At 61.3% G+C, this 57,092-nt stretch carries 51 protein-coding genes and 1 tRNA gene (2 of these 52 only partly in view); 26 read left to right on the top strand and 26 right to left on the bottom strand.

The window, feature by feature from the left end; all coding sequences use genetic code 11:
- The 3 genes in view from ACSQ76_RS15965 to ACSQ76_RS15955 are tightly spaced (at most 12 nt apart) and all read left to right on the top strand, a layout consistent with a single transcriptional unit that may run on beyond the window.
- On the top strand, positions 1 to 397 hold the 3' portion of the coding sequence (locus ACSQ76_RS15965; protein ID WP_306130432.1) for a tripartite tricarboxylate transporter TctB family protein. 182 nt of this gene lie to the left of the window's left edge; 397 of the gene's 579 nt are visible here — the last part of the coding sequence; the start codon falls outside the window, past its left edge; its stop codon occupies positions 395 to 397.
- Positions 398 to 409: 12 nt separating this feature from the next.
- Positions 410 to 1,933: a tripartite tricarboxylate transporter permease gene (locus ACSQ76_RS15960; RefSeq protein WP_306130431.1), complete on the top strand. Its 1,524-nt coding sequence runs from the start codon at positions 410 to 412 to the stop codon at positions 1,931 to 1,933.
- Positions 1,930 to 2,673: an enoyl-CoA hydratase/isomerase family protein gene (locus ACSQ76_RS15955; RefSeq protein WP_437157367.1), complete on the top strand. Its 744-nt coding sequence runs from the start codon at positions 1,930 to 1,932 to the stop codon at positions 2,671 to 2,673. The genes ACSQ76_RS15960 and ACSQ76_RS15955 overlap by 4 nt, the downstream gene beginning before the upstream one ends.
- A gap of 25 nt (positions 2,674 to 2,698) precedes the next feature.
- On the opposite strand, the gene ACSQ76_RS15950 is transcribed toward ACSQ76_RS15955, so the two are convergent.
- Positions 2,699 to 3,766 (bottom strand): TauD/TfdA family dioxygenase, encoded by a 1,068-nt coding sequence (locus ACSQ76_RS15950; RefSeq protein ID WP_437157366.1) that lies wholly within the window; start codon positions 3,764 to 3,766, stop codon positions 2,699 to 2,701.
- Between the two features lie 78 nt (positions 3,767 to 3,844).
- Here ACSQ76_RS15950 and ACSQ76_RS15945 point away from each other — a divergent pair, with 78 nt between their 5' ends.
- Positions 3,845 to 4,723 carry a LysR family transcriptional regulator gene (locus ACSQ76_RS15945; RefSeq protein WP_437157365.1) on the top strand — a complete coding sequence of 293 codons (879 nt, stop codon included), beginning with the start codon at positions 3,845 to 3,847 and terminating at the stop codon, positions 4,721 to 4,723.
- 97 nt (positions 4,724 to 4,820) lie between these two features.
- Here ACSQ76_RS15945 and ACSQ76_RS15940 read toward each other — a convergent pair whose 3' ends face one another.
- Positions 4,821 to 5,678, bottom strand: a complete 858-nt coding sequence (locus ACSQ76_RS15940; protein WP_306130427.1) for a MurR/RpiR family transcriptional regulator — start codon at positions 5,676 to 5,678, stop codon at positions 4,821 to 4,823.
- 159 nt (positions 5,679 to 5,837) lie between these two features.
- Between ACSQ76_RS15940 and ACSQ76_RS15935 the strand changes: the two genes are divergently transcribed.
- The 5 genes from ACSQ76_RS15935 to ACSQ76_RS15915 all read left to right on the top strand — a co-directional run bounded on the left by ACSQ76_RS15935 (position 5,838) and on the right by ACSQ76_RS15915 (position 10,496).
- Positions 5,838 to 6,647, top strand: coding sequence for a transporter substrate-binding domain-containing protein (locus ACSQ76_RS15935; RefSeq protein ID WP_437157364.1), 810 nt, complete (start codon positions 5,838 to 5,840; stop codon positions 6,645 to 6,647).
- A gap of 71 nt (positions 6,648 to 6,718) precedes the next feature.
- A complete protein-coding gene (locus ACSQ76_RS15930) occupies positions 6,719 to 7,459 on the top strand; it encodes an amino acid ABC transporter permease (protein WP_437157363.1) in 741 nt (246 codons plus the stop codon).
- A gap of 2 nt (positions 7,460 to 7,461) precedes the next feature.
- Entirely contained in the window at positions 7,462 to 8,334 is an 873-nt protein-coding gene (locus ACSQ76_RS15925) for an amino acid ABC transporter permease (protein ID WP_437157362.1), read from the top strand.
- 12 nt (positions 8,335 to 8,346) lie between these two features.
- Complete coding sequence (locus tag ACSQ76_RS15920; protein ID WP_306130423.1) at positions 8,347 to 9,093, top strand: amino acid ABC transporter ATP-binding protein; 747 nt, start codon at positions 8,347 to 8,349, stop codon at positions 9,091 to 9,093.
- Between the two features lie 11 nt (positions 9,094 to 9,104).
- Positions 9,105 to 10,496 (top strand): lyase family protein, encoded by a 1,392-nt coding sequence (locus ACSQ76_RS15915; protein WP_437157361.1) that lies wholly within the window; start codon positions 9,105 to 9,107, stop codon positions 10,494 to 10,496.
- A gap of 7 nt (positions 10,497 to 10,503) precedes the next feature.
- On the opposite strand, the gene ACSQ76_RS15910 is transcribed toward ACSQ76_RS15915, so the two are convergent.
- The 12 genes from ACSQ76_RS15910 to ACSQ76_RS15855 all read right to left on the bottom strand — a co-directional run bounded on the left by ACSQ76_RS15910 (position 10,504) and on the right by ACSQ76_RS15855 (position 22,476).
- Positions 10,504 to 10,815, bottom strand: coding sequence for a hypothetical protein (locus ACSQ76_RS15910; protein ID WP_437157360.1), 312 nt, complete (start codon positions 10,813 to 10,815; stop codon positions 10,504 to 10,506).
- Positions 10,812 to 11,636: a response regulator gene (locus ACSQ76_RS15905; RefSeq protein ID WP_437157359.1), complete on the bottom strand. Its 825-nt coding sequence runs from the start codon at positions 11,634 to 11,636 to the stop codon at positions 10,812 to 10,814. The genes ACSQ76_RS15910 and ACSQ76_RS15905 overlap by 4 nt, the downstream gene beginning before the upstream one ends.
- A 307-nt stretch (positions 11,637 to 11,943) precedes the next feature.
- Positions 11,944 to 12,756, bottom strand: a complete 813-nt coding sequence (locus ACSQ76_RS15900) for a hypothetical protein (RefSeq protein ID WP_437157358.1) — start codon at positions 12,754 to 12,756, stop codon at positions 11,944 to 11,946.
- The gene (locus ACSQ76_RS15895) at positions 12,753 to 13,109 is read right to left on the bottom strand and encodes a hypothetical protein (RefSeq protein ID WP_306130419.1); all 357 of its coding nucleotides are present in this window, start codon (positions 13,107 to 13,109) and stop codon (positions 12,753 to 12,755) included. Before ACSQ76_RS15895 ends, ACSQ76_RS15900 begins: the two co-directional genes overlap by 4 nt.
- Before the next feature lie 26 nt (positions 13,110 to 13,135).
- Positions 13,136 to 13,906 (bottom strand): dynamin family protein, encoded by a 771-nt coding sequence (locus ACSQ76_RS15890; RefSeq protein ID WP_437157357.1) that lies wholly within the window; start codon positions 13,904 to 13,906, stop codon positions 13,136 to 13,138.
- Positions 13,907 to 14,066: 160 nt separating this feature from the next.
- A complete protein-coding gene (locus ACSQ76_RS15885; protein ID WP_437157356.1) occupies positions 14,067 to 16,130 on the bottom strand; it encodes a dynamin family protein in 2,064 nt (687 codons plus the stop codon).
- Positions 16,131 to 16,262: 132 nt separating this feature from the next.
- Complete coding sequence (locus tag ACSQ76_RS15880; RefSeq protein ID WP_437157355.1) at positions 16,263 to 17,537, bottom strand: hypothetical protein; 1,275 nt, start codon at positions 17,535 to 17,537, stop codon at positions 16,263 to 16,265.
- 17 nt (positions 17,538 to 17,554) lie between these two features.
- On the bottom strand, positions 17,555 to 18,424 hold the full coding sequence (locus ACSQ76_RS15875; RefSeq protein WP_437157354.1) for a PP2C family protein-serine/threonine phosphatase: 870 nt from the start codon (positions 18,422 to 18,424) through the stop codon (positions 17,555 to 17,557).
- Between the two features lie 19 nt (positions 18,425 to 18,443).
- Positions 18,444 to 19,712 carry an FHA domain-containing protein gene (locus ACSQ76_RS15870; protein ID WP_437157353.1) on the bottom strand — a complete coding sequence of 423 codons (1,269 nt, stop codon included), beginning with the start codon at positions 19,710 to 19,712 and terminating at the stop codon, positions 18,444 to 18,446.
- Positions 19,713 to 19,735: 23 nt separating this feature from the next.
- Entirely contained in the window at positions 19,736 to 21,112 is a 1,377-nt protein-coding gene (locus ACSQ76_RS15865; RefSeq protein WP_437157352.1) for a serine/threonine protein kinase, read from the bottom strand.
- Positions 21,113 to 21,377: 265 nt separating this feature from the next.
- Positions 21,378 to 21,554, bottom strand: coding sequence for a proton-conducting transporter transmembrane domain-containing protein (locus ACSQ76_RS15860; protein ID WP_437157351.1), 177 nt, complete (start codon positions 21,552 to 21,554; stop codon positions 21,378 to 21,380).
- A gap of 115 nt (positions 21,555 to 21,669) precedes the next feature.
- Positions 21,670 to 22,476, bottom strand: a complete 807-nt coding sequence (locus ACSQ76_RS15855; RefSeq protein ID WP_437157350.1) for a helix-turn-helix domain-containing protein — start codon at positions 22,474 to 22,476, stop codon at positions 21,670 to 21,672.
- A gap of 112 nt (positions 22,477 to 22,588) precedes the next feature.
- On the opposite strand from ACSQ76_RS15855, the gene ACSQ76_RS15850 reads away from it, so the two are divergent.
- The 8 genes from ACSQ76_RS15850 (at position 22,589) to ACSQ76_RS15815 (ending at position 32,412) form a co-directional block, all read left to right on the top strand.
- Complete coding sequence (locus ACSQ76_RS15850) at positions 22,589 to 24,595, top strand: CocE/NonD family hydrolase (RefSeq protein WP_437157349.1); 2,007 nt, start codon at positions 22,589 to 22,591, stop codon at positions 24,593 to 24,595.
- 106 nt (positions 24,596 to 24,701) lie between these two features.
- On the top strand, positions 24,702 to 26,294 hold the full coding sequence (locus ACSQ76_RS15845) for an ABC transporter substrate-binding protein (RefSeq protein ID WP_437157348.1): 1,593 nt from the start codon (positions 24,702 to 24,704) through the stop codon (positions 26,292 to 26,294).
- A 21-nt stretch (positions 26,295 to 26,315) separates the two neighbouring features.
- Complete coding sequence (locus tag ACSQ76_RS15840) at positions 26,316 to 27,254, top strand: ABC transporter permease (RefSeq protein ID WP_437157347.1); 939 nt, start codon at positions 26,316 to 26,318, stop codon at positions 27,252 to 27,254.
- Between the two features lies 1 nt (position 27,255).
- Positions 27,256 to 28,134 (top strand): ABC transporter permease, encoded by an 879-nt coding sequence (locus ACSQ76_RS15835; protein WP_437157346.1) that lies wholly within the window; start codon positions 27,256 to 27,258, stop codon positions 28,132 to 28,134.
- A complete protein-coding gene (locus ACSQ76_RS15830) occupies positions 28,134 to 29,162 on the top strand; it encodes an ABC transporter ATP-binding protein (protein WP_437157345.1) in 1,029 nt (342 codons plus the stop codon). The genes ACSQ76_RS15835 and ACSQ76_RS15830 overlap by 1 nt, the downstream gene beginning before the upstream one ends.
- A complete protein-coding gene (locus ACSQ76_RS15825; RefSeq protein WP_437157344.1) occupies positions 29,159 to 30,118 on the top strand; it encodes an oligopeptide/dipeptide ABC transporter ATP-binding protein in 960 nt (319 codons plus the stop codon). The genes ACSQ76_RS15830 and ACSQ76_RS15825 overlap by 4 nt, the downstream gene beginning before the upstream one ends.
- A gap of 504 nt (positions 30,119 to 30,622) precedes the next feature.
- Positions 30,623 to 30,964: a c-type cytochrome gene (locus ACSQ76_RS15820; RefSeq protein ID WP_437157343.1), complete on the top strand. Its 342-nt coding sequence runs from the start codon at positions 30,623 to 30,625 to the stop codon at positions 30,962 to 30,964.
- Positions 30,965 to 31,116: 152 nt separating this feature from the next.
- On the top strand, positions 31,117 to 32,412 hold the full coding sequence (locus ACSQ76_RS15815; RefSeq protein WP_437157342.1) for a PQQ-dependent sugar dehydrogenase: 1,296 nt from the start codon (positions 31,117 to 31,119) through the stop codon (positions 32,410 to 32,412).
- Positions 32,413 to 33,008: 596 nt separating this feature from the next.
- On the opposite strand, the gene ACSQ76_RS15810 is transcribed toward ACSQ76_RS15815, so the two are convergent.
- Entirely contained in the window at positions 33,009 to 35,636 is a 2,628-nt protein-coding gene (locus ACSQ76_RS15810) for a DEAD/DEAH box helicase family protein (protein ID WP_437157341.1), read from the bottom strand.
- Positions 35,633 to 37,639, bottom strand: a complete 2,007-nt coding sequence (locus tag ACSQ76_RS15805) for a DNA methyltransferase (RefSeq protein ID WP_437157340.1) — start codon at positions 37,637 to 37,639, stop codon at positions 35,633 to 35,635. The genes ACSQ76_RS15810 and ACSQ76_RS15805 overlap by 4 nt, the downstream gene beginning before the upstream one ends.
- A 205-nt stretch (positions 37,640 to 37,844) precedes the next feature.
- Between ACSQ76_RS15805 and ACSQ76_RS15800 the strand changes: the two genes are divergently transcribed.
- Entirely contained in the window at positions 37,845 to 38,549 is a 705-nt protein-coding gene (locus ACSQ76_RS15800) for a hypothetical protein (protein WP_437157339.1), read from the top strand.
- On the opposite strand, the gene ACSQ76_RS15795 is transcribed toward ACSQ76_RS15800, so the two are convergent.
- A complete protein-coding gene (locus tag ACSQ76_RS15795; protein ID WP_437157338.1) occupies positions 38,518 to 40,215 on the bottom strand; it encodes a hypothetical protein in 1,698 nt (565 codons plus the stop codon). The two genes, ACSQ76_RS15800 and ACSQ76_RS15795, sit on opposite strands and share 32 nt — an antisense overlap.
- A 653-nt stretch (positions 40,216 to 40,868) precedes the next feature.
- Here ACSQ76_RS15795 and ACSQ76_RS15790 point away from each other — a divergent pair.
- From ACSQ76_RS15790 to ACSQ76_RS15780, 3 genes are all read left to right on the top strand, one after another.
- A complete protein-coding gene (locus tag ACSQ76_RS15790) occupies positions 40,869 to 41,264 on the top strand; it encodes a hypothetical protein (RefSeq protein WP_437157337.1) in 396 nt (131 codons plus the stop codon).
- The gene (locus ACSQ76_RS15785; protein ID WP_437157336.1) at positions 41,261 to 41,725 is read left to right on the top strand and encodes a hypothetical protein; all 465 of its coding nucleotides are present in this window, start codon (positions 41,261 to 41,263) and stop codon (positions 41,723 to 41,725) included. The genes ACSQ76_RS15790 and ACSQ76_RS15785 overlap by 4 nt, the downstream gene beginning before the upstream one ends.
- Before the next feature lie 307 nt (positions 41,726 to 42,032).
- Complete coding sequence (locus tag ACSQ76_RS15780; RefSeq protein ID WP_437157335.1) at positions 42,033 to 42,227, top strand: hypothetical protein; 195 nt, start codon at positions 42,033 to 42,035, stop codon at positions 42,225 to 42,227.
- 1,229 nt (positions 42,228 to 43,456) lie between these two features.
- Here the strand turns inward: ACSQ76_RS15780 and ACSQ76_RS15775 are convergent.
- The 6 genes from ACSQ76_RS15775 to ACSQ76_RS15750 all read right to left on the bottom strand — a co-directional run bounded on the left by ACSQ76_RS15775 (position 43,457) and on the right by ACSQ76_RS15750 (position 49,390).
- A tRNA-Glu gene (locus tag ACSQ76_RS15775) sits at positions 43,457 to 43,531 on the bottom strand.
- Between the two features lie 102 nt (positions 43,532 to 43,633).
- Positions 43,634 to 45,376, bottom strand: coding sequence for a single-stranded-DNA-specific exonuclease RecJ (gene recJ / locus ACSQ76_RS15770; RefSeq protein WP_437157334.1), 1,743 nt, complete (start codon positions 45,374 to 45,376; stop codon positions 43,634 to 43,636).
- The gene (locus ACSQ76_RS15765; protein WP_437157333.1) at positions 45,373 to 45,936 is read right to left on the bottom strand and encodes an isochorismatase family protein; all 564 of its coding nucleotides are present in this window, start codon (positions 45,934 to 45,936) and stop codon (positions 45,373 to 45,375) included. Before ACSQ76_RS15765 ends, recJ begins: the two co-directional genes overlap by 4 nt.
- 5 nt (positions 45,937 to 45,941) lie before the next feature.
- The gene (glpX, locus tag ACSQ76_RS15760; protein ID WP_437157332.1) at positions 45,942 to 46,904 is read right to left on the bottom strand and encodes a class II fructose-bisphosphatase; all 963 of its coding nucleotides are present in this window, start codon (positions 46,902 to 46,904) and stop codon (positions 45,942 to 45,944) included.
- A gap of 724 nt (positions 46,905 to 47,628) precedes the next feature.
- Positions 47,629 to 48,915, bottom strand: a complete 1,287-nt coding sequence (locus tag ACSQ76_RS15755; protein WP_437157331.1) for a homoserine dehydrogenase — start codon at positions 48,913 to 48,915, stop codon at positions 47,629 to 47,631.
- A gap of 157 nt (positions 48,916 to 49,072) precedes the next feature.
- Positions 49,073 to 49,390 (bottom strand): hypothetical protein, encoded by a 318-nt coding sequence (locus tag ACSQ76_RS15750; RefSeq protein ID WP_437157330.1) that lies wholly within the window; start codon positions 49,388 to 49,390, stop codon positions 49,073 to 49,075.
- 81 nt (positions 49,391 to 49,471) lie between these two features.
- Between ACSQ76_RS15750 and ACSQ76_RS15745 the strand changes: the two genes are divergently transcribed.
- Together ACSQ76_RS15745 and ACSQ76_RS15740 are read left to right on the top strand one after the other, a co-directional pair.
- Positions 49,472 to 50,062 (top strand): TetR/AcrR family transcriptional regulator, encoded by a 591-nt coding sequence (locus ACSQ76_RS15745; RefSeq protein ID WP_437157329.1) that lies wholly within the window; start codon positions 49,472 to 49,474, stop codon positions 50,060 to 50,062.
- 81 nt (positions 50,063 to 50,143) lie between these two features.
- Entirely contained in the window at positions 50,144 to 50,641 is a 498-nt protein-coding gene (locus ACSQ76_RS15740) for a hypothetical protein (protein ID WP_437157328.1), read from the top strand.
- Here ACSQ76_RS15740 and ACSQ76_RS15735 read toward each other — a convergent pair.
- Genes ACSQ76_RS15735 through ACSQ76_RS15725 form a run of 3 tightly spaced genes read right to left on the bottom strand, consistent with a single transcriptional unit; the run spans position 50,632 to position 53,431 of the window.
- The gene (locus tag ACSQ76_RS15735; protein ID WP_437157327.1) at positions 50,632 to 51,213 is read right to left on the bottom strand and encodes a TadE/TadG family type IV pilus assembly protein; all 582 of its coding nucleotides are present in this window, start codon (positions 51,211 to 51,213) and stop codon (positions 50,632 to 50,634) included. The genes ACSQ76_RS15740 and ACSQ76_RS15735 overlap by 10 nt on opposite strands.
- Positions 51,213 to 51,749, bottom strand: coding sequence for a TadE/TadG family type IV pilus assembly protein (locus ACSQ76_RS15730; protein ID WP_437157326.1), 537 nt, complete (start codon positions 51,747 to 51,749; stop codon positions 51,213 to 51,215). Before ACSQ76_RS15730 ends, ACSQ76_RS15735 begins: the two co-directional genes overlap by 1 nt.
- The gene (locus ACSQ76_RS15725) at positions 51,746 to 53,431 is read right to left on the bottom strand and encodes a pilus assembly protein TadG-related protein (protein WP_437157325.1); all 1,686 of its coding nucleotides are present in this window, start codon (positions 53,429 to 53,431) and stop codon (positions 51,746 to 51,748) included. The genes ACSQ76_RS15730 and ACSQ76_RS15725 overlap by 4 nt, the downstream gene beginning before the upstream one ends.
- Before the next feature lie 434 nt (positions 53,432 to 53,865).
- Here ACSQ76_RS15725 and ACSQ76_RS15720 point away from each other — a divergent pair, with 434 nt between their 5' ends.
- The 3 genes from ACSQ76_RS15720 to ACSQ76_RS15710 all read left to right on the top strand — a co-directional run.
- Positions 53,866 to 55,299: a Glu/Leu/Phe/Val family dehydrogenase gene (locus tag ACSQ76_RS15720; RefSeq protein ID WP_437157324.1), complete on the top strand. Its 1,434-nt coding sequence runs from the start codon at positions 53,866 to 53,868 to the stop codon at positions 55,297 to 55,299.
- Between the two features lie 10 nt (positions 55,300 to 55,309).
- Entirely contained in the window at positions 55,310 to 55,921 is a 612-nt protein-coding gene (locus ACSQ76_RS15715; RefSeq protein WP_437157323.1) for a DUF6151 family protein, read from the top strand.
- A gap of 71 nt (positions 55,922 to 55,992) precedes the next feature.
- Positions 55,993 to 57,092, top strand: the 5' portion of a protein-coding gene (locus ACSQ76_RS15710; protein WP_437157322.1) for a sarcosine oxidase subunit beta family protein. Its footprint extends 154 nt past the window's final position; 1,100 of the gene's 1,254 nt are visible here — the first part of the coding sequence; the start codon lies at positions 55,993 to 55,995; its stop codon lies beyond the right edge, outside the window.

The following is a 57,092-nucleotide window of genomic DNA, read 5'->3' as shown; positions in this document are numbered from 1 at the left end:
AGTGCCCAATTTGGCATTGTCGCCCACCTTCTGGCCGCGCATCATTCTAGTGAGCGTCGCGGGGTTCGGCGCGCTTCTGGCGGTTCGCGCCTTCTATGACAAAGTGCAGGACAACCAGCCGTTGCGCAGCGACGCCGAGGAGCCTCCTTTCGGCGAGAGCGACCTGCGCGTGATGCTCGCCGGAGGGCTGATGATCGCGTTCTGCGCGTTACTGAAACCGCTGGGCGTGGTGTTGCCCGGCATCGCGCTATTGCTTGCGATGATCATCCTGCATGAACCGCGCCAGTGGCCCAAGGCCATCGTCGTCTCGGTGATTTTTGTCGCGGCGCTCTACACGTTCTTCCGGTTCGTGGCCAAGGTTCCAGTGCCCCTCGGGCCGCTGAACAGCGTGTTTTAAGGTGCTGACGTCATGATCGAGAACCTGTCGGACGCTCTGGTCCTTTTTCTGAACATCTACAACGTGATTGCGCTTGCCGGCGGCATCGCAATCGGGGTGATCGTGGGCGCGATCCCGGGCATGACCTCGACCATGGCGGTCGCGCTTACGCTGCCCTTCACCTTCACGATGCCGCCCGTCACCGGCATTCTGTTGCTCCTGGGGGTCTACAAGGGCGGCGTCTACGGCGGCTCGATCCCAGCGATCCTGGTGCGCGCGCCCGGCACGCCCGCAGCTTCATGCTCCGTGCTCGACGGCTATCCGCTGGCGCAAAAGGGGCAGGCAGGCAGGGCGCTTGACATGGCGCTTTACGCCTCGTGCTTCGCCGACCTGGTGTCGAACCTGTCGCTGATCCTGCTGGTGGGGTGGCTGGCCGCGCTCGTGACCAGCTTTGGCCCGCCCGAGAATTTCACGCTGATCTTCTTCTCGTTGACCATTATCGCGTCCGTGTCGGGGGACAGCCTGTTACGCGGCTTCATTTCTGCCGGGGCGGGGCTCCTTCTGGCCACCGTGGGGCTCGACCTTATCTACGGAACGGACCGGTTTACCTTCGGCAACTCCGACCTGCTGGGCGGGCTGGCCTTCATTCCGTTGCTGATCGGTCTCTTTGCCATCCCCGAGATTCTAAACGGCTATGCCCGCCGCAATGAAACCGGCAAGATGGCCTCCGACCCGGCTGGCTCTCGTGCGACATGGGCCGACTTCAAATCCTGCTTCCGCTCGATCTTTCGAGGCAGCATCATCGGCGTCATCCTTGGCGCCATACCTGGTATCGGCGGCGCGCCCTCGGCCTTCGTGTCCTATTCCGAGGCCATGCGCCGCTCGCCGAACCGCAAAAATTTCGGCAAGGGAGAACTCGAGGGCGTCGCCGCCGCCGAAGCAGGCAACAATGGCGTGGCAGGCTCCACGATGATCCCGCTGCTGGCGCTCGGTATCCCCGGTGACGTCATCACCGCCGTCATTCTGGGCGCATTCATGGTCCACGGGCTGCGGCCCGGGCCACTGCTTTTCGAGCAGAATATCGACCTGATCTATGCGCTCTTCATCGGTATCTCGATCAGTTCGCTGTTTCTGCTGATCATAGGCAAGACCGCGATTCACTTTTTCAAGCATATCGCCTCGATCCCTGCGACGTTCCTCTACCCTGTGGTAATGATCCTCTGCGTGTTTGGCGCCTATGCTGTGAACAACTCCTATTTCGACCTTTACGTCATGGTCGCATTCGGTTTTCTCGGCTTCCTGATGATGCGGATGCACGTGCCTTCGGCGCCCTTCCTGATCGCCTTCATTCTGGGGCCGATGCTGGAGGACAGTTTTCGCCAGTCGTTGCTGATGTCCCAAGGCAGCATGACGATCTTCGTGCGAAGCTGGATCACCTGGATCTTCTGGGCGCTGACGTTCCTGTCGGTGGGGCTGATGATCCGGCGGCACATGGCCGGCAACGCACCCGAGGCGGCACTGCCTGACCCGGAGGCCGCGAAAGAAGAACGGCGATGACGGACAGCCTGCGGATCGACAAACGGGGGCGGGTGACGATCTTCACGCTCAACCGTCCCGACAAGATGAATGCCATCGACACCATACTGGCGCAGGCGCTGCAGGACGGTTTCGCCGCCTTTGACGCCGATGACGACCAGCGCGTCGCGATCCTGACCGGGGCGGGCGAGAAGACTTTTACCGCCGGTGCCGACCTTGCCGATTTCCCCGAGCTTTGGCGCTGTTTGCCCGGAATGGGCATCACCACCATGAAGCCAGTGATCTGCGCCGTTGATGGGCTTTGCATCGGCGGCGGGATTGTGATGGCAGCGCTGTCGGATCTCTGCGTCGCGTCCACCCGCGCGAAATTCGTGTATCCGGAGGGAAAGGTGGGCGTCACCGGCGGCTTCATCGCCACGCTGGCCGCCCGCCTGCCGCACAAGATGGCCATGGAAATTATGCTGCTGGGCCGCGCCGTCAGCGCCGAGAGGGCGTTTCAGATGGGCCTCGTCAACGAAGTGACGAAGCCGGGTCAACATCTTGAAGCGGCACTCGCCATGGCGGAGGAAATGGCCGAGATGGCTCCGCTGGTTTTGCAATCCCTGAAACAGGCGGTGGTGTCCGAGATGCTGACGTCGGCGCCGGCCGAAACCATGGGCCGCGCCATTCGGGATCTCGACCGAGTGGAGACTTCCGAAGACAAGCGCGAGGGCCTCGCGGCCTTCCGCGAAAAGCGCAAGGCCGAATTCCGGGGCCGCTGACACGGAGCGCCCCCGGAGTGCTCCGTCAGTCCAGCGGCGCGTGCAGCTTGGTTTCCTTTGTGACTATCCCGCCGCGATTGCCGATCTCGATCGAGCCGTAGCGCTGCTTAAAACAGGCGGGCAGAGGGCGATCGCCCTCCAGCGACAGCCAAAGGCGCAACAGATGCCGCCGCTCCGACTTTTCGGGCCAGTCGAGGAAGCCTGTCCGGTCGTGCAACTGTGAATGGTTGTAGACGAACTGCATGTCGCCCGGCTCCAGGTCCATCGAGAAATTCAGCTCTGGATCGTCGGCCAGCGCGTCGAACATGTCCAGCGCCTCGACGTGCTTCGGCGTCAGCCGCATCGCGTCGTCAAACCGCTGCGCACTGTCGATATATTGCCGCTGGTAGAACACGGTCAGGTAGCCGTCCTTCCAGTTCAGCACCGGGATTTCCATGAAGGGCTTCTCGCCCTCGGGTACCTCGCCGCGCCGGTCGGTGGCAATGGGATCGAACAGCTTTTCCAGCAGGTCCGGCCGCTCGGCCCGCATCCGGTTATAGATGGTCTCGGCACTCACCAGCAGGGACCGTCCGCCTTCCTTAGCCTTCTTCAGGCACAAAAGGCCCACGACATCGGCGCTGTCGGTGTGAAAGGTCTGCCGGTCGGAGGTCTGGTAGATCCGACTGTTGGGATCGTTGGGGTCCGCGCCGATATCGCGAACATGACCCAGGATATGGCCCTGAGCGTTCTGCGACCGGGCGCTTCCGACATGCGCGCCGATCCCGCAGAAGACCGCGGCAGCGAATTCCTGGCTGTAGCCCTCGACCGGCAGGCCTCGCAACACTTCGACGCCGACACCGTCCAGCATCGTTTTGCGCAGTTCCTTCAGGTGTTCGGCAAACTGACCAAGCGGAAACGCTTCTTTGCTGATCTCGCCCACGTCTTTGCCGGTGTCCAGAAAGGCCTCAGCCGCCTGCTCCAAGTCGACGATATCTTCGTGGCTCAGCCGATACAGCCATTTTTCTGGGCTCTGAGCCATTTCACGACCAATCCAGGCCGACGGGCCCGTCAATTTCTCGGGTAGCTCCTGCAGGTCGATTACGGGCACTGTCATGGTGGCCTCCTCTGTTCTTCTAATTCGCTGCATCATTCTCTAGACTAATTTACATGCACATAATAATGATTTAAAATCATGATGAGTCCTGCCCCCTCTCTAACCGTCCTGCGGGCGCTGAAAAGTCTGGCCGTAACCGGCAACGTCTCGCGCACGGCGCAGGCGCTTGGCCTCACGCAGTCGGCGGTCAGCCGTGCTATTGCCAACTACGAAAAGACCATTGGCCTCACGCTTTTACAGCGAGAGGCGCGTCCCCTTACCCTGACAGAGGCGGGCCAACTTGTCGTCGCTCGGGCAACCGAGATCGACCATTCGCTGGACGCACTGAACGAACAACTGCTGGCCCTGAGGCAGAACCGCACCGGCCATCTGCGCATCGGCTCCTTCGGGCCCACCGCCTCGACTCGCATCCTGCCGGACTTGTTGAACCGGGTCGCCCGCGCCCATCCCGGCATCACCATCAGTATCCAAGAAGCCTCAGACGACACCACTCGGGAGGAGGTTGCACGCGGCCTGACCGACCTTGCAATCCTTTCCAACCCGGTGGAGGAGTTCGACGCCATCGCGCTCGCCACCGATGAGTTGGTGGCCCTTGTGCCCGAGAATTGGGACACGCCGCCTTCGTTGAGCGCTGCCGAACTCGCTGCCGCGCCGTTCATCATGACGCTGGCCGGTAGCGAGCCTACGATTCTTAGCTGGTTCCAGGCTTCCGGTCTGCAACCCGAGATCCAGCATCGCATCCAACAGACTCATTCGATTCTCGAGTTGGTCCGGTGCGGTCAGGGATTGGCTGTCGTCGCCGCGCTCGCGCTGCCGAGGCAGATCGACGGCGTGCGTGCGCTGCCCTTGCAACCGCCTTCAGAACGCGAAGTTTATTTGGTGAAGAAGACCGGTGTGCCCAGGTCGCCGGCCGTAACCGCGGTGTGGAGTATTGCGACATCCTTCAGTACGCTTTGATTTGCGCGGAGACAAATAAGGCTCAACCGGCCAAGAACTCCATATCGCTTTAGATGTGGTGATAAGGTCGCCTGCCCGGCAGGATGGGAACCCTTCTTCAATCGAGGTAGAGGCCGCTATTGCCGCGGATTTTCTCGATTTCCCTGAGCCGGCCATCTGAACGTTCATCGCCGACTGACGCTGCTGTCGCCAGTAGCGTTTCAATCATGAAAAGAACGGAAACCAGAGAAGGGTAATAATGGGGGCTGGTTGTTGGTGCGTAGAAGACTGTGTCGGCGTAAGGCACGAGCGGCGAACTGGGCCGGTCGGTCACCGTGAAAATCTGTGCGCCCTTGGAATGGGCATATTCCACGGCGCGGATCGTCTGCAAAGAATAAGGCGAAACTGAAAATACCAACAAGCTATCAGACTCGTCGATCACGGCCAGGCGCTCTGTCAAATCCACGAGGCCCCCGTGCAGTGCTACGAAGTTCGGCAGCGCCATGCTGCCGGTAACTTCCATGAGGCCGGAAAGCCAGTAGAGAGATCCGGAAGCAAGCAAATAGGTGTACCTGCTTCGGTGTACCGATTTGGCGAAAGCGTCAATGGCTTCGGCGTCGAGAAGGTCGGCGGCAGTGGCGAGGTTGCATTGCACCGACTGCGTAAGCTCTCGGATCAGTTCGCTGCTGGACGTACCGCCGAAAGAGTTTCGAAGCCTGCCGACGCGAGCGCCGAACCCCGTATTGGCGGAAATGCTGGCCTGATATGCAGACCGCAGTGCGGCGTAGCCGTCGTAACCCAGTGCCTTGGCCAGCCTCTGCATGGTTGCCGGAGAAACGTCGCAATCTGACGCAATTGCGCGCATCGAATCGAAGGCCATTCTGTCAGGATTATCGAGAGCGAAGCGGGCGACTTGCGTCAGTTTCTTCGATAAATCGGATAGACGATCGTGAATAAGCTCCGTTGGGTTTTCCAAGTTCGGCCTCCAATGATGTGAAAAAATACAAAACGATTTTCTCTGCTGAAAATATTACATTTGTTACACGTGACGGGTAGACAAAACATTTGGAATCACCTTCAGTGCTCTTAATGTCACGGCTTAGACCGTGCTCAAATACAACAGGAGGACGTACCAATGGGTCGTTTCATCACCACGACGTTGGCCGGCGCGGCGCTGGCTCTGATCTGCAGCCAGGCGCAGGCGGATCAGCTGGAAGACATCAAGCAGGACGGCGAGATCGTCGTCGGCGTCAAGCAGGACTACAAGCCGTGGGGCTATCTGACGTCCGACGGCGAACTGGCCGGGCTGGAGATTGACCTGGCCCGCGACGTGGCCGAGCGTCTTGGGGTCGAACTGGAACTCGTCCCCGTGGTTGCATCCAACAGGATGCAGTTTCTCAGCCAGGGGCGCATCGACCTGATCATTGCAACGATGGGTGACAACGAAGATCGCCGCGAGGTCGTCGGTATGATCCAGCCGAACTACTACGCCGGGGGCACCAATGTTCTGGCGCCGAAGTCCGTCGGGCTCGAAGAGTGGTCGGACCTGGACGGGCGTGATGTTTGTGCGCTTCAGGGCTCCTACTACAACAAGCGCGTGACGCAGCTTTACGGCCCGAACCTCGTCGCGTTTGCCGGTATTCCCGAGGTTACCTCAGCACTGCAAAACGGGAACTGCGTGGCGTTCCTTTATGACAACACTTGGATCGAGTCACAGCTGGCTTCCGACGAACAATGGGCTGACTATGAGATGCCCTTCGAGACCGAGGACCCGCAGGCCTGGTCCATCGCCGTTCCGCTTGAAGAACTGGATGGGCCCTACGGCCAGAAAATGAGCGAGATCGTCACGGATTGGCACAAGACTGGCTTCCTGATCGAGCGGAACGAGGCGAACGGTATCGCGCCGAGCCCGTTCCTCCAGGAAATGCACGAAAAGCTTAAATAGCCCTTTTCGCCATTTGACCTTCCGGCGGCGAGTGCTTCGCCGCCGGTTCCATTTCAGGACGACGGCGGGCAATGGATTCTGCAAGCATCATAGAGTGGTTGAGGCCGGACTGGTTTTTTGACCTCACAGTCGTCAGCGATGAGTACAACCGCGGGCGTTACCTGGCAGGCTTGTGGATGACCGTGCAACTTTCGGTCATTTCAATTTTCCTGTCGCTAATCGTCGGAGCGGTGGGTGCGGCAGCGCAAGGCGCCCCGTCTCGGACCCTGAGGGTACTGGTCGGTTTCTTCGTGGCCTTTTTCCGCAACACGCCGCCGCTGGTCCAACTCTACTTTTTCTACTTCGCAATCGGCACCGTTCTGCAGATCACTGGCGACGATGGTCGGCCTGAACCACTTGTCAGCAATTTTGGCTGGGCAATCATTTCTCTTTCGCTCTTTGCCGGCGCCTTGAATGTCGAAATCTTCCGGGCCGGGATCGAGGCTGTTCCGAAATCTACTGTCGAGGCGGCTGAGGCACTTGGGTACAAGAGGTTGCAGATCTACAAGGACATCGTGCTGCCCCTGGCGGTGCGCATTTCGTTGCCTGCGCTTGGGACGAACCTCGTGAACCTGGTCAAGACGACCACGCTTGCCTACGCCATCGCGGTTCCGGAACTTCTTTATGTCGCGGCACAGATCTGGTCGGAAGATCTGAATGTTAAGGAAATGATGAACGTCCTTTTGCTCTCCTACGTGGGGATTGTCGCCATACTCGTTTGGGTGCTGCACCACTGGGAGAAGAGATTGCGGATTCCGGGCTACGGGAGGTAAACATGCAGTATCTGAAAAAGCAGCCCGCACCTGTCAACGGGCACCTTCCCGTGCTCCTCCCGATGCGCAGTACAGGAGAGCCGCTGCCGCTCACTGACAGAATTTTCAATCTCTGGACAGCGTCGCTGCTCTTCGTGGCATGTGCTGCTGCGTTGGTTACGCCTGCGCTGGCACAGCAAGATGGCGAAAGCCAGCGCAGCATTCTCGAAATCCTTCTCGAGTGGACGCCGACGATTGGCTCCGGGTTCGCCTTCAACGTACTGATCTCGATCTGCTCGATGGCCGTCGGAACGGTGCTTGGTGTCGGGCTGGGCATCCTGCAGGTTTCGCCACTGAGGATTGTGCGCCAGGTTTCCTGGACCATTACGCAGTTCTTCCGGAATTCGCCTTGGCTGGTGCTTTTGTTCTACTGCATTCTGCTGATCCCGTTCCAGATCGAGATATTCGGTGCCGAAGTGCCGTTTCCAGGCTGGATAAAGGCTGTGCTGGGGCTTTCCCTTCCGGTCATGGCCTACATGTCGGAATATGTCCGGGGTGCGATCATGTCGATCCCGGTGGGGCAATGGGAGTCGGCGGAGTCTCTTGGTTTCAATCGGGCGCAGACGATGCGGGAGATCATTCTTCCACAAACCGTCAAGCGTATCCTGCCGTCCTGGATGAACCTATACGCCGTTCTTACAATGGCCACTCCATTGGTTTCGATCGTAGGCGTGAATGACGTGATGGCGCTGACGCGCGCGGCCCTCAGTGCCGAAGGCCGCGTGGGCCTGCTGATCCCGATGTATCTCTACATCCTTTGCTGGTTCTTTATCTATTGCTATCCGATCAGCGCGTTCACGCGCCGGTTAGAACGCAAATTCTCCGTGCAACTCTGAGGCGAGGCGCTTATGGCTTGGACAAGTGATCGACCGATCATTTCCCTGAAGAACGTTCACAAATCATTCGGGAAAACCGAAGTACTTCGCGGGATCACAATGGACGTCCGGAAAGGCGAAGTCGTCTGCATTATCGGGCCTTCCGGCTCCGGCAAATCGACCCTCATCCGATGCATAAACGCGCTCAACGACATACAATCGGGCTCCATCACCGTCGAGGGGCAGGAGGTCAGTGACCCGAAGCTGGACAAGCTCGAGCTTCGCAAAAAGGTCGGCATGGTATTCCAGCAATACAACCTCTTTCCACACAAGACGGCGCTTCAGAACGTGATGATGGCGCCAATCAAGGTGCTCAAACAGGATCGCAAGGCTGTCGAGGAACGTGCGCGTGCCTTGCTCAAGAAGGTGCGCCTCGAAGGCAAGGAAGACAATTATCCCGGCGAGCTGTCAGGGGGGCAACAGCAGCGGGTGGCGATTGCTCGCTCGCTTGCCATGAATCCGGATGTGATGCTGTTTGACGAGGTCACTGCGGCGTTGGATCCCGAAACGGTCAAAGAGGTGCTCCAGACCATTAAGACGCTCGCTTCGGAAGGGATGACCTGTATCCTTGTCACCCATGAAATGGGTTTTGCCCGCGAGATTGCGGACTGCGTCTATTTCACTGACAGGGGAGTGATTGTCGAGTCTGGTCCGCCTGCTACTTTCTTTGACGAGGCAAAGGACCCGCGTACGCGCGAGTTCCTCAGCCAAATACTCTGACAGACGATAAGATGCTGGAACATGACGTCATGATGAAAGAGGTCGCCGACAGTCTCGGTCGGCTCGAGGTGCCCGTAGAAGCGCTTTACGGAGCAAACGCGGCGCGCGGGGCGGAGAATTTCTCCGGGTTCGGTCCGGCCTTGTCGACCTATCCGGAGTTCATTTGCGCCGTGGCCAAGGTCAAGCGGGCCGCCGCACTCGCCAACCGCCGGGCCTCTGGTTTGTCCGTGCGCGAAGCGGACGCCATTATTGCGGCATGTGATGAAATCGTGGCCGGAGAGCACTGGTCACAATTCGTTGTCCCGATGGCGGAAGGCTCCGGCGGAACCTCGTTGAACATGAACTTCAACGAGGTCATCGCAAGTCGAGCGAACCAGATACTGGGCGAAGCGCAGTCGGGCCCGATCCGGCCCAACGATCACGTAAACCTTAGCCAGTCGACCAATGACGTGATCCCTACTGCGATCAAATTGGCCTGCGTGCTTCTTATGCCCGGTTTGAAAGACGCGGTTTCAGAACTGGTTGCGGAGTTCCGTGCGAGGGCAGATGAGTCACGGAACGTGTTGAGAACGGGCCGGACCTGCATGCAAGCGGCCCAACCGATGACATATCGCCAATTGTTCGATGGCTATGCGGCGCTTTTAAAAATGTCTCTGAATACTCTGGAGCGTGCGGTTGACGATCTCAGGACTGTGCCGATGGGGGGTACTGCCATTGGGACTGGGCTTGGCCGTGTCGATGGATATGAAGCGCAAATCGTACCCGCTCTCGCGGAAAGCTTCGGCTTCGATGTCCAGGGACCAATTGACATGTTTGCCGCGATGCAAGGCACTGATGGGTTCCAGCGCCTGTCGGGTGAACTGACAGGTCTTGCCACCAATCTTGGACGCATCGCCGCCGACCTTGTCATCCTCAGCAGCGATGCGGCATCCGGGATCGGTGAGATTAATCTACCGCCCGTCCAGCCGGGTTCATCCATTATGGCGGGCAAAGTGAATCCGGTCGTGCCGATGCAGGTTCAGCAGGTCTCGTTTCAGGTGCACGGTTTGAACACCACTGTCGCGATGGCCTGCCAGGCCGGGCAGATGGAAATAAACCATTTCGAAACGGTCATCGCCCAATCACTGTTCGACCAGTTCGCGCTTTTGGCGCGTGCCAGTACTCTTTTTGCGCAAAAGTGTATTTCCGGATTGAGCGTTGATGAAGACCGTTCTTACGAAAATCTCGCTTCGTCATTTGGCGTCTCGACTATATTCCTGCACCATCTTGGCTACGAGAAGGTGGCGCAACTTGCCAAGCGCTCCCTAGAAGAAAAAACGTCATTGGCGCAAATTGCGATCGCGGAGGGTCTGTTGGCCAGGGGTGAAATCAGAGACGTTTTGATGGATGCAACCCAACCCTGATCCAACTTTAACGTGAAGTAAGATGGCTTTCTTCGCTGAACAGTTCATGCAAGGCGCGTTCGTAGAAGCGTTTCTCTGACGTTGGTCTTACGCCTTGAGAACGTTCGACACTTTCTGTGCCGGCAAGTTCGTTGCCGTTTTGCAGTTCCTCTTCGAGCTGCTGGACCGCAGTGACGGATTTTTCAATCGCACCTTTGGCTGCCGTTCGAGACAGCAAGCGCATCGATACAGGGTTGCTGAGCAGTACCTCTATGCGATCGTCATCGATGTAATGCCGGATCCGGGCCCCGAACAGTTCTTTGAGGTTCTTTGGTTTCAACGAATTGTCGGAAGTTCTCGTGCTGTGAACCAAGATGAGGAAGATCCCGCCGCCACGATAGGAAAAGACGCAGTCAAATTCCTCAGTGGCGCGCTGGATGGAATAGGCCAGGCTTTGGATCGCTTCACGAAACTTCGTGCTGCCAGCAAGGTCGAAAAAAGTTTCGCGTCGCGCAACATCACCGAAACAGCGTACGATCCGAAGATCTTCGCGCGCGCCAATTGGGAAATGTAGTTATCAAACTCAATAAAGCGCAGAAAGGAGTCCGCGTCGCCAATCGAAATAGGGTCATCGAAGCTGAACTGATGAACCGTGGCGGACTTGAGCGTCAGCTTGCTCAGGACTTCAGTGCTTTTCGCGGCCGCTCGTCGCGCCTGAACAAGCTCGTGCGCACATTTGATGCGGCTGCGCAATTCGTGAAAATCGAACGGCTTGTTGATGAAGTCGGACGCGCCGGCGCGAAATGCGGCGTCAATGTATTCTCGATCATTCATTGCCGTAAGCATTAACACGGGCGTTTCCGCGTATTCCGGTAAGGCACGCAAATCAGCGAGCAGTTCGATGCCGTCGATGTCGGGCATTTGGATATCCAGAAGCACGCAATCGAAGGGCACGTCTTCATCCAGGATAATTTCGAATGCGTCCGCGGCAGAGCTTGCTGTCAGTACGTCATAGTCTTCCAACGTCTCAAGCGCGGTTTTGACCAATTCCAGAATACTGGGTTCGTCGTCGACGACGAGCACGCGAAATACCGGCTCTTCATCAGCCGTCTTGTGCAGCAGTCGCTGAAAAGCGTCTTTGTCGTGATCTGAAATTGACATGTTTCATGCTCGCTGGGTTGGGATCTGCACGAACACCTTCCTCAATCAATTTGATCAATTTGAGGCATAAACACCGAAAAAATTAGACTAATGTGCCAGAATTAAGATGACAGATTGGCCCGTATCTGATGCTGAAGCGGCAATTATTACAAGGCGTGGTGCCCAACGCGCCTATACCTCGGGACCATTTACCGAGGATAGGTATGGCATATTTGTGGCTGATATTTCAAAGCTTTGATATCTACGCAGCATGTCCAGGATATAGCTCCGTAACTCAGGTTTCTTTGCGGCGGATAGCAACGGATGTTCAGCGTTCTGATGCTTGGAAGACCTGTCGCCATGCGCGTATAGCCGTGAAAGCGGCCGAGTTTGGAAACGCAGCGAAAATCCGGTCGTTGCCGTCCTCTGCAATCAATGCCTGAACGTCCTGCGTGAGCGCGAAAGCCGAGCAGGTTGGGCACGCCGTCTCAATGCGACAGGCAGTTTTGCGATTTTCGGCTTTCGACAAGACGATGTCTCGGAGGCTCTGCAGCTTTTCCATGAGTTCGACGTCAGAGCCATGTGTCAACATGCGACCATCGCTTGCCTGATAGATCCACCCCAAGCTCTGCGCATGCGACATCTTGAGAAAGGTCTTCAGCCGGTTTTCGAAACCTGGTTGATGGCTGAATTGGCCCATGTGCGTTGCGGTACAGGTCGTGCCTTGTGCCATTATGGCGGGCGCCCGTCCGGCAAGGCGCAACCGCATCGGGCCGGATCGAAGGAATAAGGCTTTGATCGCCTTTGCGTACTCTCGCGCGACGGCGCCCGCGTCGCGATATCGCTCCGCGTCGAGTTCGATCTTTTTCTCGCCGATCTTCAACTCGATCAAGCGTCGGTTGGAGACCACGATAGTTGCTTCTGTCCCGGTATCGGAACACAGGGCAAACGTGCGCGGCAGCACCGTTTCATCGATTTCCTGCGTCAGGCGGCGGATCAACCCGGCAAAGTCCCTCGCAGGCAAATCTTCGCTTTCGCTCAATGCTTCGCTTGGTGTCATCACACGGTCAAGCATGCTGCGCAGTAGGTGCGCCGTCACTTTGTCAGTCTTCGTGGGCGCGGTTTTCGAATGTTGTTTCACATTGCCCCCGCCATTTCCGTCAGGATTTTCTGAGCCGACCGAGTGGCAAGCGGAACGTCCGACACGTCTCCGCAAACGCAACACACGATGTCGGGACTACCCGCTTGGTATCGTACGAATATCCGGATCTCATCCGGCGTGGCCAGAACCACGAGATCATTGTCGTTTGACATCAGATCCGATAGCTCGAAATTTGCCGACGCTTGGCGCATCACTTCGTCCAGGTATTCTTGCTTGTAAAGGTCGGACGCACTTGTGCGCAGAGCGAGCCCCGTCGAGATGTCGCCGAACGAGGCAAGCGTGCAGCTTGGCACCACCTGCCTCAGTTCATCGAGGCGCTCCGAAAGGTACATCGAGTGATCCATAGGGCTCAGGTCTGCTAGCCGGTTGCCATTCGGGACTTGGTGGGCCTTTCGGTCCGACCGCGCATCTGGGTCAGGACACGCACGCGCTTGGGCACTACGCCTACCGTCTGTCCGACGGCCGGCGATGCCTCGGCCGCTTGGTTGCTATCGTCCACAGGCGACGTCTCTGCAGCGTTTCCATCGGACGCGAAAGGTTTTGCAGACATGTCTTGCGACTGGACCAAAGTCGGTTCGGCAAATGACAACGCGGGGGTTTTCATCAGGTTTTCGACCAGATCATTGATGAAATCCGCGGCGCCGCTGGCTTTCCACTTCGCCTCGTCCTCTCCGGCGGCAATCGCCTCGGTGATTGAAATGGGGAACGTTCCGCGGAACAGCCCTTGCGTTTCCTTGTGCACACGGGTCATCACACGATTGAGGTCTCTTTCGGAATGAAGCTTGTCGACTTGAGTCACAAGAAGAAAGTTCTCTCCATTTGTGCGTTCCGCAATCTGTTGCCACGTCGCGGCTTCCGATTGACGCCACGCCTGTGTCGCTTGCGTACACCACACGACGCTATCCACCTCGTCCATTACGGACATCCAGACTTCCGACGACATACTTGGATCCGAGATGCCAGGCATGTCGATCAGGTCGCAGATCTCCAGCGTATCGCACGGCTTGTAGAGCCGGATGAGGCGCGTCTCTTCCAATCTGACCTGTTCGATCTGGTCGATGTCGATGGGTGTCTCGACCCCGTCGTGACCCACGGCGTAGACAGCGCCCTCGCCGTGGCTGATGAGCACGGGGGGAAGGCGCGTCGCCGTGACCTTGATCGGAAGGGGTTCTCGCCGAGAAAGAGCTTGATCAGAGTACTTTTGCCGGCACTGAACTCGCCCATAAGGGCCAGGCGGGTCTTGCGGGGCTGTTTGAAAGATTGTTCGTGAGTCACCGGTTTCTCCTTCGTCATGTCGCATAGCGCCTGAACGTCTTGAGCGTGTCCTCGAGCTGTCGTTCGTGGCTTTCATGTTCCGACGCATCGAACAGGCGTTTGGCATTGCCCTGGCGATCCGCGTCGGAGGTCAGGCTGGTCAGTATGCTTCTCTGCTCATCCAGAAAATGCTCCAGTTCTCCGAGTAATTCTACTTGTATATCAGCGGTTTGGACGTCCTTCAACTGGATCATGAAGTCTTCGGTTTCTGCGCTGATGAGGTCGCCGAACTTCTTTGCGAAGGCCTTGTAGCCGCGCATCCTGCGCCACCAAAGCGACCACCAGCTATCATTGAAATCTAGCGCGATCGTTTGGCTTAGCGAGACAGGTGCGGGCACCTGGGGGACGTCCGGCACGGCAAGCTGGATGCCTTCAACTGCCGGGCCAAATCTGCGGAACAAAAGTTGAGCGGTCTCGGTCACGGCTTGTTCGTAAATTGCCTTTGCGGATTTACGCGCCTGGGTGCCCATGGCGGAATAGGCCGATCGCAGCAGCACGCGAAGACCGGTCGGATCGTATTCCCAGACATGTTCGTCGCCGTAGGTTTCAAGGTGGCCCAGCAACGAGTGTGTCGCGCGTTCAACGAAATTCGCATGGGCACGATCTGCGCGGAGCCTGTAATCGTCGAAGATGCCTGACAGCTGCGATTCAAGCGTGGCGACATTGTCCTCTGCCATGCGCTCGAACGCTGCCAGTATCTGCTCCGAACTCAGTCCGCCCGCGCTGCCTTCGCCCTCGACCCGCACCGTCCGGACCGCCTGTTGAGACGTTGCGATGGTGGTTGCGGAGGAGGCAACGCGTTTGAGGAACGGCGCGCCGAGGCTGGTCACGATCTGATCTGACACCGCCGCCATCAGTTGCGGCAGGCCCGACATTTCCCAAATCACGCCCACGGGTGTGTTGCGGGTGAACTTTTCGCCCAGTACCGCCCTGCTGAACGAGACAAGAGCATCGGCACTGGCCTTGTGCATGGACTGCAACTCGCCTGTAAGCACCATGTTTGCCCAGTACGCGCTTCCGAAAACAAGCTGCGCGTCCTCAGGACCACCATTGAGCTTGAGCGTTGCACGGATGCTGTCCTCGATCTCGGACATCTGGCTCGCCGGGTCCGAAAGCTCGTCGATCCGGTTCACGAAAATTATCACGTCGCGCGATCTCAGGTTGGAGATCATGCGAAGAAGCGCCATGTCGACAGAAGTCAGGGCTTGGGTGGCCGACAGGACAACGACGCAGACACGGCTGTCGCGCAAAGCCTGTATAGTGACCAGTTCGCGCACCATGAAGGTGTCGTTCACACCGGGCGTGTCGCGAATGCACATGCGGAACGGAACGCTCTGACAATTGAGAAACAGATCGGCAGAACGCGTGATATCGGCAAAGCGCCCCTGGTCGTCGGAAATCGCGTCCTGCGTATCAACGTCGAAATCGTCGCCAAGGCAGATGTAGCGTTCCAGCAAATTCTTGTCGAAATAGCTGTATTCGTGCTCCTGGCCCATGAGCAGCTCGAAATTTCGGCCAAGACGAGCCTTCGACATCGCGCGCATCCGCTCGATCTGCTCCTGTATCTTGGCAAGTTCGCTGTCTGCCCCGGCCCGCTCTGCAAGTTCACCGATGCGTCCCCCCTTGGTGGTCAGACGCGCCCATTCGCCTTCAGTCATGAACCGGAACCGAGCGCCTTTCTCGGCGCGTTCTTTCGCCGGGGTCAGGTGAAGGGATGTCACCACGGAGGTCCAGGGGTTGACGTCAGACGGCAAAAGGTCGGACCAGCCGGCGATCGCGTTGATCAACGCCGTCTTGCCGGCCTTGACCTGACCGAGAACGGTCACGCGCGGCTCGAACGTGGCCAGCTCGTTCTTCAGGCGATCTATAGGTTTCCGGCTTTCTTCGCCTACGAGATCGCCAAGGGCATCGATGGCGTCCTGAAGTGTCTCCGCCTCATGCGCAAAATCCGCGAGTTTCTCCATGCCAGCCCGCAGGTTGGACGGGCCCGTGGAGGCCCGGATTTCTGTCGCGGTATCAAACTTCGCTTCAATGTTCATCTAGGCACCTGTTGTTCGCGTCTTCACGGCGTTGTCTTTTGTGTCATCCCGCTCGGTGATTGTGCTCGGATAGAAATTGACCAATAATTGTGGTCTTAGTTGGACGCGGGTGCGAGAAAACATCGGTTCTCGCTAACCCCGGCCAGCCATTTTGCCTGCCAGTTCCTTACGCAGTTGAAGCACCAGCGCGACGGCGTCGACGGCTGCATCTTCTCCCCGTTCAAGTTGAAAGAGCATGAGCATTTCCTCTCCGTCCTGCAGGTCGCCCTGCAACGCGTCCGTTGTGGCATCCCCTGTTCCCGATCCCAAAAGGTTGCCTACGGAACGGATGGCGTCGTTGCAGCAATCAATTATTTTCTTGCTGTCAACATCTTCGCTTTCATTGAGCGCATCGAACATCTGGTCCGCGTGGCGTTGCAGCACATCGACGGCCTCGGACAGAAGACCGATCGTCGATTCGTCACGCGCCCCTTCATCAGGGGGTGTTTCACTCTGGGGTGCCCTGGCCGTGTGTGTTTCGGGCGCGCCCACAGGCTTGGGCGGCGCATTCTGGATCTCCGAAGGCTGCTCTTCGTCCTGTGGCATCTTCAGCGCGAGGCGATCGAGGAAGACTCGCGCCTGGTCGATGTCAGCGGTTCTGCCCTGCCGGATGTGCCGCGACACCAATTGCATCAGGCTCTTGCCCCCGCTGGCCGCCCACAAAGGGTCATTGACATGCTCTGCGCCGGTTTGTGCGGTGACACCCTGAATGGTCGCAACGGGGAACAGCCCAAGGAACTCGTCGCTGACGATGGGTTCCAGTCGCGCGATGTTATCGTTCAACATATCACGCATCAACAGCTGATCCGCCTTTGTTAAAGCAAGAACACTGTGATCCTTGATGTGATCCGGCACCGTGGACCAAAGCCATTGCTCTTCCTCGGTGAAATCCTGGCTACACCAGATCACGAGGTCAGCACGCGCAATCACGGCTTCAAGCGCGCTTAGGCGTTCCGGCTCCGTGCTGCCCAGACCGATTTCAATATAATCCTGCTGAATGAGGTTCGGATCGGGCAGCTCCTGGCGAACGCGCACGGCGTCTTTGGGTATCTCGCAGTGCTTCAGAAACCCCCGCGCCATCGACACGGAGCCGTCCGCGCGTTCGATCAGGGCCTGTTCGGTGTCGCCGTACGAAAGTTCGAAGATTGGGACCGTTTGAGCATGTGCGACATCGGGATGTGCCGACATCATTTCAAGCAGCTTGGTTTTTCCGCTTCCCGCGAAACCGGTTACGACAACCTGCACCGGCCTGGTCAGGAGCGACAAAAGCCGCGCACCGCAGCGCGCGTAGGGAGGTGGCAGATTGCCACGGTCAAGCACGCGTCCAAGACGATCAATGACGGGGTCCAGCTGCTCGGCGGTGTTCATTTTCTCTCCGATCTGCCTTACCCGGCCGCGGTCTTGGATCGCCTTACGCGAGCCAGGATCGTAAGTGTTTCCGTTTTGCCGTTATCGAGGCGTTCGACGGTTTCCTGCACGTCAGCAGGATCTGCAAATGCACCCTTCTTCAGCACTTTCACGACGCAGATCGCCAGATTGTCCTGAGCGGGATCATCCAGGTTCTTGATCTCTTCGGCCAATATGGCGCTGATCCTTTGGGCAGAGTTCTTTTGCTGGAACCTCAGCAAGCTCTCGATCTGTTCTTCCGAGATGAACTGAAGCCCGTCACTCGCCGAGATCAGGATATCATCCTCGAAGAGCGTGAAAGGTACCTCGGGGCAATCTATCTGATTGATTTCCCTGCCGATGAGAACCGAGGTCAGACAGTTTTGGTCAGGGTGCTGCATCGCGTCCTTGCGGCTCATGAGCCCGGACTTGACAAGAAATTCGACCTGCGACGACAGCGCGTGGTTATCATTGAGGCGTGTCAGAGTTCCGTTGCGGAAAAGGTACAAAGGTGAGTCTCCGACGGACACCCAGTACAAACGATCCTCTATGAAGATCGTCGCGAGCAGCGTTGCCCCCATGCCGGAGGTTTCGGGATGGGAACGCGCGTAGAGTCCCACGCATTCATTGGCGTTCAATGCCGCCCCCTTGAGCGCGTCGCATACCCGGGCCTCGAGAAGCTCCGGGTCGCCGGACTGCAATTTCAGGCCACTGAAAACCTCGGTTACGACGATCTTGCTGGCAATGTCCCCAGCCTCGTGTCCGCCCATGCCATCCGCCAGCACGACAAAGCCGAATGGTTGGCCCGATGGGAAATCCGAGGCGAGCGCATCCTCTTGACGCTCGCGGCGGCCGAGCTCGATGACCATCGAGGAGTCGTAGGTGAAATCAGCCCTGGTTGGCATAGGCCCGGCCCGCACCTGTTTCCTGATCCCAGGAAAATGCCTGGCAGCAGAGAGGAACAAACCGCAGCGACGTTTCACCGATCGTGATCGTGTCGCCCGCGGCCAGTTCCTCGGTGCTCAAGACAGGTCTGTCGTTTCGGCGAACGATGTTCGCCTTGCCGCCGTGTCCGATGAAGAAGCCTTTCTGACGGGCGTCGTACGCAATCGAGGCGTGGCCGGCGCGCGAAATGCTGTTGTCGCCAAAGTCGAGACGGACGGTCTGATCTTCGCCCCGGCCGATCGTACTGACACCTTGAAACAAGGTGAACGCAGATCCGCGCCCGGGCCCGTCGACGACAATCAGCCAGCCAACCGGGAATGACGTAAAGGGCGCCACACCCGCCTTGTCGTTATCCGACATCGGGTCCGCGTCAGTATCCATGCCTGTGTTGAAACCGAGCAGTCTTGTCTTGACGCGTCCATGACGGCTGGCGCCGCGGCCGACGGCCGGTTGCGGAACCTCGACAGCCGCGCGCGGCTCGGTGGCGGGTTGTGGGTTGCGAACGTCCTGCATCGTCGGCTCGGACGGAACGGCAGGAGGCGTGGGATGTCCGGGCATTTGCGCACTCGGGCGCGGCGCCGCATCACGGGCCCCCATGGGGACGGGATCTTCATCGAATTGCCCTGCGCTGGCAATGGGTTCGGCAAGAGATGGCGTTTCGGTTTGCGTGACGTCATTCGCGCCGGTGAGACCCGACGGGTTCAGGTCCCTCATGAGTTTGTCGATCTGACCCGAAGTGGCCTGCGTGAAGGACGCGTCCGCTGCCTCGTCGTCCTGAATGGAAGGCGTCGGATCCGCGTCTGCAATATGGTCCGGTGTTGCCGTTTGGCCGGAATGCACGTCTGCGGCAGTTGTGATGACCTCGGGACCGAAGACGTCATCCTCGGCGTCCTCATAGTCACCGAAGGAGTCGTCGTATTCGTCGAGAAAGAGGTTCGAGTCATCGGAACTGGCAAAGAACTTCGCGACCTCTTCGCTCATGCCGAGATCCGGATCGGTCGCGTCCTGCGGCAGTGCCGGAGGCTCAACCTCCGTGCCGTACCCGGACGCGTCGTATTCGGTATCAGTGCGGGGCCTCGAAACAGGGGCGGAGGCGTCGGAAGATACGTCTGGCACCTGCGCCTCGGTTGCGGTGGCGTTCGCCTGGGGCATCCCGGAAATCGAGCCGTCCGCCTGCCGTTTCTCGCCGATGATATCGCGAATGAATTTCATGTTTTTTCCTTTCTTTTATCTACTCAAGCCAACCTGCCGTTGCGTCTCTTCGCGAGTCGTTTCCATGCGCGCAGTAGCCCACTGCCTGTTTTCCGACGCGCGTTCGTATCCTCGACTGGGGCCGACTGAGGGGGCGCCGAAGCATCGCCTGATGCGGCTCGAGCCTGGTTGCGTATGTTTCGACCGTCGTTTTCTTCGAGCCAAACCTGCAGATCCTCGATCGGTTGCCCGAAGATATCGACCAGCGGCGAGGGTTCCTCAGGGACCTCGGCCACTGGTTCCACGTCCTGCTTCGAGGTTTTCGGTTTGACCTTGGTATTGGTGTCCTGAACCAGCCACGAGATCGTCGAAGCCAGTTCACGGTCATCTACAATTGCATTTTGACAGGGTGGGGCGGCCATCGTCACAGGCCGAGCAGGCGCCGCAATTGTCTGCAAACCGGCATCTCGATCGGTGGAGAAGTCCGGCTCAGGCTCGTTTACTGGGCCTCGTTCCAACCTGTCCAGCCATTCCTTCGCAGATTGGAAGCGATCTTTCTGCGCTACGGAAAGGGCCTTGTCGATGGCCGACAGAAAGACCGTGTCAAACGCCCAGTTTCCCGCCGCGAGGGGCGTGTAGGGATCCGGCATGTCCGATGTCAGCGCTGCGACCCGCTTCTGACAATCGGGCGGCGCGCTGCCGGTGATCAGGTGATAGAACGTGGCCCCGACGGAGTATATGTCGCTTGACGGTTTCTGATCACCGTCCGTGTAGTAGAACTCATGCGGCGAATAGCCATCCTTCACGGCCATCATGTGTGACAGGGCCCGGGTCTGTCGGATCTTTTCTTCGCGCGCAGCCCCGAAATCGATCATGGTCAGCTTGTTGTCTGCATCGACCAGCAGATTGTCGGGAGATATATCGCGATGCAGCATGCCCATGCCGTGCAGGTAGTCCAAGGCACTCAGTGTTTCGCGGATAAGGCTTTCGACCAGCGCGTCGGTCATCCGTTCGGGTTCAATCTCGAGCAACGTGAGAAGGTCCATACCGTCCACGTAATCCATCGCGATGTAGGCGGTGTTGTTTTCCTGAAACACCTGATGGATCTTAACGATGTTGGTATGGTCGAACTTGGCCATTCGTAGCGCCTCACGCAGGAAGCTGCGAATGACTTTCTGGAACTGTTGCTGAAACTCGGGCTTGTGAGGTCGCACCTCGCCATTCACTCGGCGACATATGATGCTGGGAAAACACTCCTTGATCACCACAACCCGATCCAGGCTATCGCGCGCAAGATAAGTCATTCCGAAGCCGCCGCCGATGAGGTGCCGCTCTATCTTGTACTGGCCGAGAAGCAGGTTCTGACCCGGCGAAAGATCGTCGGATTCGCAGTGACTCAAATTGGTCGCGTTGTTTTGCACGTAAGGACTTTCCCGGGGCTCTCGAAGACGTCGAAGAAATTCAAAACATTCGGACAGACACGCTCACGTTGAGCGGTCATTGTGATGAAAACATGGCGCTAGTTGTCCAAAGACTTGGCATTACGCAGAAATACGTTCGATTGGCGGGCTGTTGTCGGCCCACAGACACGAGCGGCGTTTCAGAGAACCAGTATGAAAAACAGAAACGCGATGAGCGGCATAGTAAAGGCAGCTAGCCGCCATCGGATAGTAAACCTCCCGAGTTCTATGGCCCCGGTTTGTCATGGCCCTCTGTTTGTCGAAGGCATGCCACGAACAGGAACAGCGCGCACTTTGCGAGACCCTGGTGCAGCGCGAAATAGGGAACGGTCTCACAGGGTCGGCCGCCTGCACCGACGATCATCACCATAAGGCCCATCTGGCTGATCGTGGAATAGGCCAAAACAGCCTTCGGGTTCGAGTATTCTGGTCGACTTGGAATTTGCGGAAAGCATTCCTAAAAGATGGGTCCAAAAGCTCATGCCAGTCAGACCTAAGCGGAACTGCACCTAGCCTGATCAGAGCTGTTCGACCTCAAATGTCCAAGCTCCGGGAGACATTTCGTTTCGCACGAGCTGCACGATGCGCGGGTCGATCTGATCCGGCTCCATAAGGCCGCATTGCGCCATCGCGCGGCGCGCATCGACATTCTGGCCGACGTAGTCGAGCACCACCCGTGACGCGGCGGGCTTGCGCCCCAATCGCAGCGGTCCGCCGGTCTGGATTCCGAGAAGATAGTCGATGCCCGCGCTGTAGGACGGGTAGAGGATCATCTGGGTGATCGAGGAGGACAGCGTGGTCTCGTTTTCCACGACATTGATGCGTTCCCCGAGGAAGAACACCAGGCCTTCGTACTTGTGGACCTCGCGCGCGCCTCCCTGAGGGCCCGCGTCGCGTTCAATGTTCTTCCACAGGTAGTAGCCGTCCTTGCGGGTCATCCTGGCGTAGGACCGCATGATGTAGCCGGGATTGCTGAAGGAATGGAAGTACCTGAAATAGCTGCCGCAGTAGCGTTCCAGGGGGGGCGAAAACTGGTTCAGCCGCCGCAGGGTGGGGCCGACGGGCGTCGTCTCGACCTCGCCGCCCGGCTGGCGGCGCAGGGCGATCAGGTCGGCGAAGCGCGCAGGCTCCATCAAGAGCTCGCCCTCGGTGACGCCGAAGAACTCGCAGATCTTGCGCATGTTGTGCCGCGAGGGGCGCACGTGGCCCGAGAGATACTTGTTGAATTGTTGCCGGTTGATGCCGATCCGGCGGCAGACCAGCGCGATGGAGGGCAGGAAGGAGCAGGCGAAGGTGAGATTGGTGGAGAGGGGATCGGAGGTCATGCCCTGACGCTACCTGACGCACTTACAATGTCAACATGCGTCAGCCAGCGAAATTGTGAGGAGGCCCTGCGCATGCCACGATACGCGCCTGGATCACGCAAGGAAGCACCGCATGAATCAGTCCGGACCGCCCGACGGCGTCATCGAGGAACGCCACGTCGAGATCCCCTTGCCGGATGGCTGCATCCTGGCGGCGCGGATCTGGCGTCCGGCCGATGGTGCGCCGGTTCCTGCCATCTTCGAGTTCCTGCCCTATCGCAAGGGCGACGTGACGCTGCCGCGCGACTCGGTGCGCGCGCCCTACATCGCGGCGCGCGGCTATGCCTATGTGCGCGCCGACCTGCGGGGCACGGGCGAGTCCGAAGGGGTGATGGAGGACGAGTATACCGCGCAGGAGTTGCAGGACGGCTGCGACGTGATCGCGTGGATCGCCGCACAGGACTGGTGCGACGGTTCGGTGGGGATGGTCGGTATTTCGTGGGGCGGGTTTAACGGCCTGCAGGTGGCCGCGTTGCAACCGCCCGCGCTGAAGGCGGTGGTGTCCGTCGCCTCGACCGACGACCGCTATGCGGATGACGTGCATTACATGGGCGGCACGATGGTGGTCGACCAGATATCCTGGGCGTCGCACATGTTCGCCATCAACACGCTGCCGCCCGATCCCGACCTCGTGGGCGACAAGTGGCGCGAGATGTGGATGCAGCGGCTGACCGGCTCTGGCCTGTGGCTGAAGAACTGGGCCGAGCACCAGCGCCGCGACGATTTCTGGAAGCACGGGTCGGTCTGCGAGGATATCGGCCGGATCCAGGTGCCGGTCTATGCGGTGTCGGGCTGGGCTGACGGGTATTGCCGGACGGTGTTCCGGCTGATGGAAAACCTGCAATGCCCCAGCAAGGGCCTGGTCGGTCCGTGGTCGCACAAGTATCCGCATATCGGCGTTCCGGGGCCTGCGATCGACTGGCTGGGCGAGGAGCTGCGCTGGTGGGACCAGTGGCTGAAGGGTGTCGAGACCGGCATCATGGACGAGCCGCAGTTGCGGCTTTTCATGCAGGACCACGCCGAGCCTGCCAGCTATTACGCGGAGCGCGAGGGCCGCTGGGTGGAAGAGCCGTCCTGGCCGTCGCCCAACGTGACGCGGACGCCGTTTGGGCTGGGCCGCGACGGGACGCTGGGGCAGGAGGATGCGCCCAAGGGAACGTTGAATATCCGCTCGCCGCTCGGCACCGGGATTGCCGGGGGCAAGTGGTGTTCCTATGCCAATCCGGGCGATCAGCCGGTGGATCAGCGCCGGGACGACGCCGGGAGCCTGGTGTTCGAGACGGAGCCTTTGGAGACGCCGCTGGAGATTGCCGGCGACGCGCAGCTTGAACTGACCTTCTCGGTCGATCAGCCGGTGGCGCAGGTGGCCGCGCGCCTTGTGGACGTGGCCCCCGATGGCGCGGCGACGCGCGTCTGTTATGGCCTGCTGAACCTGACCCATCGCGACAGCCATGAAACGCCCGAGGCGCTGGTGCCGGGGGAAACCTACACCGCGACGGTGCCGTTCAAGCATGTCGCGCAGACGTTCCGCGCCGGGCATCGGCTGCGCCTGTCGGTTTCGACCAGCTATTTCCCCGTGGCCTGGCCCGCGCCAGAGCCGGTGACGCTGCAGCTCGATACCGCCGCCAGCCGTCTTGTGCTGCCGGTGCGCGACATGGATGCGGTGACCCAGCCGCGCGATCTGGGCACGCCCAAGGGCGCGTCGCCGATGGAGAAGGAGGTGCTGGAGCCGGAGCTCGCCGAATGGATCGTGCGCGAGGACCTGGGCACCGGCGAGACGGAGGTGCGGATCGTCGACTCGGACGGGCGCATCCGCATCAAGGACAACGACCTGACCCGCGGTGCGACCTGCGTCGAGACTTATTCCTTCACCGGCACAGACTGGCGCTCGTTCAAGGGGAACGTGGTGTGGGACCTGGACATGTCGCGCGGCGACTGGCGCATGTCCAGCCGCACGGAAACCGAGATGACGGCCACGGCCACGCATTTCGTCATCAACGCCAAGCTGGTCGCCAGGGAAGGCGATGCGATTGCCCACGAACAGACCTGGTCCTGCGAGATTCCGCGCGACCTGGCCTGACCTTTGTTCCGCGCCCTGCGTGGCGCGGGCCATCACTTTTCGTGCCGGGATCGTCCGGCGCCGAACACGAAAGGCCGAAACGGCCAAACAACTGGGAGTAACAAGAATGACCGATCAAATGACCGCCAACAAACCCGGCATCGGGCGTCGCGCGTTCCTGCGCGGGGCTGCAGCGACGGGCCTCGCCGCCACCACCATGCCCCTGGGCTCGCGCATCTGGGCGCAGTCGGGCAAGGTGCTGCGTGTCAGTTCCTATGCCGATATCGACGCGCTCGACCCCGGCTTTTACCAGAACGGCTATAACGTCGATGTCATGAACTGCATCTATTCCAAGCTGGTGCGCTACGTGCCTGGCCGCGAGTGGGAGTGGGAGCTGGAGGCCGCGGAATCCATCGAGCAGGTCGATGACACGCACATCACCTTCAAGCTGAAAGAGGGGCTGATGTTCACCGGCGGCCATGGCGAGATGACCGCCGAAGACGTGAAATTCTCGTTCGAGCGCGTGCTGGAGCATGACAGCCCGGTCAAGAGCGACTGGGGCCCGCTGGACCATGTCGAGGTGACCGGCAAGTACGAGGGCACGATCGTTCTGAAAGAGCCGTTCCAGCCGCTGTGGAGCATCACGTTGCCCTACGGCACGGGCCACATCGTGTCGAAGAAGGCGGTGATGGAGGCCACGGAAAGCGGCGGCAATTTCGGGATGGAGCCGCCGGCTTTTTCCGGCCCTTACATCCTGAAGGAGTGGAAGCCGAACCAGCACGTCCACCTTGTGCGCAACCCTGATTGGAAGGGCGAGGCGCCGGGCTTTGACGAGATCCGCATCCTGCCGATGGACGACACCAAGACCGCCGAACGCGCCTACGAGGCCGGCGATCTGGACTATACCGAGATCACACTGTCATCGCTGGCGCAGTATCGCGGCAACGTGCCGGACAATACTGTGATCGAGGAATACCCGTCGCTTTATTATGTCTGGCTGGGCATGAACCTCGACAACCCCGCGCTGGGTGACGAGAACCTGCGCAAGGCGATCCAGTACGCCATCAATGCCGAACAGATCATCGACGCGGCCCATTTCGGTGAGGCGGCCCCGGCGACCGGCATGATCGCCCCCGGCCTGCCGGGCCACCGTGAGAACCCATCGGTGCCAGTGGCGGGCGACCTGGACAAGGCGCGCGAGTACCTGGAGGCGGCGGGCGGCCCGCCGGCCGAGCCGCTGACCATCGACGCGCTCAATGCCACGGTGTGGAAGACGATTGCCGAGGTGGTCCAGGCGCAGCTGGCGCAGATCGGCATCGAGACGCAGATCAATGTGCAGGATTCCGGCTCGTTCTGGACGCTGGGCATGGAAAGCGAGGGCGAGCGCTGGAAGGACATGCAGCTGGTGCTGAACCGGTTCTCGATGTTGCCGGACCCATACTATGCGACCAGCTGGTTCGTGACCGACCAGGTCGGCATCTGGAACTGGGAGCGGTTCTCGAATGCGGAATTCGACGAGTTGCACGCCAACGCGCTGAGCGAGGCCGACGGCGAGAAACGCGCCGAGATGTACCGCAAGATGCAGGACCTGATGGAAGCGACCGGGGCCTACAAGTTCATCACCCATGAAGGCACGCCGGTGATGTACCGCGAAGGGCTGGAACCGGCGCTGCGGCCTGACGGACGGCCGCTCTTCATCGACTTCGACGGCGAAGTCTAAGCCGACAGGAGACCGCGACCCGTGCTGTTATACGCCTCCCAAAGGCTTGTCCTTTCGGTCGTGATCGTGATGGTCGCGGTCTCCATCCTGACGCTCATGCTGCACGTGGTGCCGGGCGACCCGGCGGTGATGATCCTCGGCCCACGCGCAACGCCGGAACTGATCGAACAGACGCGCGAGGCTATGGGGCTGGACAAGCCGCTGCCGGTGCAGATCATTACGTTTTTCGGCAACATCCTGCGCGGCGATCTGGGGCAAGACGTGTTCACCGGACGGGCGGTGTCGCAGATCGTGTTCGAACAGCTGCCTTACACCTTGATCCTGATCACCGTCTCGATCCTCTGGGCGGCGGTGCTCGGCATCGCTTTGGGCTGTTACTCGGCGCTGCGCCGTAACACGTGGCTCGACACGCTGACCGGGGTGATCTCGGTCGGCACGATCTCGATCCCGGCCTTCGTCATGGCGCTATACTCGGTGCTGGTCTTCGCGGTCTGGTTGCGGTGGCTGCCGGCGATCGGCGCGGGCGAGGGGTTCTGGGACGGGGTCACGCACCTGATCCTGCCGTCCTTTGCCATCGGCGTGTCTTGGGTCGGGTACGTGGCCCGGATCGTGCGCGCCTCGATGCTGGAGGTGATGGGGCAGCCGCATGTGCGCATGGCGCGCGCCTACGGCCTGCCGGACAGATGGATCACCCGCTCGCATATCCTGAAGATCGCTGTGCAGCCCGCCGTGACCCTGATCGGCACGGGCGTGGCGCATCTTTTCTCGGCGGCGGTGTTCGTCGAGGTGATCTTTGCCCGGCCCGGGATCGGCGCGCTGATCGTGCAGGCGGTGAACGAACGCAACTATCCCATCGTGTTGGGCGCGGTTTTGGTCACCACTGGCATCATCGTGCTGGCGACGCTGATCTCGGACCTGGTGATCGCGTGGCTGGACCCGCGCCAGCGGGAGGACATGTGACATGACCGACGCCACGCAAGAGGTCGTCTCCGAACCGGGTGTGATGACCCGGACCTGGCGGGTTCTGTCGGCCAGCCCGACCGGCCTGATCGGTTTCGTGCTGGTGGCGCTGATCGTCGGGTCGGCCATCTTTGCGCCGTGGATCGTGCCCTATGATCCTGCGGCCATCATGACCGGCCCGCGCATGGCGCCGCCCTCGGCCGAGCACTGGCTGGGCACCGACAATATCGGGCGTGACATCTTCAGCCGGGTCATCGCCGGCGGGCGCATCGCCATGCTGGTCGCGGGGGCCTCGCTGGCCGCGGCGCTGAGCATCGGGCTGCTTCTAGGGCTGATCGCCGGTCTCGGGCCGCGCTGGCTGGACAATATCCTGCTGTTGATCTTCGACGCGCTGCGCTCGTTTCCCACCATCGTTTTCGGCCTGGCGGTGGTGACCATCATCGGCCCGAGCCTGTTCACGGTGATGCTGGTCGTGGCGATCACCTCAGTGCCGATCTATGCCCGCATCGTGCGGACCCAGACGATGGCGCTGAAGAATGCCGAGTTCATCCTGGCCGAGCGCGCGATGGGGGTGGGCACGCCGCGCCTTCTGTTCGTGCATGTGCTGCCCAACGTGCTGGGCCCGCTGCTCATCCTGGCGTCGATGGACGTGCCGCTGGTGATCGCGACCGAGGCGGGCCTGAGTTTCCTGGGCATGGGGGTGCGGCCGCCGACGCCGTCTTGGGGCGTGATCCTGAACGACGGCTACAATTTCATCCGCAACTCGCCCTGGCCGGTGATTGGCGGGTCGATCCCGATCATCCTGGTGACGCTGGGCTTTACCTTCATGGGCGAGGCGCTGCGCGACATCTTCGATCCCAAGCTCAGAAAGGCCGGCTGATGGTATCCAGCGTTGCGACAGAGCCGGACCGGCAAACGGAAGGCGGCGCCGAGCCGCTGGTGCGGACCGACGGGCTGTCGGTGGATTTCGCCACGCCGCGCGGGGCGATCCATGCGCTGCGCGACATCACGCTGGACGTGCCCCGGGGCAAGGTGCTGGGCCTTGTCGGGGAAAGCGGGTGTGGCAAGTCCACGCTGGCCTATTCGCTGATCGGCCTTCTGGCCGAGAACGCGCGCATCGCGGGCGGGCGGATCGACATGGATGGCCAGAACCTGGCGCAGCTGAGGCCGAGGGAATGGCGCGCGCTGCGGGGCAGACGGATCTCGATGATCTTTCAGGACCCGATGACCTCGCTCAACCCGGTGACGACCATCGGCCGGCAGATGATGGACATCCAGTATCGTGAAAAGGGCGGGCGGGCCGAGAAACGCGCGCGGGCCATCGAATTCCTGGAGCAGGTGCAACTGCCGGATGCGGCGTCGAAGCTGGATGCCTATCCGCATCAGCTTTCGGGCGGGATGCGCCAGCGGGTGTGCATCGCCATGGCGCTGCTGACGCGGCCGGACCTGTTGATCGCGGACGAGCCGACAACGGCGCTGGATGCGACGCTGGAGATGCAGATCGTCACCCTGCTGCGCGAGTTACAGGAGAAGTTCGGCTGCTCGGTTCTCTTCGTCTCGCACCACCTGGGGACGGTGGCCGAGCTGTGCGACGAGGTGGCGGTGATGTATGCGGGCGAAGTGGTGGAGCGGGGCGACGTGGCGCGGGTGTTCCGCGACCCGTGCCACCCCTACACGCAGGCGCTGTTCGAGTGCGACCCGGCCCGCATCCGAGAGGCGACGCGCCGGCTGCCGACCATTCCCGGCACCTTGCCGGACCTGCGGCGCCCGCCCGCGGGATGCGCGTTTCGCGCCCGCTGTCCCAAGGCGTTCGAGCGCTGCAAGACCGAGCATCCGCCGCTTTACGATGCCGGCGGGGGGCAGGCGGCCCGGTGCCATCTGAACGACCCGGCGGAGGACAGGGCATGAGCCTTCTGGAAGTCGAGGACCTGCGCATCCGGTATGCGCGGCAGGGGCGTCTGAAGGCCGCGCTGCGCCGCGAGCCATATGATTTCGAGGCGGTGTGCGGCGTGTCCTTCACGCTGGGCGCGGGCGAGACGCTGGGGCTGGTGGGTGAAAGCGGCTCGGGCAAGTCCACCATCGCGCGCACGCTGATCGGGCTGAAGAAAGCCTCGGGCGGGTCGATCCGCTTTGACGGGGCGGAAATATCGCAGGCCTCGGCCCGCGAGTGGTCCCACCTGCGCACCGATATGTCGATGATGTGGCAGGACCCGGTGGGGTCGCTGTCGCCCCGGCTGAAGGTCAAGTCGCTGGTGACCGAACCGCTGCGCATTCACGGGCGGCCCGCCGGCCGCGACGAGGCCGAGCGGCTGTTGGGCCTCGTGGGGCTGCCGGCCGAGTTTGCCACGCGCTATCCCCACCAGCTGTCGGGCGGACAGGCGCGGCGGGTCGGAGTGGCGCGGGCGCTGGCGCTGGACCCCAGGTTGCTGATTGCAGACGAGCCCACCGCCGGATTGGATATGTCCGTGCAGGGCGAGGTACTCAACCTGCTCGCCGATGTGCAGACCCGCAGCGGCGTTGCGATTGTGATCATCACCCACAACCTCAACCTCGTGCGCCATGTCACCGACAAGATGGCAATCATGTATCTGGGCCGTTTCGTCGAACAGGGGCCCACAAATCAGATATTCGCCCAACCCTGTCATCCCTACACCAAGGCGCTGCTCGAGGCGAACCCGCAGCCCGATCCTGAAGCGCGGCACGATTTCGTAGCACTGAGCGGTGAGGTGCCGAGCCCGGTCAACCGCCCCTCGGGCTGTGACTTTCACCCACGCTGCCCTCGGGCGCGCAAGACCTGCGCCACAACAGAGCCGAATTGGACTGAAGACGCCAGCCGCGGATATAGGTGCCTGTTTCCATTGTGAAATGCTCTTCACGAAAAGAGAACGGATATGCCGCTTGTCGGTGCATCCAAGCTTTCTCGACTGGAATAACGCTTCAAGAAATTATCGAGCAACATCTAGAACGCTTCCAGTAGTTGTTCCTTGTGCTCTTAATAGCTGTCGCTCCGTCAGGTGCTATGCTCGCATCAATTGTTCACGTGCTAATCATTACTGACTAAAGGGCCGCCATTGTTCCATCTACGGCTCGCCTAGGTTTCGAATTTGTTCCTCGGATGCTTCAAGAGCCGAGAAAAGATTTTGCTGCACAAGTTTACGAAACAAATAAATACATGAGATTTGCGTCTTGGATAAGTTGCTTTTTGACTGGATCCGCAGCTGACCTAATCTCAGTCTAAGCGTGCAAAAGTTCCTAAGTTTAAAGGCTTTCGAGTACGCTACATTGACCGCGTCGGGCGCTGGTGTTTAGTTTAATGCTCTTATCCTCGATGAACTGGTAGACAGCGAATAACGGAAGGAAGGCAATTCGTGAAACATGCATTGATGACCGCTGCCCTTATGGCCTTGGTCTCTAACGCAGCCTTTGCAGATCAGGACGTGACAGAAGAAGTTCGTGACGCTGATGTCGAGGCCGGTGAAAGCCTCTATCAGTCGGTCTGCAGAAACTGCCACGGCCCCAAGGCTCAGGGCGTTGCGAGCTATCCGCGGCTGTCCGACAAAGATACGGGTTATTTGACCAACAAACTGGAGCGTTATCGCGAAGGCGAGAAGATAGGCCCGAACTCGATGCTGATGATCCCGCACGCCAAGAATCTTTCGGACCAGGATATCCTCAATATTACGACGTATATCACCACGGAATTCCAGTAAATGCGTCTATACGGCGGTTCGATCTGTCAACGGTCTTTCGCCGACCGAGACCTATTGCCGTAACGCCCCCTCCTTCTACCTTTATCGAGACGGCGCGGATCGCCCGAGCAGAGGCTGGTTGAGTCGTCACAAAGCAGCCAAGGGAGGAAAACATGCTAAAGAGCTCATTCAAACCATCCGGTTTCCCCGTTCTGCCGCTGGTGGCTGGACTGTCCATGTGTATGGCGTCTGCCGCAGTCGCGCAGTCCGGGATGAACACCACCAGTCTTCAGCACGAGGTAGTGTTGTCGGATTTGGAAAACCCGTGGGACATGGCCTTTCTCGACGATGGCACGATGCTTTTTACCGAGAAATGCAAAGGCCTGTCGGTGCGGATGCCAGACGGCACCGTGACCGCACTTTATGGCGTAGGCGAGACCGAGGGCTATGCCGCCAGCGGCGAGGACCTGTTCTGCGAAGGTCAGGCAGGAATGATGGGGGTGGCTTTCGACCCCAACTTTGACGAGAACCGTCGGATCTACGTCTACTCGACGTCGGACATGTCGGACCCGCACACCAACCGGCTGATGCGGTTCACCGTAAACGAGGATTTCACCGGCGTTTCGAACCGGACGGACATCGTCGATGACGTGCCTTACAAAATGGAGGCCTCGGAGCACCCGTTTGGCGGGCCCGGCGCACATAACGGCGGGCGTGTACGTTTTGGGCCGGATGGTGCCCTATGGCTGACGACAGGCGACAACCACAATCCTGAAATCCCGCAAAGCCCGACGATGATGGGCTCCAAGGTCCTGCGGATGGACACGGACGGCAACGCGCATCCAGACAACACCCCGCCAGAGGGCTTTGACGATCGCATATACACCTACGGACACCGCAACGTTCAGGGCATCGCATTCCATCCGGAGTCCGGCGCAGCGATCACCGCCGAACACGGGCCGTGGCATTCCGACGAAATCACCATTCTCGAAAACGGCGGTAACGCCGGTTGGGACCCGCGCGATAACATGGCTGGACGTGGCGACTGCCCGGATGGCTATTGCGGCTACATGCCAAATCAGGATGAAGGCATGAACCGTTATGAACGCGCGGCCTTCATGCCGATGACTGATTTCGAGACCTATCCCGACGCGATGCCGCCGGTCTGGACCAATAATGGATGGTCCCAAGGTACAGGCTCGGCTGCGTTCCTCGAAGGTGAGGAATGGGGCAGCTGGGACAACGCGATGGTCGTCGGCATCATGGGCATTGGCTTTGGCGGCACGCCGATCGGCCAACGGATCGACGTGATCGAATTCAACGAAGACGGAACCGAGGTTCTCGACGTGACCGAAATGACCCTGCCGATGGAGGCCGGCCGCTTCCGCTCTGTCGTGCTCGGACCGGATGGCAGCCTCTATACGGCAGTCGATGAAGGTATGATCCACAAGCTGACACCGGGTAGCTAGGACCCTCATAAGGCCGTGCCGGGAATCCGACGCGGCCCTATTGCTGATGGCTGGAATGGATCAAGTCAGGCCAGACGCCGGATGAGATTGCCGTGGTGTAAAAAACCACATGAATCGCGTTTAACAGACGCTGAACATCGCCTTCCTTGCCTCTGATATCGTGCGCTATGTTCTCGCCGGCAAAAAGCCAATAGGTCTGACTTCCACCCGGGTTGCGTCACATGAGCTTGCCGCAGTCTGGAAAGAACAGCGGTCGTTGATCGCAAGACCCTGAGTCCACACCAAACTGGTAAGACAAAAATGCGCCACTGAGACACTCGGGCATTTTACCGACAGATTGTTTGGCCATTTCCGTCTCTGCAAATCCCATGAGCTCGTAACTCACCGGATTTTCGCGATATTATTGCGCAAACTGATGACGGCTCAGTATGTCGGGTGTGGGTGGCAGCCCGTAGGGGATTGCCACCAGCCCGAAAAACCCAAGAAATGAAGGGCGAGGTGTCCCACGGTGCCGGCGTATGGGCTCCATACTGATCAAGGACTTAACGTTAATGTGTCCCACGCGTCCGACGGCGACATGACAGACGGCAGTTGGCTTACGGCACATCCAGATGAAGCACGAAAGCGTCTTTAAATGCCTTTCGTCGCGTCGGCTCAGCGCCAAAGAATGGAAGCCCGCGGATTTCGTGCGGCTCTTGCGCCGCAAGATCTCCGCCATTCTCGGCATCCCAGGCGATTGCCTCCAAGAACCTGCTTTTCCAGGCCTCGCTGTCCCAGCCTCGATCTCCTTTCGGTTCGATGAATACCTGCCGGCAGAGCGGAGCGCCCCCTTTCCGACGCATGAGCAGGATGTAGTCTGGTTCGGTCGCCCTGTCGCCGCCGATCTCGTGCAGCTTGATCATCTTCTCGTTGCGAATGACGAAGAACTCGTCGAATGCCTTCGCGATATCGGTCTGCATGCTGGCGATGAAGGCCACGAACTCCTTCTCCTCACTCGTGCCATAGCAATCGTCGAAGACATGCCAATCCGCATTAGCCAGATTTACGCCGCGGGTCGACGCGACGTCGGACTCCTGCCAGGATTTCATCGTTTCGCCCGGAACGGAGAGCTTCAGGACACGATCCTTTAAGATGCCGGAGATGCGCTTCGGGAAGAACTCCTTCGACCCTTCGTGCGTAGCTTGGGCGCGACGCACATCGCTTGCAATGGCAGATAGAACCGTCCTGGCCACATGCAGGGCATCTGAGCGCGATAGAGGGGCCAGTCGCTCCTGCGGGCCCCTGACGGTGACCTGGATTTCTCCCAAGCTGTCGCCGTCGAGGAGGAACCTCCTGAGCGACTGAAGTTTCGGGAATGCCTGCCGAAGCTCCGCCACCCTGAAGCTTTCGATCTCGTCGCACGCCCGACGCAGCACCGGATAGCCGAGGTCGGAGAGCTTCAGTTCGTATTCGGCTGCTGACACGGCCCCGCCGGCCCCGGTGGTGCCTTCACCTTCGGCATCAAAAGCCCCTGTCTCCATGGCCCGGCCGGTGTAACCAGCAGGCAGATCGACGAGGAACCCTCGCTCGGAAAGAACATCTTTTGCGCTCCGCGTTGTCTTGTCGACTGGCACACTCTTGTTCGCCCACAGGCAGTAACCCTTGAAGACCTCGGTGTCCTTGAAGCCTGGCTTCACTTTCAGCTCGACGGTTTTTTCGCCCTCGGACAGCGCGCCTGTGATGACCAGTGCCTTCTTCAGGTCCGAGAGGTATTTCGGCTCGTGGGTGCAATGATAATGCATCTGCTCCAGCAGTCGCAGCTCAGAGCCGTGATCATCGTCATACTTGCGTAGCGCGGCGGGCTTCTCGACATCCTCAGGGTCAGCGAAGGGGAAGTAGCGTGCCCCCCGGCCTATTAGCTGCGCCTCGCGCATTGTCGTCTCCGACGGCTTCTTGCCTGAGCCGGCTTTCTCGCTCAGCCTGACCACGTCGAAGAGGTTCAGCACGTCCCAGCCCTCATCCAGCTTGTTCACGGCAAAAATGCAGCGGATCGGGTTGCCTGGGTCTTCCAGGCTGTTCAGTAGGATCTGCTGCCTGCCCAAGTCGCCTGGTTCGTTCACATTCGTTGTCCGGGCCTCGCTGAATTGCGTTCGAAGAGCGAGAACCAGATTCTCGTAAGTGCCACCCGGGGCAAGTGCATCAAAGGCGTTGATCAATGTCTGATCAGCTGGGTCGGCTGCCGCGGCCGAAGTGTGGAGCCCCTGCAAGCGATCAGCTTGCAAATGATCAATCAGGTCACGGAAGGAATCCTCATTTGACTTCGACTCCTTAATAGTCGCTGACTTCATCAGCACCACCGGCTTCCAGTCTTCGCCCAGGAGTTCACGCGCGAGAGCACGCCGGTATTCGCTGAGCACGATGGCTTGGAGCATTCGGTCTTCGACAGAAACCTCGGCCTGCCTCAGCTCGATATCCTTGGAATACCCGTCCGCCCGGAAGGAGCGGAGGGGGTAGTCCATGATCATCTTGTCGGCATACTTGGCTGCGATGTCGGAGTGATCCATGTCCACAGTGGCACTGAACTCAAGGAGGACGTTCTCCGGGTGCTGGGCGAGGACCTTGCGAACCGTGTATTCCCAGCTCTTTTCTTCCTCTTCCTCTGTCTGGGACAGCTTGCTCTTCGTCAGGGCGTTAATGTGGTGAGCCTCGTCCGAGATCATGACGACCCGGCGCTCTTCGAAATCCTCGAACGTGAGGCCGTTTTCCTTGGGATTGTTCAGGACCGTGTGCAACCCTTGGATCGTCGTGAAGACGATATTGATCGCATCCGGGGCGGCGGCGTCGAAGTTGGTCACATCTTGCACGGGAATGGTGTCATCCCCAATGCGAACAGCCGGTGCGAAGAGATACTTGCTGGAAGCCGAGTTAATGAAGTTTGCCTTCGTCTTCTCGACGATCTGCGACGAGTTCACGAAGAACAGGAAGTTGCGATAGCCCTGCGTCCACAGGTGCAGCATCGCGGAGGCCATGATGACCGTCTTCCCGGAGCCGGTCGCCATGTGAAACAGCAGGTGCGCCGGCCCTGTGCGCTTCTGCCCCATCTGGTGGGCGAAGCGGCGAATGGCCGTTTCCTGATAGGGGCGGAGCGCAATGCCTGAGGCGAGGTTCTCCAGCACATGTTCCGGGACCTCGGGCAGGACGCCGCCCATTTCTTCGAAGGCGGTGATCTTTTCGTGCAGGATCATTCAGCGGCCTCCGACATGCCGTAGAATGCTCGAGTGAGCTTGCGGTCGCGCTCGCTCAGTCCATGCATCTCGTCATCCATATCGCCTACGTTGACGTAGAGATGGTCAGCGGCGACTGCTTCGCGCAGCGTGCGACGCTTCATAGTCGGAGAATGCTCGGCCCAGTCCGAGGATCTCAGACCGTCCGGGTCGATGTCATGTCGGAGGAAGGGGGCCTCCGTCAGTTCGTCACGCAGTCCATCGAGCTCATCCTCATTGGCCGCGTCGACCCGAGAGACAAAGTCCTGCCCTTCGGAGGCAATCTCCGTGTAGATGAATGAGCCGCCGCCGGTGTCTGGCCATTTAACAACCTTGGATACACCGCCTTGTTCACCTGCTACGACCCTCTTCAATCTCTCCACGGTCAGGTCGCGGACGTAGTCCATTTGCTCGACAGCGATCCAGCGACGACCCATCTTATGTGCTACGGCCGCTGTGGTGCCCGAGCCCGCAAAAAAGTCGAAGACAAGGTCATTCGGTTCAGTCGACATCTGAATGACGCGTCTCAGCAAAGCTTCTGGTTTCTTCCCGTTCTTGAGTTTCGCGCCGCCTTCCTGCGCGATACCATTATATGAAATGTCATTCCATATCGACGTAAGCAACTTCGTGGGGCCATTTACGCCGTCAACATTCCTGATCTTGTTGGAGTAGAAGTATATCTGTTTTCCTGCAACGATGTAGATCGTGCCGGTCCGGTTTTCGACCTGAAGAATCCCATCCGGGTTATCTCTTGAGGCGTTGCGCGCCTCGACAACATGATTGGCCGCATCATCGGCGATGGTGACCGGTTGAAAAACCTTATCGGCATTCTGCAAGGCGTAATCTGCCACAAACTGAGCGAACACCGACCTGCCCAACGCCTTTCGGGCTTCCTTCGCGTTGTTGAAACCTTGTTCGTCTGCGACCACCTCGAAAAGCGACTCGATAAGCCAATCGGACGCGGGAGCTTCAATATTACGGATAATTTTGTTGTATGCGTAATCGTATTCTGAGCGAACGAAAATCGGCTGATACTTCCAATGCCCTCGATTCCGCGCATAAACTAAGATAAACTCCGATTGATCATAAAGTGAGGGGTTGGCAACCTTATGACCAGACGGGTCCGATGTCTTGACCGTCACGATGCTCACTCTGTTCTCTCGTCCGATCACTTCGTCTGCCAAAGGTAGTAGGTAGCCCAACTCTTTTTCGTCAATCTGAATGAAAATCGCTCCGTCTTCCCGCAATACAGAGCATGCTGCACGTATCCGGTCTTGCATAAACGTCAGCCAAGTGGAGTGTGTGAACCGATCATTATAGCGGAACCCGTCGTTTCCGGTGTTGTAGGGCGGATCAATATAGATCAATTTTACGCCTTCGGTTGCCACACGGTTTCCAAAATGCGCTTTCAGCGAGTGGAGTGCGAATAGGTTATTGCCCTTTATGAGCAGGTTCTCCTTGCCCGTTACCTCATCTACCTCGGCCGGCTTACCTGCTGCCACGGCATCGGCATCCCAGCGCTCCCATCCGCAGAGCGCCTTCGGTTCCTCCAGCCGGATCACCTCGTCCGGGGCGACGATGCGGTTTACAAACCGCTCCGAGCCGCCGCGGTCTTCGCGCGTCATACCACCGGCGAGAACGCAATCCTTGTAGGGCCAGTCGAGAACCACTTCGCGACCCTTGCGGAGCGCCTCGCCGGCCGCTGACAACCCGATCTTGTTACCGTAGGCGGTGAAGCTGTCGGGCAAGAAGTCTCGCATGGTCACAGTCTGCATGAACAGCACTTTGTCGAAGACGAGCGTCCCTCCCACGTCTTCGAAGAAGGCTTCCCGGAGGCTGTCGTTGCCCGCCAGCGCGCCCAGAAGGTCCGGCTGCATGTTCAGCGCCCGATCCTCCACACGAGACCGGATAAGGTCACCTTGGACGTTCACAAGGTCTGGCAGTTCGGCAAGGACATCTTTCAGCGCGGTGAGGATGGAAGTCATTTCAGTCCTTTATCGGGAGTTCTGGAGTTTTCGCCAAGGTCGCGGAAATCGACGGCGCCGACAACGGATTTCCTCCCAAAAAAGGGTTCGGGAACGCTTTTTCGTGCATCGGGATCGACCGACATCCTTCCTGCCGCCCCGTCGTGGGGCGGTAATACCCGGTAATATCGCTACCGTGTATTACACCCCCAGCCGGAGACGACAGATGTCCAAGCACGAGAAGACCTTCAACCCCGAATCCGTGATCGATCCCGATCTGCTGCGCCGCACCGAGGCCGCGATCCTTGCCCTGACGGCCGAGAACAACGGCAAGATGCCGACCCAGCAGGCCATCAACGAGCGCGTGAAGACGTCCTTTACGCGGCTTGGCCCCGCTGTGAATGCGGTCAAGGCGCGCCTGCTGGCGACCCAGACCAAGCTCGCGAACATGCCGGAGATTCCCGAAGATCTGCGGCTCGCACACGAGCAGATGCTCAAGGACCTCTGGGCCCGCACACGCGACCTTCAGAACGGCGAGATCGTGGACCTGCGCCGCGCCCAGGCTGCGAAGGATGAGAGCCATCGCCAGGATATGTCCGAGCAGCAGGACATCATCGCCATGCTCGAGAACGACCGAGACAACCAGGCGGCGCGAGCCGAGGCCGCCGAGGCTGCGTGCGCTGAGCTCCATGAGCAGCTGAAGGCGGCAACCACTGACCTCGCCGCCGCACATGCCCGGCTGGCTGAGCGTGACGAGATCTTTGCCATGCTGACATCGCGCGAGAGCGCTGAAGCCCATATTGCGGACGCCACAGTCGACGCGGAGACGAAGAAGACCTCCCGTCGATCCCGGAAGACAGACGACCCTGAAACGGCTGACCTCCCGGTTCCGGGGATCGCTACCGAACAAGGGTCCGGTCCTTCCGCTTGACCTTCGGGCCCTCCTCGATCTGGTCGCGGTGCCGCGCGGCCAGATCGGGACTCAACGCCTTCCCGATATCCTGGCGACCGGTGTTCAGATCGAAGCCTCTGTGGGCGGCGCCGCCTTCCAGCACCTGCATCCCGATCTCAAACTTCGCCCGTAACGGCGCATCCCCTTCCAGCAACCGCACGGCGTCGCGCGTCGCCATGTAGGCCGCGCGCAGATCCAGATTGGTCGTGGCGTTGAGGCGCTCGCCGACCTTCTTCGGGTCGGCCCCCGGGGAAATCGCCCAGGCCCCAGGAAAGCTGGCCTCGCTGTAGGTCGCCGCCTCGGCATTCGCGACCTCGCGCAGAGCCTCCGGGACCGCCTGTTGACTGCGCTCCAGTCCCTCGGCGACGACGGCCGCGCGGCGCCGCAGCTCGGCTTCCTCCTTACGGCGCGCCGTCTCGCGCGCCGCCTCGTCCTCGCGCCGGCCGAAGGCACGCTTGGCAATGTCGAGCACGAAGTCATAGGCCGGGAGGATAGCGTCGATCAGCGAGGCGCGGTCGTTCTTCTCCACCGGGGCATTCGGCCCGAATTTCAGGCCTTCGCGCTTCTCCTCGGTCTTTTCCTGATAGTCGACCTCGCGGTTCTCCACGGCATCCCAGCCGCGGAGCATGGCCTTTTTTAGCGCCTCGGCGTCCGCTGCCTGGCGTGCTCCGCGTTCGATCTCTTCCTCGCCCCGCGCTTTGGTCGTGGCCGCCTCGCTCGCCTGGACGAGAACCCCTACCTTGTCGGCCTGGAGTTCCACCGACTGGCGTGTGAGGTCCTGTGCCTCTGCGCCGGCCTCTCGGAGCATCTTGCGGATCTGGTCCTCCTGGCGCCCGATCTGAGCAGCCAGCTTGGCGCTCCGCGCCGCATCCTTTGCCTGCTGCTCCTTGGCCGCCTTCAGCTTGTTGTATTCGGCGGTAGACAGCCGGGTCGCACGCGGACCCCTGCGGAGGAGGCCGGCCGGGCTGAAGACGTTCTCGTGGATGCTGTCCTGCCAGGCGCGCATGGCATCACAGTAGGCGCGGTTGCCGGCTTTCCGGACATCCTTTGGGTCTTCCTCGCTATCCTTGTGCTCCAGATGGAAATCGGCTTTGGCGGCCTTGCCGGGATGAAGGTGATCGACCCGCCCGCGCATCGGATCGAGAGCGTAGAAATGGGCATGGACCATACGCTCGTCGAGGTGAATCACACCCATCATCATCTTCCCACCGAGCGGGTCCAGACGCTTGCGCTCATCCTCCATGGCCTTGCGAAGAAGCCCCCGGCAATTCTCGAGCAGAGCGGGATCGGCGAGAGCATCCAAGGACGTGACCGGGAGAGAGACGATCGTCGTGTGCAAGGTGGGCGCATCGGCACGAAGCTTTCGCCGACGCGTCTGAACGGTGCCGTCCTTCTTCGTATACCGGAAGCTCTCCTTCCTGGCAGCGGCGGCGACATGCGCATCCCGCAACGCATCGAAGCTCGAAACTTCGCCGGCCATGATCTCCGGCGGCGGCCCACCTTTGCCGACATGCAATGAGGCCAGCCTCTTTCGCTCGGCTTCCTCCATGATCTCCTGTGCTGTCCAAGCCTTCTGACCGTTCTTCTTCTTCGCGGTCGCGTCGGGCCCGGCGCCCGGCGCGCCCTTGACCGAATAGGTCTCCATGTGGGCAAATTGAAATCCCTGCATCGCTGCGCTCCGCCTCCTGATTTTGATTGAAGCGGAGGGGAAATAGGTAAGACGTGCTGGCGCGGAAAAATGATCGGCGACGCCCGTCGGGGCCCGGGCGCAATACCCATAGGGACCGACTATGCGTATTCCGAGACGCCCCTGCGGGGCTGAATACGCGCGGCTCTCCGAGGGCCCCTCGCGCCGGGGAGGCGGTCCTGCGCGGACGGCGGCAGGGCGTTCGCCACCCCTGCACTCCGGCGCCTTCCGGCGGATCGAGGGGCATCGTTCGCCACTCCCCCTCGAAACCCCTGGCGTCTCCGACGGCGCGGGGGAGCGTCGTTCCGCACTCCTCCCCCGCGACCCCCACCTGCTCGCCGCTCCCCACGGCCGGCGAAGAGAGGAGGGCCTCTCCTCGACCTCTCCCAACGAGCAGCCGGCGAGGCCGTCACGGAGAACGGATGCCGTGTCGCTGGCGACGGGAAAGAGATGGGGAGCGGCCGCGCTGGCCCATCCTTTCGTGCCGGCTCCTCGGGGCGAGAGCCGACACGAAAGGATGAACCGAGAGGCGCGAAAGAATGAGACGAAGGTGGATCTGACGAACGCTTGACCCGGCCTCAGCGCCGGCCCCTCCGAAAATTGGAGACATCATGTTCGATCTCACCAGCAACATCATCACCCCACCATCGCCGGCCCTCCGTGACCTGCGGATCTTCGCCACCAAAAACGCCGAGGCGCTCGCCTGCGCCGCCGCGCTCTTGGGCGCGGCGCCGGGCGTGCGCACCGCCCTGACGGCACTGGACGGGCTGGGCGATCCCGGCCGCCCGACAAGCCGCACGAAGCGCGCGCTCGACGACCTGGTCGACCTGCTGATGCTCGAGCATGTCGATGATCCCCATCGGATCGAAGCCGCCTGTTTCGCCGCATTGGACCCCGGCGAACCGGTCGTCGAGGAAATCTGCGTCCTTGCCGATGGCCTCGCCGACGCAGTCGAAGCATATCGTGAGGAAGCGACTGAGCCGGTCACCCAGGGAGTGGCGGCATGAGCCGGCCCCTCACGCTGCCCCGCTTCGCCGCCCTCATCGAGGGCATCGAGATGACGCCCGACCTGATCACGGGGATCGTCTCTGCGGCGCTGTGGCAAGCCGATGCGGTTGCCGACGAGCTCTACGAGACCGTCATCCCCGAGCTGCCCCCGGCGCAGCGCGGGTTCCCGTCGGCGATCGCCCGCAGGATCGCCCGTCGTGACATCTTCGACGAAGGCTTCACACGCGATCTCAAGACGCTCATCGAGCGCCTCGGTGGACAGGTCAAGGATCGCACGCACGTCTACTTCCATGGAGATGAGAACCACGTTCGTGGCGGCTACGAATGCACGTTTCGGGAGCCCGGCGCACAGCCTCTCTCCGCCGCGCGTGCCGAGCTCGATCTGCTCTACGATCTCGTCGCCGCAGCACTCAGCGCCGCCGGCGCGGCGCGCGTTGCGGAGAACATGATCGACGGATGAGCATCACGGCGCCCCGAGAAGGGGCGCCGTCCTTGAGGGTCGAATGGCCCGCGTCCATGGAAGGATCACCATGGGCAGGCGTGTTGGCCTCCACTCCCTCTGCTGCGCCAGCCGACACGCCGATTGATCATGATCGAGCTTGAGGGTCGAAAAAAGTTTCAATTCCGATCAATAGGTTGAGGCGGATTTCCCGCCTTGGCGCGATTTTTCTTCGGATTTCGGCGACTCGATCAAAAACGATCCACCCACTCTTCTTCCGTCAAAGGAAGTTAAGACCATGCCTGCCGCTCAACCATCCAGATCCTCAGTGTCCAACGTAATCGGCGCGATTGTTGCCGCTGGCTATCAGCCGGCCGCGGTTCGCGTCCATCCGGACGGATCGTTTTCGGTCGACGTGGCGGGCAACACGAACGAGGCGCCGTCCGGGCGCCCTATGGCGACCAACGGCCACAGCATCAGCGCAGATGCCGACGAGGCCCCATCCTGGGAAGACGGAAAATGAAGATCAACAAGACCTATGAGGGCCTTTGTGAAGAGAAGACGCCGGCGGGGACACCTCGCTGGCGTGTTCGCGTTGAAGGGCAAAAGACGAAGAAAATCACAATCCCCGTGGGTCCAGACCACGATGATTTCGAGGACCACTACCTTGCCGCCCGGGCTGGGCTGAAGCTGATCGTGAACGAGAAACCCAAGGCCGCGAAGAACACGCTCGATGAGCTCTGCGAAAGGTTCATCGAGTGGATGGAGATTCAGGTCGAAGCCGGCAATCTCAAACCGGCCACGCTGGCCAGCCGTAAGACTGGCCTGACGCAGGCGCGGGACTGCCTCTCACCCAACAAGAAGATTCGGATGGGCGCGATGAAGGCGTCCCTTCCGCGCGAGGCGTTCGCCCATATCCGCGATTCCTTCGGTGTGCGGACGGGCGCAGCACATACATGCCTGAAGGCGCTCCGCGCTGCGTATACCTGGGGCGAAGATCACGGATATCCGGCCGACAGCCCGGTCTTCAAGGTGAAGAGCGGACATGTGGAGAAGGGTGGTGCGGAGCCGTGGAGTGACGAAGAGGCCGAGCAGTTCCTGGCTCATCACGGACCGGGCACGATGGCCCGCAGGTGGTTTCTACTCGCGGAGGCGACGGCGGGCCGCATAGGCGACATGCACATCCTCGGACCCCGGCACGAGATGACCCGCGACGAGCGGCTCTACATCCGGTTCCAGCCTTCGAAAAGGGGGTCATCGGAAGTCCAGCTTCCGTTGCCGTGGAACTTTATGCTCGAGGTCGCCGATCTGCCCGTGGACGCTCCGGCCTACCTCCTGACCGAGAAGGGTAAACCTTTCGCATCTTCGGGTTCGCTCGACAACACGGTGCGCAAGTGGATCATTGCCGCTGGGCTCTGCGAACCGGTGCTCGACGACGACGGCAATCCGGTGCTGGAGAAGAATGGGAAGCCGAAACTGCGCGCGACCCGCTCTCAGCACGGTATCCGCAAGCGTCGCGCCGAGCAGATCGCCGAGGCATCGGGTTCGGTCTACGAAGTCATGGCGCATCTGTCGCACAGCGATCCGAAGACCGCCGCGATCTACACCAAGCGCGTCGACCGCGCGCGGCTCGCCGAGCGTGCCGCACTGCGCGCCGAAGCCGCCGCTGCCGAGCAGAGTGTCCCACGCTCCGAAAATCGTGGGACACTGGGCGACGCAACACCCAGTAAAACAAGGGAAAATGAGGAAAAGTGGCAGCCCGTAGGGGAATCGAACCCCTCTTTCCAGGTTGAAAACCTGGCGTCCTAACCGATAGACGAACGGGCCATACCGTGGCGTGAGCGTGTACCTATGAAAAACCCGCGACCGGCGCAAGGGGATTCTTGCATAATTTTGCGGGTATCGCGGAGGTCGTGGCGGGTGCGTGGCTCAGGTGGCGGGGGAGGCGTCTTCGAGGCGGAGTTGGACGGTCTGACGCCCGCCCCAGGTGTTGATGTCGAGGCGGCCGGCGAGATGGAAACGCGCGCCGCCGTGCTGTTCCAGCGCCTGGCCAAGCCCGGTGTCGTAGGCGCTGAAGGCGATGGCGTCGAGGCTGGGGCCGGTGCCGTCGCCAAAGCGGATCTTGAGGTGGCTGTCGCCAACGCGTTTGGCGAAGGTGATCCCGATGTCGCAAAACGCATAGCGCGGGGCGGGGGCGCCGGCGCCGAAGGGGCCGGCCTGTTCGATCTGGCCGACGAGTTCCGGCGTGGCCGCGCCGGGCATCAGCAGCCCGTCGAGGGTGAGGTCGGCGGGGCCGGACCGGCCCGCGCCCTGACGTGCGAGAAGGTCGGCGAGGCGCGCCATCGCGGCCTCGAGCTTGTCGCGGGCCACGGTGAGGCCCGCGGCCATCCTGTGCCCGCCGCCCTTGAGCAGAAGGCCCTCGGCGGCGAGGCGCTGGATGGCGTGGCCGAGGTCGACGCCGGAGACCGAGCGGCCCGAGCCCTTGCCCTCGTCACCGTCGAACCCGATGACGATGGCTGGGCGGTTGGTGGCTTCCTTGAGGCGCGAGGCGACGATGCCGACGACGCCGGGATGCCAGCCTTCGCCCGCGGCCCAGACCAGCGGTGCGTCGAGACCGCGCGCCTCGGCCTGGTCGAGCGCGGCGGCGCGGACGGCGGCCTCGACGTCGCGGCGTTCGGTGTTGAGTTCATCCAGCTTCTCGGCCAGCGCCATCGCCTCGGTCGGGTCGTTGCAGGCGAGCAGGCGCGCGCCGAGGTCGGCGCGGCCGACGCGGCCGCCGGCATTGACGCGCGGGCCGAGGACAAAGCCGAGGTGATAGGCGGTGGGTGCGGTATCGAGCCGTGAGACGTCGCCCAGCGCCACGAGGCCGGGACGGTCGCGGCGCGACATGATGGCAAGGCCCGCGCGCACGAAGGCACGGTTAACGTCGCGCAGGGGGGCCACGTCGGCGACGGTGGCCAGCGCCACCAGATCAAGCATCGCCATGAGGTCGGGGCCCTGCCTGCCGGCCTCGCGCAGCTGGCGGCCGGCCTCGACCAGCATGAGAAAAACCACGGCGGCGGCGCAGAGATGCGAAAGGTCGCCGCTTTCGTCCTGGCGGTTGGGGTTCACCACGGCCAAAGCGGGGGGCAGCGTTTCGCCGCCCAGGTGGTGATCGAGCACGACCACATCGGCGGCGGTGGCGGCGGCCAGCGCCTCGTGGCTGAGGGTACCGCAATCGACGCAGAGGATGAGGTTATGCGCGGCGGCCAGTTCGGCCATTGCGGGCGCGTTCGGGCCGTAGCCTTCGTCGATACGATCGGGAACGTAGAGCGTGGCGTCCAGGCCCATCCGGCGCAGCCAGTCGATCAGCAGGGCGGCCGACGCGCCGCCGTCGACATCGTAATCGGCGAAGATCGCGATCTTCTCGCGCCGCTCTACCGCCTGGAGGAACCGCGCGGCGGCGGTTTCCATATCCTTGAGGCTGCGCGGGTCGGGCAGCAGGTCGCGGAGCTTGGGCTCGAGATAGGCGGCGGCGTCGCAGCTGGCTACGCCGAGGCGCGTCAGGGTCTGGCAGAGGGCGCGGGGCAGGGTGGTGTCCTGCACCATCGCCTCGGACAGGCGGTCCGTTTCGGGGGTGGGACCGATCCAGCAGCGCCCTGTGAGGGAGCGCGCGACGCCGAGGTAGCTCATGAAAGGTCGCGCAGGATCGCGGCGACGGAGCGGGCCTGGCAGAACTCGCCATGCAGGTGCGAGACGGCGGTGGCGTGGATCGGCTCGGGGTCCATCGGCGACAGATCGGGGTTCCAGCCGGTGTCGGCGGAAAAGGAGAAGGCGGCACAGGCGTCGTGCGCCAGCGTCACGTCATAGCCGATATTGTCGGCCCAGCGGACATTGGTCGAGACGCAATGTGGCGTGGTCAGGCCGCACATCACCAGTTCGGCCGCGCCGAGATATTGCAGGTGCGCATTCAGCGCGGGATCGACGAAGGCGGAGTTGGTGGATTTCTCGAACACCGGCTCGCCGGTCAGCGGCATCATCTGCGGCTTGAACTCGCATCCGCCGGAATCGGGGTGGATGGGGCTGCCGATGACCTTGCTGAGATGCAGGACGTGGCAAATGGGGCCGCCACGCTCGCGCCATGCCGACAGCAGTTGCGCCGCGCGATCCTCGGCCTCGGGGTTGTTGCGCGCGCCCCAGAAATCGGCCTCGAAGCCGGTTTGGTAGTCGATAAGGACGAGGGCAGGTAACATCGGGTTCAAATCGGGTGGCGGCAGGTCATGATACGGCGTTCTCCTGTAGAGGAACGCAGAAGGAGCGTTTGGGTTTCGATATTGTCGCCATGCGGCCTGAGCCCGGCGACGAGCGAGCCTTGCGTCACGCCGGTGGCGGCGAAGATCACGTCAGACGACACCATCTCGTCGCGGGTGTAGACGCGGTCGAAATCGGTGATGCCGGCCTTTTCGGCGCGGCCCCGCTCGTCATCGTTGCGGAAGAGCAGTCGGCCCCAAATCTGGCCGCCGAGGCACTTGAGTGCGCCCGCCGCCAGCACGCCCTCGGGCGCGCCGCCGGAGCCCATGTACATGTCGATGCCTGTCGCCTCGGGATCGGCACAGTGCATGACGCCGGCCACGTCGCCGTCGCCGATCAGGTATATCGCCGCGCCGGTGGCACGCAGTTCGGCGATCATCGCCTCGTGCCGGGGTCGTTCGAGCACGCAGACGGTTATGTCCGAGGGGTCGACGCCCCTGGCCTTGGCAAGGGCCTGAACGCGTTCGGTGGGGGACATGTCGAGCGACACCACGCCTTCGGGATAGCCCGGGCCGACGGCCAGCTTGTCCATGTAGACGTCGGGCGCGTGCAGCATGGTCCCGCGGGGCGCCATCGAGATGACGGTGAGGGCGTTGGGCATGGCCTTGGCAGTGATGGTGGTGCCTTCGAGCGGGTCGAGCGCGATGTCGACCTCTGGGCCTTGGCCGGTGCCCACTTCCTCGCCGATGTAGAGCATCGGGGCCTCGTCACGCTCGCCTTCGCCGATCACGACGGTGCCGGCGATGTCCATTGCGCCCAGTTCCTGGCGCATGGCGTTCACGGCGGCCTGGTCGGCGGCCTTCTCATCGCCGCGGCCAATGAGCGGGCGGCAGGCCAGGGCGGCCTGTTCGGAGACACGGGCGAGGGCGAGCGAGAGGAGGGCGTCATTGAAGGGAGCGGGACTGGACATGTGGGAGCGGCCTTGGTTGGACATGGTCGAGGGTTGTCTAAAGCGTCCGACGACAAACATGAAGCCCAGATTTCCCGTAACCGCGACAGAGCGCCGACATGCGCGTTGCGCTCATGCCCTCTTCGTGCCCTGCTTGCGGCCGCTTACGAGAAGATGCAGTGGCGCAGGTAGGCGGCAAACCGTCCGGTCCATCGTGGCGCTGTCAGTGCGTCCGTACAGGCATGCATGCGTTGCGTGCCGCTGTCGAACGGAGCGGGAAGCAGATGCAGGTAATCCGCCCCTTCGCCGGGGCGATTGCGCACGTAGAAGAGACCGCGCAGACGCTCTTCGAAGAAGTCTTTGGCGGTGTGGTAGCGGGTAAGGACGGAGCCGTCGAGCGCCGCGCCGTCGTAGACCAGGAAGCCCCGAGGGCAGCTGGTCGATCACTTCGCCCTTGTAGGCGTCCCGGTCGGTGCCGTCACAGCGGCGCAGCGCGGCCAGATCCATATCGAGAAAGACGAAACCATTCTGCTGTGCCAGGAGAAATTCGCCCAGCCCGCGGCGCGCCGCCGCGCTGTCCGCGGCGGTGCATCCGGCCATCGTCATGAGGTGGATCGGCGCGACGCGGCGCGCGACGAAGATCTCGAACAGGGCAAAGAGCGTCGCGACGACCGCCAGGGCCTCGAAGACCAAGGTCAGCCAGCGGCGCAGGCGTGACCTTGCAACCGGTCCGGCCTGCACCGGTTCAGACGCTTTCGATGCGCAGGGCGACGGGGGCCGTGGCGACGACATCGACCTGGCCCAGAGCCTCGAGCGCGGAGGCGAGGGCGGAGGGCGCAGTCTTGTGCGTGACGATGAGAACCGGCGCTGTGGCCTCTTCGTGGCGGTACTGGCGCATCCGGTCGATGGAAACGCCGGCGTTGCCGAGGATCGTCGCCACCTTGGCCAGCGCGCCGGGTTTGTCGTGCAGCGCCATGCGCAGGTAGTAGGGCACCGCCGCAGCCTCGGACGCGCGGGCGGGTGTCTCTAGGTCGGTGGCGGGAATGCCGAAGGTGGGGATGCGCAGGCCGCGGGCGATGTCCATCACGTCGCCCATCACCGCGCTGGCGGTGGGGCCCATGCCGGCGCCGGGGCCGCGCAGGACGATCTGTTCCACCGCGTCGCCTTCGAGTACGACCATGTTGGTGCCGCCCTCGAGTTGGCCCAGGGGCGAATTCTTGGGCACGAGGCAGGGCGACATGCGCTGTTCCAGCCCACGGCCGGTCATCCGTGCGACGCCCAGGAGCTTGATGCGATAGCCCATGTCGGCGGCCTGCTTGATATCGGCGATGGTGATGTTCTGGATGCCCTCGAGGCTGATCGCGTCGAAATCCACCTGCGTGCCGAAGGCGATGGCGGCGAGGATCGCCAGCTTGTGACCGGCGTCGATGCCGCCGACGTCGAGATTGGGGTCGGCCTCGAGATAGCCCAGCTGGTTGGCCTCCTCGAAGACCTCGTCATAGGGCAGGCCGGCTGATTGCATCCGTGTCAGGATATAGTTGCAGGTGCCGTTCATAACGCCCATGACGCGGGTGATCTCGTTGCCGGCCAACCCCTCGGTCAGCGCCTTGATGACCGGGATGCCGCCCGCGACGGCGGCCTCGAAGCGCAGCGTGCGGCCGGCGGCCTCGGCCCGTTCGGCGAGGGCCTGGCCGTGGACGGCCAGCATCGCCTTGTTGGCGGTGACCACGTCCTTGCCGGCGTCGAGGGCGGCCTCGGTCGCGGCCTTGGCGGGGCCGTCGGAGCCCCCCATGAGTTCGACGAAGACATCGACGTCGTCGCGGGTGGCCAGCGCCACCGGGTCATCCTCCCAGGCGTAGCCGGAGAGGGACACGCCGCGGTCCTTGTCGCGGGTCCGGGCGGAGACGGCCGAGATCTCGATCGTACGGCCGGTGCGCGCGGCCAGCAGGTTGGCCTTCTGGCGGACGATCTTGACGACGCCGGTGCCGACGGTGCCGAGCCCGGCGATCCCGAGGCGAAGGGGGGTGGTCATGGGCAGTTCCTTGAGACTTTGTCGAGGCGGGTTGGCCGGGGTTTAGCCGGTTGCGACAGGCCTTGCAACGCGGGTTTTACGGTGGCCGGGGGCGTTTTCTTGGAAAGAAAACGGAACGAAATCCATGATGGATTTCGGGCGCGCGGGGTGGCGGGCGTTATTGCGACACGTCGATGGTGATCTTTCGGTCGAGCCGGGCGCGCGAGGCGCCGTCGATTACCGAGCCGCGCAGGCGGGCGGCGCGAGCGCGCAGGGCGGCCACGCGGGCCTCGAGCGACGGGGCCGTCCGATCGGTCACGCGTGGTTCGGCCACCCGCGCGCGCAGGTCCTCGACCGGCAGAAGGGCGGGGTAGGGTGCGTTGCGCGTTTCGCGCGACGTGGCGCCATCCAGTTCGGGGAACTGGGTGCAGGCCGACAGCGCGAAGGCTAGTGCGAGGGCCGGAAGGCGGCGTATGAGGCAGCGCGGGCATGTCATGGTGCGTCTCTCTTGCCACTGATCGCGGTCGGCAGGCAAGCGGGGCTTTTATCTGAACGATCGTTCAGTTATTCATATCGCATGGCACGTACGCAAGGTTCGCATTCCGAAATCACCGGCCCGCGGGTGCGCGTGGCCGCGATGCGGCTGTTCGCGCAGCACGGTTTCGCCGCCGTGTCCATGCGGCAGATCGCGACCGAGGTGGGCGTGCAGGCCGGCGCGCTGTACAACTACACCCCCGACAAACAATCGCTGCTTTTCGATTTGATGCGCGAGCACATGGACGCGCTGCTGGAGGCCTGGCAGACCGAGGACCCCGGCGGGGCGGACGCCCGCGCCCGGCTGGAGGCGTTCACGCGGTTCCACATCCGGTTCAACACGCGGCGGGCCGACGCGGTTTTCGTGTCCTACATGGAACTGCGCAACCTGACGGAAGAGAACTTTGCCGCCGTCACCGAACTGCGCCGGGTCTACGAAACCCGGCTGGAGGAGATCCTGCGAGCCGGGCAGGACGCGGGGATCTTTACCCTGGCCGAGCCGCGGATTACGGCGATGGCGGTCATCGCGTTGCTGACCGGGGTCAATACCTGGTACCGCGATGCGGGGCGGCTGAACCTCGACGAGGTCGAGACGCTGTATTGGGACATGGTGCGCCGGCTGGTGGAGGGATAGAGGGCATCTTTTCGCTCTCGCGCCGGGGGCGCAATCGGGCTATCAGGCCGGCATCCGAACGCGACGGGGAGACGGGCGGCGATGGGCGACGACGACGAGGTACTGGCGGTCATGCAGGCATCGACCGGGCGGCGCATCCTGGGCGTGGGCTGTCTGGGCCTTCTGGGCGCGGTGCTGATCTGGATCGGGCTGACGCGCAGCTTCGACGCGCTGGGCTGGCAGCTGTTCCTGGTCGTGCTGGGCGCGGCGGCGGTCTGGATGGGCGATGCGATGCGCCGCGCCACGGCGCAGAAGATCGAACTGACGCGGGCGGCGGTGCGCAGTAGCGACGGCGAGGTCATCGTGGGAATCTCGGATATCGAGACGATGGACCGGGGCCTTTTCGCCTTCAAGCCGTCGAACGGCTTTCTGATCAAGGCGAAAACGAAAGCCCCGACGCGGTGGCGGCCGGGTCTGTGGTGGCGGATGGGCCGCCGGATCGGGCTGGGCGGGGTCACGCCCGGGCATCAGTCCAAGATGATGGCCGAGATGATCGCCGCCCTGATGGCAGACCGCGCAGGAGGCGCGGATCAGTTCTGAAGCCCGCAAAGTCCTTCGTAGCATATTTGGGGCGCGAAGCGGATCGCGCTGAAAACCCGCGTGCCGATGGTCACGTCGTCGAGGCCGACATTGAAGAGTGGCTGGTAGGACGAGGTGGATTCGACCAGGATGATCTCTTCGCCGTCGGCAACGTCGGGCAGGGTCTCGTGCGAGTCCTTGACCTGCGCGCTGGTCAGCTTGACCATGGGCCCGGTGCCGCGCACCTCGGACCAGACGATGCCGTATTCATCATCGTCGGCATCGTAGGACACGACCGAGACGCGGATCTGGTTGACGCCGTCGTCGTTTGTGATCTCGTCGAACAGGATCTTGGCATTGTCGAGATAAATTGAGGTCAGGCCCGCCGCTCGGGTCTCGCGCGAAATCATGTCCGCGATGGTGAACGTGCCCTTTTCGCGGACGCTCTTGTAGCGATGGATCTCGAAGAAGTCGAAGGTGGCGGCCATGCTCCAGAAGAGCAGCGGCAGCGACAGCACGGCCTCGACCGTGAGCGAGCCGCGCGTTCCTTCGATAAAGCTGCGCAGGGAAACTTTGAGTCGGGCCATCAGCATCAGTTCGGCTCCTGTACGAAAGCGGTCATGGAAACGATGGAGGCTTCGCCGCTGCCATCCTTCTCGAGCGCGGAGCCGAGGACTTCCTTCGGAAAGAAGGGCTCGTACTTGTAACAGGCGCGCATCAGCATCAGCTGGTTGGCGACACCGGGGGTGAAGGAGCGCACGGGCTTGGCCGGTTCGGCCTTGTCGGTGCAGTCGGCGGTGGTGTCCAGGGTCTGCAGGGCGAAGATGTTGGCCGGGCGCATTTCCAGACGCAGCTTTTCCTTGCAGTTCAGGACCATTATCGCGTTGTCGCAGACGAGATCTTTGATGTCGTCGTGCTGGGGCACCGTGCCGGTGCCAAGGCGCACCTCGCGCACCGCGATATCCAGGCCGCGTTCCAGCAGGGTGTGGCGCATGGTCACGAAACCCAGCTCGATCGACATAAGCATGAACGAGAGGTAGACCGGGAAGATGATGACGAACTCGACCGATGCCGAGCCGCCCTCATCCCATATCAGGCGACGCAGCGCGTCTTTGAGCTTGGTGATCATTGCGTCAACCTCAGGGCTTGCATGTTGCCGGCGATGGAGCCGAACGCATCGGTGATGTCTAGTCCCTCGACACGGTAGTAATGCGCGTCGGACGAAGCGCAGCCTTTTAGAGCGGTTTCGGCGACGCCACCCTCCGAGATTTCAAAGCCAATCGTGTAGATGATGGAGCCTGCCCTTTTCGCGGCACCGCAGACTTCGTTCATCCGCCGGTTTTTGGTGTCGCCGGTGATGCTTTCTGAATAGCGATAGTCATTCCAAGGCTCCCAGTTGCCTGTTATCTGCCCATAGTAGTAAGGCGACATCAGACCCCACGCCTCTTCCCAGGAAAGATCTTCGCTGGAAATGAAACCGGGGATGCTATCTTTGAAATCATTGAATTCCGCGGCCGTGTACCAGCTATCTGACTCAACGTTATAGAAAGCCTCTTTCTCGTAATCCCCCTCTCTGTTGGTCGGATCGGGATCTTCAAGAAAATAGGCCGATCTTTCCACGCCGTCACCTTTATAGATGCATTCCCATCCGCCTCTGGAGCACATCTGCTCGTACCAAGGGTGATCATAGTGACGGTCTTTGTTGCGGTTCTGGTAGGCGTACTGGAATTCCATGTCCTCGTACTTGACCTTGTGGAGATCAGAATGGGCGCCTCGGAATTTGGGGCTCGACTTGTCAAAGAAATATGTCGTTGTGTTCTGCCCGTCGCCCATGACGATCATGACCTTAAGCGTTTCGGCCTGGTCGTAGTCGGCAGGGACGTTCGTCAGAGACGAATCAACTTCTCCGTCAGCGATGAGCGACGCTGAAACTTCACGCCAATCAGGGTGCAACAGTGCGGAGCCGTATTTGATACCTTGATCGGTCGACGTATTGCCTGCTGCCTCAAGCGAGTCGATCTTGGCGTGCAAATCCGTGACGCTGAAAGAATAGGGCATTATCTGGAAGTACTCGTCCGTATAGCAGGATCGCCATTCCGAATCCAAATTGTCAAACCCGCCATACATCGAGGTGTACACGGCCTGCTTGAGGTTCTGTCCCGAGCTGTTGGAAGAGGAGCCTGTCGCTAGAGAAGCGTGTGAGTAGTCGTTTTCTTCGAGATAAAGACAGTTGGAATACGAATGGTCTTGGCCGACGGCCAGAACCTTGAAGATCCCGTCCGAGGGTGTCACCGAAGTGCTGAACGGCACAATGGAGATAACGGTGCTGCCTTGTACGGAGTTGCCAAGGATCTTAGTCACAAAAGACTTGGCTGCAGTCTTGAGGTTGCCGATCTTCCCATTGTCTTTCATCGATCCGGATACGTCTAGAACGAGAACTACTTCGAGCTTGGGTATCCGCATCTCGGCCGTAGACTGGACCGTGGCCGAGAGCTGCTCCACTCCTGAAAGCTTCATCAGGTATGTGTCCATATCGAAGTCGGCCGACGCCGTCACTTTAGACGTGTTGAGTGTCATTGTGATGTCGTCTTCGCCGATCACTTTGAGGTATTGTGCCATCCCAGATTTCGCGAAGTAATCTTCGACGATATGTTTGGCTTCATCTTCTGACGAAGCGCCGGCTCCCGCCAGAACGGCGGAGTCGAGCGTCGCCTGCAGGTGGGCGCGGTGCATCTCGTGGCGCATCGAATCGATGCCGAGGCCGGCCATCACCAGCATGAAGATGAAGATGAAGAGCGTGAGGATGATCAACGACCCGTCCTCGTCTTTGCGGAACATCGAAAGGCGGCGGCGCGCCGTAGTGTATGCTGGCAGGCAAGCGCGTAGCGACGACCGGATTTCAAATCTCGACACGTTCATTTCTTTAATACCTCTTTGGACGTTCCCGCCCCCAGGAACGGATTCAATCCCGGATGTTATCGGGAAGCCTTATGGTCAAAATATGGCGAAACCGGGAAGAAATTGGCCGTATTGACGACGGATCAGGGATAAATCTTTCAAATATTCCCGACTGTTACGAAACGATTAACAAAGACCTGTTTTTCGGTCTGGCGGTGCCTCGTGGCGGCGGCCGGGACCCGGCGGGCATCTATGGTGGACAATCGGGACACTTCCCTTAACCATTGCGACATGCATGGGGGCTATGGGGAGTCGTGCCACATGCGCCAGAAGAGGGAGACCCGACCATGAATGCACCGATCAAGGAGCCGACGTTCCGCGAAAGCGTGGACCTGATGTTCAACCGCGCGGTATCGCTGATGGACCTGCCGCCGGGACTGGAAGAGAAGATCCGGGTCTGCAACGCGACCTACACGGTACGCTTCGGAGTGCGTCTGCGCGGTCAGATCCACACGTTCACCGGCTATCGCAGCGTGCATTCCGAGCACATGGAGCCCGTAAAGGGCGGCATCCGCTATTCCATGGCGGTGAACCAGGACGAGGTCGAGGCGCTGGCCGCACTGATGACCTACAAGTGCGCGCTGGTCGAGGCGCCGTTCGGCGGCTCGAAGGGGGGCTTGTGCCTCGATCCGCTGGAATGGGACGAGCATGAGCTGGAACTGATCACACGGCGGTTTGCCTATGAACTGGCCAAGCGCGACCTGATCCACCCGGCGCAGAACGTGCCCGCCCCGGACATGGGCACGGGCGAACGCGAGATGGCCTGGATCGCCGACCAGTACCGCCGGATGAACACCACCGACATCAACGCGCGGGCCTGCGTGACCGGCAAGCCGGTGCATTCTGGGGGCATCCAGGGCCGGACCGAGGCGACGGGACGTGGCGTGCAATACGCGTTGCAGGAGTTCTTCCGCCATCCCGAGGACATCAAGGCGGCCGGGCTGAGCGGCACGCTGGATGGCAAGCGCGTGATCGTGCAGGGCCTGGGCAACGTCGGCTATCACGCGGCCAAGTTCCTGTCCGAGGAGGACGGCTGCAAGGTGATCGCGGTGATCGAGCGCGACGGCGGCCTTTTCGACGAGAACGGGCTGAACATCGACGAGTTGCGCAACTGGATCGCCAAGCATGGCGGCGTCGACGGGTATCCGTCGGGCAACTACATCAAGGACGGCGCCAAGTATCTGGAGCACGAGTGCGACATCCTGATCCCGGCCGCGATGGAAGGGGTGATCAACCTCGGCAATGCCGACCGGATCAAGGCGCCGCTGATCATCGAGGCCGCCAATGGCCCGGTGACCGCGGGCGCCGACGAGATCCTTCGCGGCAAGGGCACGGTGATCATTCCCGACATGTACGCCAACGCGGGCGGTGTGACGGTGTCGTATTTCGAGTGGGTCAAGAACCTGAGCCACATCCGGTTCGGCCGGATGGGGCGCCGGCAGGAGGAGGCGCGGCACGAGCTGATCGTGCGCGAGCTGAGCCGGTTGGACGATCACCTTGAAGGCGCGTGGTCGATGACGCCGGACTTCAAGCAGAAGTACCTGCGCGGCGCGGGCGAGCTGGAACTGGTGCGCTCGGGCCTCGACGACACGATGCGCGCGGCCTACCAGGCGATGCGCGAAACCTGGCACGGCCGCGAGGACGTAACCGACCTGCGTACTGCGGCTTATCTGGTGTCGATCGGCAAGGTCGCAACCAGTTATCGCGCCGCGGGCCTCTAGGCGCAAGCAGGTGGCCGCGACGGTGCGGAAGACCTGCCGCTGCGGCGCGGTCGAGGTGATGCTGGCTGTGCCCGCCCGCGGGGCGGGCACGCGCGTAACGTGCTATTGCAACGACTGCCAGACGGCGGCGGGCCTGTTCGGTCATTCGGACGAATTCTTGTCGCCCGGCGGCGGCAGCGAGATCTGGCAGACGACGCCCGACCGGCTGACGCTGACGGCCGGGGCGGAGCACCTGGAGATTCTGCGCCTGTCGCCCAGGGGCCTTTACCGCTGGCACGCGCGCTGCTGCGGCACGCCCATGTTCAACACCATGTCGCGGGTGCACTTGCCTTTTGTGGGCGTGGTTCTGCGGCAGGATGAGTTGGCGGGCCCGGCAGCCGGCTTGGGAGCGTCGCGCTGCCGCGCCTTTACCAAATACGCGAAGCCGGAGCCGGGCGCGCCCGTGGCCGATCGCGGCTTTGCCGGTGCGGGCCTTCAGGTTCTGCGCAGAATGGCGGGCGCGTGGATTGGCGGGCGCGCAACGTCCAACGCCCTTCTGGGGGACGACGGCGCACCGGTCGCGCCAGTGACGGTCATCCCGCTGGAACAGCGACAGGCGGCGGTGCCGGCGCATCTGCGATAGGGCGCGGAGCCCGTTGCACTCGCGGGTGGAAGTTGCTTCACTCTGCCCAAGGTCGATGGAGAAATCACACCATGCTTTTTTCGGGGCTGCGCGTCCTCAGGGAAGGCCTGACCGGCAATCGTGGCTGGCAGGCGCATTGGCGCGATGCCAGCCCGAAGGATGCCTATGATGTGGTGATTATCGGGGGCGGCGGGCATGGGCTGTCGACCGCCTATTACCTGGCGCGCGAGCACGGGATCACCAATGTCGCGGTGTTGGAGAAAGGGTACCTAGGCGGCGGCAACGTGGGGCGCAACACCACCATCGTGCGGGCGAATTATTTCCTGCCCGGCAACTCGGAATTCTACAGCCATTCGCTGAAGCTTTGGGAAGGGTTGGAGCAGGAGCTGAACTACAACGTGATGCATTCGCAGCGCGGGCAGATCGTACTGTTTCATTCTGACGGACAGCGCGACGCGGCGATCCGCCGGGGCAACGCGATGCGCAACCAGGGAGACGACGCGGAACTGCTGAGCGTGGCGCGGTTGAAGAAGGTGTTGCCGTACCTGGATTACGAGCAGGCACGATTTCCCATCTATGGCGGGCTGTTGCAACGGCGCGCTGGCACGGCGCGGCATGATGCGGTGGCTTGGGGCTATGCCCGCGGGGCGAGCGAGCGGGGCGTGGATCTGATCCAGAACTGCGAGGTAACGGGGATCGACATCGAGGGTGGCGCGGTCAAGGGGGTGCAAACCTCGCGCGGTGTGATCCGAGCCAAGAAGGTCGCGGTGATCGTTGCAGGCCGGTCGAGCCAGGTGGCGGCGATGGCCGGGATGCGCCTGCCGATCGAAAGCCACGTGTTGCAGGCCTTTGTGACCGAAGGGTTGAAGCCCTGCATCGACCACGTGGTCAGTTTCGGCATGGGGCATTTCTATATCAGCCAGTCCGACAAGGGCGGGCTGGTCTTTGGCGGCGACCTCGACATGTATGCCAGCTATGCCGCGCGGGGGAACCTGCCGCTGGTGGAGCATGTAATGGAGGCGGGCATGACCCTGATGCCTATGATCGGACAGGCCAAGGTCCTGCGGGCATGGGGCGGAATCATGGACATGAGCCCGGATGGCAGCCCGATCATCGACAAGTCGCCGGTAGAGGGGCTCTACCTCAATTGCGGCTGGTGCTATGGCGGGTT

Origin of the sequence: Roseovarius sp. B08, assembly GCF_051417955.1 — a bacterium.
Lineage (GTDB): Bacteria > Pseudomonadota > Alphaproteobacteria > Rhodobacterales > Rhodobacteraceae > Roseovarius.
The sequence above is the reverse complement of the archived record's forward strand: the minus strand, read 5'-3'. Positions and strand labels throughout refer to the sequence as shown.

Bases quoted from the DNA above. Each gene is read 5' to 3' on its own strand.
- recJ (WP_437157334.1), bottom strand. From the start codon at position 45,376: ATGAGCTACCTCGGCGTCGCGCGCTCCCTCACAGGGCGCTGCTGGATC.
- ACSQ76_RS15850 (WP_437157349.1), top strand. From the start codon at position 22,589: ATGAATCAGTCCGGACCGCCCGACGGCGTCATCGAGGAACGCCACGTC.
- ACSQ76_RS15805 (WP_437157340.1), bottom strand. From the start codon at position 37,639: ATGACTTCCATCCTCACCGCGCTGAAAGATGTCCTTGCCGAACTGCCA.
- ACSQ76_RS15720 (WP_437157324.1), top strand. From the start codon at position 53,866: ATGAATGCACCGATCAAGGAGCCGACGTTCCGCGAAAGCGTGGACCTG.
- ACSQ76_RS15740 (WP_437157328.1), top strand. From the start codon at position 50,144: ATGGGCGACGACGACGAGGTACTGGCGGTCATGCAGGCATCGACCGGG.
- ACSQ76_RS15955 (WP_437157367.1), top strand. From the start codon at position 1,930: ATGACGGACAGCCTGCGGATCGACAAACGGGGGCGGGTGACGATCTTC.
- ACSQ76_RS15815 (WP_437157342.1), top strand. From the start codon at position 31,117: ATGCTAAAGAGCTCATTCAAACCATCCGGTTTCCCCGTTCTGCCGCTG.
- glpX (WP_437157332.1), bottom strand. From the start codon at position 46,904: ATGTCCAGTCCCGCTCCCTTCAATGACGCCCTCCTCTCGCTCGCCCTC.
- ACSQ76_RS15925 (WP_437157362.1), top strand. From the start codon at position 7,462: ATGCAGTATCTGAAAAAGCAGCCCGCACCTGTCAACGGGCACCTTCCC.
- ACSQ76_RS15845 (WP_437157348.1), top strand. From the start codon at position 24,702: ATGACCGATCAAATGACCGCCAACAAACCCGGCATCGGGCGTCGCGCG.
- ACSQ76_RS15765 (WP_437157333.1), bottom strand. From the start codon at position 45,936: ATGTTACCTGCCCTCGTCCTTATCGACTACCAAACCGGCTTCGAGGCC.
- ACSQ76_RS15855 (WP_437157350.1), bottom strand. From the start codon at position 22,476: ATGACCTCCGATCCCCTCTCCACCAATCTCACCTTCGCCTGCTCCTTC.
- ACSQ76_RS15875 (WP_437157354.1), bottom strand. From the start codon at position 18,424: ATGGTCATCGAGCTCGGCCGCCGCGAGCGTCAAGAGGATGCGCTCGCC.
- ACSQ76_RS15880 (WP_437157355.1), bottom strand. From the start codon at position 17,537: ATGAACACCGCCGAGCAGCTGGACCCCGTCATTGATCGTCTTGGACGC.
- ACSQ76_RS15745 (WP_437157329.1), top strand. From the start codon at position 49,472: ATGGCACGTACGCAAGGTTCGCATTCCGAAATCACCGGCCCGCGGGTG.
- ACSQ76_RS15885 (WP_437157356.1), bottom strand. From the start codon at position 16,130: ATGAACATTGAAGCGAAGTTTGATACCGCGACAGAAATCCGGGCCTCC.
- ACSQ76_RS15930 (WP_437157363.1), top strand. From the start codon at position 6,719: ATGGATTCTGCAAGCATCATAGAGTGGTTGAGGCCGGACTGGTTTTTT.
- ACSQ76_RS15915 (WP_437157361.1), top strand. From the start codon at position 9,105: ATGCTGGAACATGACGTCATGATGAAAGAGGTCGCCGACAGTCTCGGT.
- ACSQ76_RS15960 (WP_306130431.1), top strand. From the start codon at position 410: ATGATCGAGAACCTGTCGGACGCTCTGGTCCTTTTTCTGAACATCTAC.
- ACSQ76_RS15735 (WP_437157327.1), bottom strand. From the start codon at position 51,213: ATGCTGATGGCCCGACTCAAAGTTTCCCTGCGCAGCTTTATCGAAGGA.
- ACSQ76_RS15950 (WP_437157366.1), bottom strand. From the start codon at position 3,766: ATGACAGTGCCCGTAATCGACCTGCAGGAGCTACCCGAGAAATTGACG.
- ACSQ76_RS15810 (WP_437157341.1), bottom strand. From the start codon at position 35,636: ATGATCCTGCACGAAAAGATCACCGCCTTCGAAGAAATGGGCGGCGTC.
- ACSQ76_RS15825 (WP_437157344.1), top strand. From the start codon at position 29,159: ATGAGCCTTCTGGAAGTCGAGGACCTGCGCATCCGGTATGCGCGGCAG.
- ACSQ76_RS15835 (WP_437157346.1), top strand. From the start codon at position 27,256: ATGACCGACGCCACGCAAGAGGTCGTCTCCGAACCGGGTGTGATGACC.
- ACSQ76_RS15755 (WP_437157331.1), bottom strand. From the start codon at position 48,915: ATGACCACCCCCCTTCGCCTCGGGATCGCCGGGCTCGGCACCGTCGGC.
- ACSQ76_RS15870 (WP_437157353.1), bottom strand. From the start codon at position 19,712: ATGAAATTCATTCGCGATATCATCGGCGAGAAACGGCAGGCGGACGGC.
- ACSQ76_RS15750 (WP_437157330.1), bottom strand. From the start codon at position 49,390: ATGACATGCCCGCGCTGCCTCATACGCCGCCTTCCGGCCCTCGCACTA.
- ACSQ76_RS15935 (WP_437157364.1), top strand. From the start codon at position 5,838: ATGGGTCGTTTCATCACCACGACGTTGGCCGGCGCGGCGCTGGCTCTG.
- ACSQ76_RS15920 (WP_306130423.1), top strand. From the start codon at position 8,347: ATGGCTTGGACAAGTGATCGACCGATCATTTCCCTGAAGAACGTTCAC.
- ACSQ76_RS15785 (WP_437157336.1), top strand. From the start codon at position 41,261: ATGAGCCGGCCCCTCACGCTGCCCCGCTTCGCCGCCCTCATCGAGGGC.
- ACSQ76_RS15790 (WP_437157337.1), top strand. From the start codon at position 40,869: ATGTTCGATCTCACCAGCAACATCATCACCCCACCATCGCCGGCCCTC.
- ACSQ76_RS15895 (WP_306130419.1), bottom strand. From the start codon at position 13,109: ATGTACCTTTCGGAGCGCCTCGATGAACTGAGGCAGGTGGTGCCAAGC.
- ACSQ76_RS15795 (WP_437157338.1), bottom strand. From the start codon at position 40,215: ATGGAGACCTATTCGGTCAAGGGCGCGCCGGGCGCCGGGCCCGACGCG.
- ACSQ76_RS15905 (WP_437157359.1), bottom strand. From the start codon at position 11,636: ATGTCAATTTCAGATCACGACAAAGACGCTTTTCAGCGACTGCTGCAC.
- ACSQ76_RS15800 (WP_437157339.1), top strand. From the start codon at position 37,845: ATGTCCAAGCACGAGAAGACCTTCAACCCCGAATCCGTGATCGATCCC.
- ACSQ76_RS15830 (WP_437157345.1), top strand. From the start codon at position 28,134: ATGGTATCCAGCGTTGCGACAGAGCCGGACCGGCAAACGGAAGGCGGC.
- ACSQ76_RS15945 (WP_437157365.1), top strand. From the start codon at position 3,845: ATGATGAGTCCTGCCCCCTCTCTAACCGTCCTGCGGGCGCTGAAAAGT.
- ACSQ76_RS15730 (WP_437157326.1), bottom strand. From the start codon at position 51,749: ATGATCACCAAGCTCAAAGACGCGCTGCGTCGCCTGATATGGGATGAG.